53 protein-coding genes and 1 other RNA gene (2 of these 54 cut by a window edge) are annotated in these 55435 nt (G+C 66.3%); 27 read left to right on the forward strand and 27 right to left on the reverse strand.

The annotated features are described in order from the left end of the window. The 3 genes from ACAM54_RS08395 to ACAM54_RS08405 all read left to right on the forward strand — a co-directional run. Positions 1-541: the 3' portion of a phosphate ABC transporter ATP-binding protein gene (locus ACAM54_RS08395; protein ID WP_145741758.1), read on the forward strand. Its footprint begins 179 nt before the window's first position; only the last 541 of its 720 coding nucleotides appear in the window; its start codon lies off the left edge, out of view; the stop codon is at positions 539-541. Continuing rightward, positions 538-1398 (forward strand): substrate-binding domain-containing protein, encoded by an 861-nt coding sequence (locus ACAM54_RS08400; protein ID WP_369650425.1) that lies wholly within the window; start codon positions 538-540, stop codon positions 1396-1398. The genes ACAM54_RS08395 and ACAM54_RS08400 overlap by 4 nt, the downstream gene beginning before the upstream one ends. 100 nt (positions 1399-1498) lie before the next feature. After that, positions 1499-1876, forward strand: coding sequence for a nuclear transport factor 2 family protein (locus ACAM54_RS08405; protein ID WP_369650426.1), 378 nt, complete (start codon positions 1499-1501; stop codon positions 1874-1876). 7 nt (positions 1877-1883) lie between these two features. On the opposite strand, the gene ACAM54_RS08410 is transcribed toward ACAM54_RS08405, so the two are convergent. Beyond that, positions 1884-3020: a helix-turn-helix domain-containing protein gene (locus ACAM54_RS08410; RefSeq protein WP_369650427.1), complete on the reverse strand. Its 1137-nt coding sequence runs from the start codon at positions 3018-3020 to the stop codon at positions 1884-1886. A 180-nt stretch (positions 3021-3200) separates the two neighbouring features. Here ACAM54_RS08410 and ACAM54_RS08415 point away from each other — a divergent pair, with 180 nt between their 5' ends. The 7 genes from ACAM54_RS08415 (at position 3201) to ACAM54_RS08445 (ending at position 10886) form a co-directional block, all read left to right on the forward strand. Beyond that, positions 3201-3698, forward strand: coding sequence for a (2Fe-2S)-binding protein (locus ACAM54_RS08415; RefSeq protein ID WP_124956916.1), 498 nt, complete (start codon positions 3201-3203; stop codon positions 3696-3698). A 13-nt stretch (positions 3699-3711) separates the two neighbouring features. After that, positions 3712-6096 carry a xanthine dehydrogenase family protein molybdopterin-binding subunit gene (locus ACAM54_RS08420; RefSeq protein ID WP_369650428.1) on the forward strand — a complete coding sequence of 795 codons (2385 nt, stop codon included), beginning with the start codon at positions 3712-3714 and terminating at the stop codon, positions 6094-6096. A 21-nt stretch (positions 6097-6117) separates the two neighbouring features. After that, complete coding sequence (locus ACAM54_RS08425; RefSeq protein ID WP_209499682.1) at positions 6118-6909, forward strand: xanthine dehydrogenase family protein subunit M; 792 nt, start codon at positions 6118-6120, stop codon at positions 6907-6909. Between the two features lie 156 nt (positions 6910-7065). Further along, a complete protein-coding gene (locus ACAM54_RS08430; protein ID WP_369650429.1) occupies positions 7066-7968 on the forward strand; it encodes an AAA family ATPase in 903 nt (300 codons plus the stop codon). Positions 7969-7994: 26 nt separating this feature from the next. Then, entirely contained in the window at positions 7995-9209 is a 1215-nt protein-coding gene (locus tag ACAM54_RS08435) for a VWA domain-containing protein (protein ID WP_369650430.1), read from the forward strand. A 31-nt stretch (positions 9210-9240) separates the two neighbouring features. Then, positions 9241-9849: a CoxG family protein gene (locus ACAM54_RS08440; RefSeq protein WP_307697242.1), complete on the forward strand. Its 609-nt coding sequence runs from the start codon at positions 9241-9243 to the stop codon at positions 9847-9849. 14 nt (positions 9850-9863) lie between these two features. Then, positions 9864-10886 carry an XdhC family protein gene (locus ACAM54_RS08445; RefSeq protein WP_369650431.1) on the forward strand — a complete coding sequence of 341 codons (1023 nt, stop codon included), beginning with the start codon at positions 9864-9866 and terminating at the stop codon, positions 10884-10886. A 13-nt stretch (positions 10887-10899) separates the two neighbouring features. On the opposite strand, the gene mnhG is transcribed toward ACAM54_RS08445, so the two are convergent. The 21 genes from mnhG to gyrA form a co-directional block, all read right to left on the reverse strand. Continuing rightward, positions 10900-11256 (reverse strand): monovalent cation/H(+) antiporter subunit G, encoded by a 357-nt coding sequence (gene mnhG, locus ACAM54_RS08450; protein WP_145741775.1) that lies wholly within the window; start codon positions 11254-11256, stop codon positions 10900-10902. Continuing rightward, positions 11253-11531, reverse strand: a complete 279-nt coding sequence (locus tag ACAM54_RS08455) for a K+/H+ antiporter subunit F (protein WP_021006334.1) — start codon at positions 11529-11531, stop codon at positions 11253-11255. Before ACAM54_RS08455 ends, mnhG begins: the two co-directional genes overlap by 4 nt. Next, complete coding sequence (locus ACAM54_RS08460; protein ID WP_145741777.1) at positions 11528-12019, reverse strand: Na+/H+ antiporter subunit E; 492 nt, start codon at positions 12017-12019, stop codon at positions 11528-11530. Before ACAM54_RS08460 ends, ACAM54_RS08455 begins: the two co-directional genes overlap by 4 nt. Next, positions 12016-13674: a monovalent cation/H+ antiporter subunit D gene (locus ACAM54_RS08465; protein ID WP_369650957.1), complete on the reverse strand. Its 1659-nt coding sequence runs from the start codon at positions 13672-13674 to the stop codon at positions 12016-12018. The genes ACAM54_RS08460 and ACAM54_RS08465 overlap by 4 nt, the downstream gene beginning before the upstream one ends. 44 nt (positions 13675-13718) lie before the next feature. After that, positions 13719-14072 (reverse strand): Na+/H+ antiporter subunit C, encoded by a 354-nt coding sequence (locus ACAM54_RS08470; protein ID WP_369650432.1) that lies wholly within the window; start codon positions 14070-14072, stop codon positions 13719-13721. Next, positions 14072-17026, reverse strand: a complete 2955-nt coding sequence (locus ACAM54_RS08475; RefSeq protein WP_369650433.1) for a monovalent cation/H+ antiporter subunit A — start codon at positions 17024-17026, stop codon at positions 14072-14074. Before ACAM54_RS08475 ends, ACAM54_RS08470 begins: the two co-directional genes overlap by 1 nt. An 87-nt stretch (positions 17027-17113) precedes the next feature. Then, entirely contained in the window at positions 17114-17491 is a 378-nt protein-coding gene (gene crcB / locus ACAM54_RS08480) for a fluoride efflux transporter CrcB (protein WP_369650434.1), read from the reverse strand. A 31-nt stretch (positions 17492-17522) separates the two neighbouring features. Further along, entirely contained in the window at positions 17523-18824 is a 1302-nt protein-coding gene (locus ACAM54_RS08485) for a TRAP transporter large permease (RefSeq protein WP_369650435.1), read from the reverse strand. Further along, the gene (locus tag ACAM54_RS08490) at positions 18817-19326 is read right to left on the reverse strand and encodes a TRAP transporter small permease (RefSeq protein ID WP_369650436.1); all 510 of its coding nucleotides are present in this window, start codon (positions 19324-19326) and stop codon (positions 18817-18819) included. Before ACAM54_RS08490 ends, ACAM54_RS08485 begins: the two co-directional genes overlap by 8 nt. Positions 19327-19347: 21 nt before the next feature. Continuing rightward, positions 19348-20316, reverse strand: coding sequence for a TRAP transporter substrate-binding protein (locus ACAM54_RS08495; RefSeq protein WP_369650437.1), 969 nt, complete (start codon positions 20314-20316; stop codon positions 19348-19350). Between the two features lie 211 nt (positions 20317-20527). Next, the gene (locus ACAM54_RS08500) at positions 20528-20992 is read right to left on the reverse strand and encodes a ComEA family DNA-binding protein (RefSeq protein WP_369650438.1); all 465 of its coding nucleotides are present in this window, start codon (positions 20990-20992) and stop codon (positions 20528-20530) included. Between the two features lie 27 nt (positions 20993-21019). Beyond that, on the reverse strand, positions 21020-22198 hold the full coding sequence (lapB, locus tag ACAM54_RS08505) for a lipopolysaccharide assembly protein LapB (RefSeq protein ID WP_145741791.1): 1179 nt from the start codon (positions 22196-22198) through the stop codon (positions 21020-21022). Next, complete coding sequence (locus ACAM54_RS08510; RefSeq protein ID WP_145741793.1) at positions 22188-22526, reverse strand: lipopolysaccharide assembly LapA domain-containing protein; 339 nt, start codon at positions 22524-22526, stop codon at positions 22188-22190. The genes lapB and ACAM54_RS08510 overlap by 11 nt, the downstream gene beginning before the upstream one ends. Positions 22527-22571: 45 nt before the next feature. Then, entirely contained in the window at positions 22572-22886 is a 315-nt protein-coding gene (locus tag ACAM54_RS08515) for an integration host factor subunit beta (RefSeq protein WP_012746756.1), read from the reverse strand. 71 nt (positions 22887-22957) lie between these two features. Continuing rightward, entirely contained in the window at positions 22958-24646 is a 1689-nt protein-coding gene (rpsA, locus tag ACAM54_RS08520) for a 30S ribosomal protein S1 (RefSeq protein ID WP_007829366.1), read from the reverse strand. 230 nt (positions 24647-24876) lie between these two features. Further along, positions 24877-26889 carry a bifunctional 3-phosphoshikimate 1-carboxyvinyltransferase/cytidylate kinase gene (locus ACAM54_RS08525; RefSeq protein WP_369650439.1) on the reverse strand — a complete coding sequence of 671 codons (2013 nt, stop codon included), beginning with the start codon at positions 26887-26889 and terminating at the stop codon, positions 24877-24879. Position 26890: 1 nt separating this feature from the next. Continuing rightward, positions 26891-27772: a prephenate dehydrogenase gene (locus ACAM54_RS08530; RefSeq protein ID WP_369650440.1), complete on the reverse strand. Its 882-nt coding sequence runs from the start codon at positions 27770-27772 to the stop codon at positions 26891-26893. A gap of 14 nt (positions 27773-27786) precedes the next feature. Continuing rightward, positions 27787-28908: a prephenate dehydratase gene (gene pheA, locus ACAM54_RS08535; protein ID WP_145741799.1), complete on the reverse strand. Its 1122-nt coding sequence runs from the start codon at positions 28906-28908 to the stop codon at positions 27787-27789. 24 nt (positions 28909-28932) lie between these two features. Then, complete coding sequence (gene serC / locus ACAM54_RS08540) at positions 28933-30000, reverse strand: 3-phosphoserine/phosphohydroxythreonine transaminase (protein ID WP_369650958.1); 1068 nt, start codon at positions 29998-30000, stop codon at positions 28933-28935. A 67-nt stretch (positions 30001-30067) separates the two neighbouring features. Further along, complete coding sequence (locus ACAM54_RS08545; protein ID WP_124956859.1) at positions 30068-30655, reverse strand: DUF2059 domain-containing protein; 588 nt, start codon at positions 30653-30655, stop codon at positions 30068-30070. Next, on the reverse strand, positions 30652-33297 hold the full coding sequence (gene gyrA, locus ACAM54_RS08550) for a DNA gyrase subunit A (RefSeq protein ID WP_145741802.1): 2646 nt from the start codon (positions 33295-33297) through the stop codon (positions 30652-30654). Before gyrA ends, ACAM54_RS08545 begins: the two co-directional genes overlap by 4 nt. Positions 33298-33522: 225 nt before the next feature. Between gyrA and ompA the strand changes: the two genes are divergently transcribed. The 16 genes from ompA to ntrC all read left to right on the forward strand — a co-directional run bounded on the left by ompA (position 33523) and on the right by ntrC (position 49926). Next, the gene (ompA, locus tag ACAM54_RS08555) at positions 33523-34176 is read left to right on the forward strand and encodes an outer membrane protein OmpA (protein ID WP_192325081.1); all 654 of its coding nucleotides are present in this window, start codon (positions 33523-33525) and stop codon (positions 34174-34176) included. A gap of 126 nt (positions 34177-34302) precedes the next feature. Next, on the forward strand, positions 34303-35031 hold the full coding sequence (gene ubiG, locus ACAM54_RS08560) for a bifunctional 2-polyprenyl-6-hydroxyphenol methylase/3-demethylubiquinol 3-O-methyltransferase UbiG (RefSeq protein WP_145741805.1): 729 nt from the start codon (positions 34303-34305) through the stop codon (positions 35029-35031). Continuing rightward, positions 35028-35696 (forward strand): HAD-IA family hydrolase, encoded by a 669-nt coding sequence (locus ACAM54_RS08565; RefSeq protein ID WP_145741807.1) that lies wholly within the window; start codon positions 35028-35030, stop codon positions 35694-35696. The genes ubiG and ACAM54_RS08565 overlap by 4 nt, the downstream gene beginning before the upstream one ends. Before the next feature lie 12 nt (positions 35697-35708). Continuing rightward, positions 35709-36093, forward strand: a transfer-messenger RNA (tmRNA) gene (ssrA, locus tag ACAM54_RS08570). Between the two features lie 81 nt (positions 36094-36174). Next, complete coding sequence (locus ACAM54_RS08575; protein ID WP_369651893.1) at positions 36175-37830, forward strand: methyltransferase regulatory domain-containing protein; 1656 nt, start codon at positions 36175-36177, stop codon at positions 37828-37830. A gap of 41 nt (positions 37831-37871) precedes the next feature. Then, entirely contained in the window at positions 37872-39608 is a 1737-nt protein-coding gene (gene ggt / locus ACAM54_RS08580; RefSeq protein WP_369650441.1) for a gamma-glutamyltransferase, read from the forward strand. Between the two features lie 58 nt (positions 39609-39666). After that, on the forward strand, positions 39667-40416 hold the full coding sequence (locus ACAM54_RS08585; protein WP_369650442.1) for a pseudouridine synthase: 750 nt from the start codon (positions 39667-39669) through the stop codon (positions 40414-40416). Between the two features lie 81 nt (positions 40417-40497). Then, on the forward strand, positions 40498-41505 hold the full coding sequence (locus ACAM54_RS08590) for a YncE family protein (RefSeq protein ID WP_192325087.1): 1008 nt from the start codon (positions 40498-40500) through the stop codon (positions 41503-41505). After that, positions 41489-42304: a polysaccharide deacetylase family protein gene (locus ACAM54_RS08595; protein WP_369650443.1), complete on the forward strand. Its 816-nt coding sequence runs from the start codon at positions 41489-41491 to the stop codon at positions 42302-42304. The genes ACAM54_RS08590 and ACAM54_RS08595 overlap by 17 nt, the downstream gene beginning before the upstream one ends. Before the next feature lie 10 nt (positions 42305-42314). Continuing rightward, entirely contained in the window at positions 42315-43289 is a 975-nt protein-coding gene (locus ACAM54_RS08600) for a sterol desaturase family protein (protein WP_145741815.1), read from the forward strand. Positions 43290-43327: 38 nt separating this feature from the next. Beyond that, positions 43328-44212, forward strand: coding sequence for an EI24 domain-containing protein (locus ACAM54_RS08605; protein ID WP_369650444.1), 885 nt, complete (start codon positions 43328-43330; stop codon positions 44210-44212). Then, positions 44209-45009: a molybdopterin-binding protein gene (locus ACAM54_RS08610; protein ID WP_192325091.1), complete on the forward strand. Its 801-nt coding sequence runs from the start codon at positions 44209-44211 to the stop codon at positions 45007-45009. The genes ACAM54_RS08605 and ACAM54_RS08610 overlap by 4 nt, the downstream gene beginning before the upstream one ends. Positions 45010-45155: 146 nt before the next feature. Further along, positions 45156-46571: a type I glutamate--ammonia ligase gene (gene glnA / locus ACAM54_RS08615; protein ID WP_012746775.1), complete on the forward strand. Its 1416-nt coding sequence runs from the start codon at positions 45156-45158 to the stop codon at positions 46569-46571. Between the two features lie 211 nt (positions 46572-46782). Next, the gene (locus ACAM54_RS08620; RefSeq protein WP_145741820.1) at positions 46783-47289 is read left to right on the forward strand and encodes a hypothetical protein; all 507 of its coding nucleotides are present in this window, start codon (positions 46783-46785) and stop codon (positions 47287-47289) included. A 4-nt stretch (positions 47290-47293) separates the two neighbouring features. Continuing rightward, a complete protein-coding gene (gene glnL, locus ACAM54_RS08625) occupies positions 47294-48373 on the forward strand; it encodes a nitrogen regulation protein NR(II) (RefSeq protein ID WP_145741822.1) in 1080 nt (359 codons plus the stop codon). A gap of 23 nt (positions 48374-48396) precedes the next feature. Then, entirely contained in the window at positions 48397-49926 is a 1530-nt protein-coding gene (gene ntrC, locus ACAM54_RS08630) for a nitrogen regulation protein NR(I) (RefSeq protein WP_369650445.1), read from the forward strand. Positions 49927-50062: 136 nt separating this feature from the next. Here ntrC and ACAM54_RS08635 read toward each other — a convergent pair whose 3' ends face one another. The 5 genes from ACAM54_RS08635 to ACAM54_RS08655 all read right to left on the reverse strand — a co-directional run bounded on the left by ACAM54_RS08635 (position 50063) and on the right by ACAM54_RS08655 (position 54826). Next, positions 50063-50575: a hypothetical protein gene (locus ACAM54_RS08635; protein WP_145741826.1), complete on the reverse strand. Its 513-nt coding sequence runs from the start codon at positions 50573-50575 to the stop codon at positions 50063-50065. Then, positions 50575-51360, reverse strand: a complete 786-nt coding sequence (gene xth, locus ACAM54_RS08640) for an exodeoxyribonuclease III (RefSeq protein WP_369650446.1) — start codon at positions 51358-51360, stop codon at positions 50575-50577. The genes ACAM54_RS08635 and xth overlap by 1 nt, the downstream gene beginning before the upstream one ends. Positions 51361-52031: 671 nt before the next feature. After that, a complete protein-coding gene (locus ACAM54_RS08645) occupies positions 52032-52853 on the reverse strand; it encodes an ABC transporter permease (RefSeq protein WP_369650447.1) in 822 nt (273 codons plus the stop codon). 1 nt (position 52854) lies between these two features. Beyond that, positions 52855-53703 carry an ABC transporter permease gene (locus tag ACAM54_RS08650; RefSeq protein ID WP_369650448.1) on the reverse strand — a complete coding sequence of 283 codons (849 nt, stop codon included), beginning with the start codon at positions 53701-53703 and terminating at the stop codon, positions 52855-52857. A 94-nt stretch (positions 53704-53797) separates the two neighbouring features. Then, positions 53798-54826: an ABC transporter substrate-binding protein gene (locus ACAM54_RS08655; protein ID WP_369650449.1), complete on the reverse strand. Its 1029-nt coding sequence runs from the start codon at positions 54824-54826 to the stop codon at positions 53798-53800. A gap of 296 nt (positions 54827-55122) precedes the next feature. Between ACAM54_RS08655 and ACAM54_RS08660 the strand changes: the two genes are divergently transcribed. Beyond that, positions 55123-55435: the 5' portion of a RidA family protein gene (locus ACAM54_RS08660; RefSeq protein WP_369650450.1), read on the forward strand. It continues 101 nt past the right edge of the window; the window shows 313 of its 414 coding nt (coding positions 1-313); it begins with the start codon at positions 55123-55125; its stop codon lies beyond the right edge, outside the window.

Genomic DNA, 55435 nt, shown 5'->3' on the forward strand with positions numbered 1-55435 from the left:
GCACGGCCTGGTGCCGCATGCGGCAGGGAGCTTCACCAGCGCCGCGCCGCGCCGGCAGCAGGCCATGCTGTTCCAGCGCCCGCACATGCTGCGCGCCTCGGTGACGGTCAATGTGGCCCTGGCGCTGTGGCTGCGCGGCATGCGTTGGCGCGATGCCCGCCGCGCCGCCATTCCGGCGCTGGCGCGCGTTGGCCTGGAAGACCTGGCCGAGCGCAACGCCCGTGCCCTCTCGGGCGGCCAGCAGCAGCGCGTGGCGCTGGCGCGCGCCTGGGCGCTGCATCCGGCGGTGCTGCTGCTCGACGAGCCCACGGCCAGCCTCGATCCCACCGCCAAGCGCGAGGTCGAGGCGTTGATCGCCGAAGCCGCCGCCGGCCGCACGCTGGTGTTTGCGAGCCACAACCTCGGGCAGGTCAAGCGGCTCGCGAGCCGCGTGGTCTATCTCGAGCACGGCCGCGTGCTGGCCGACCTGCCCGTCCACGATTTCTTCCATGGGCCCCTGCCGGAGGAGGCCCGCCTGTTCGTCAAAGGAGAGTTGGCATGAACCTGTTTCTCAAGCAGCACCGCGCAAGCACGGGCATTCGCGCCTCGCTGGCCGTGGCCGTTTTCTTCCTGGCCGCGGGTGCCGCGCGCGCCGAGACCATCACCATGGCCTCGACCACGTCCACCGAGCAATCGGGCCTGTTCTCGCACCTGCTGCCGGAATTCAAGAAAGCGAGCGACATCGACGTCAAGGTGGTGGCGGTGGGCACCGGCCAGGCCATCGACATGGCCAAGCGCGGCGATGCCGACGTGCTGTTCGTGCACGACACCGCGGCCGAGGAGAAGTTCGTGGCCGAGGGCTTCAGCGCCAAACGCTACCCCGTGATGTACAACGACTTCGTGCTGGTGGGCCCGCAGGCCGACCCGGTGGGCGCGAAGGGCGGCGACATCGTCGCCGCGCTGAAGAAGATCGCGGCCGCCAACGCGCCTTTCGTGTCGCGCGGCGACAAGAGCGGCACCGACGCGGCCGAGCGCCGCCTCTGGACGCAGACCGGCGTGGCCGAGGCGGGGCAGCCGGTGCCCAACGAGCGCAAGGGCACGGGCTACAAGGAATGCGGCTGCGGCATGGGGCCGGCGCTGAACATCGCGGCCTCGTCGGGCGCCTACGTGCTGGCCGACCGCGGCACCTGGCTCAGCTTCAAGAACCGCGCTGGCCTGGCAGTGCTGGTCGAGGGCGACAAGCGGTTGTTCAACCAATATGGCGTGATGGTCGTGAGCCCGGCGAAATTTCCCTCGCTCAACAGCAAGGGTGCGCAGAAGTTCGTCGACTGGGTGATCTCGCCGGCCGGGCAGCAGACCATCGCGGCCTACAAGATCGGCGGCGAGCAGCTGTTCTTTCCCAACGCATCGGCGAACTGAGGCCATGACCTGCGAGGTCATCGACGCCGCGCGCGCCCGGCGCGACCATTCCTTCACCCCGCGATGTTGCGGGTCGAATCCTCGAAAGGAAATGGTCATCATGAACACCGCCGCACACGACGCCGCCGCCATTGCCCAACGCTACATCGCGGCCTGGAACGAAACCGATGCCGCGCGCCGCGCCCAGCTGATCGAAGCCGCCTGGACGGCCGATGCGCACTACGCCGACCCGCTGGCGCAGGCCAGCGGCCGCGACCAGATCGGCGCGCTGATCGGGGCCGTGCAGCAGCGCTATCCGGGTTTCCGCTTCAACCTGTTCGGTACGCCCGAGGCGCACGGCGACAACCTGCGCTTCTCGTGGACCCTGGGCCCGAGCGGCGCCGAAGACCTGATCCAGGGCACCGACTTCGCCCGGCTCGATGCCGGCAGGCTGCAGTCGGTGACTGGCTTCCTCGACAAGGTGCCGGTCGGGGCCTGAACGGGCTTCAGTCCGCGGAGCCGGAAGCACGGCCGCGCCACAGCTTGCGGTAGACCGTGGCGCGGCTGATGCCCAGCGTACGCGCGGCCTCGGCCACGTTGCCGCGGGCGTCGGCCACGGCCTTGCGGATCAGGGCAGCCTCGACGTCGCGCAGCCGCGGCCGGGCTTCGGCCACCGCGACGGCCGGACTCTTGCCGCCGCGCTGGGGCCGGACCTGCACGCGCAGGCCGGACCACAGCGGCACCTCGAGCACGGCGTCGCCGCGGCGGGCCGCATCGAACAGCATGTCCAGCGGCGTTGCGAACAGGTCGTTGCAGTGCAGCGCGTGCTGGGCGCGCGCCAGCGGCTGGTGCAGCATCTGGCGCGCCGCGGCATTGGCGCCCGCAACGGTGCCGTCGGCGTCGATGCACAGCAGCCCGTCGGTGGCTTCGCCGCGCGGGCAGCCCGGCCACGAGAGATGCAGCCGCAGCTCGCAGGGCTGGTTCAGCACCAGCATGTTCTCGATGCTGCGTGCAGACAGCGTGGCCAGGTGCCGCAGCTCCGGCCGCTCCACCGCCTGCACGCCGGTCAGGTCGAGCATGCCGATGCAGTTGCCCCGCGGGCCGAACAGCGGCGCCCCGGCGCAGCTGTAGATGCTGGTGTCCTCGAAGAAGTGCTCGCCGCGGTGCAGCCACACCGATTCCTGCTCGGCCAGCGCGGTGCTGATCGCGCTGGTGCCGACCGCGCGCTCCGACAGGTCGACGCCCACGCGCGCGATGTTTCGGGCGTAGCGGCTGTCGGTGTCGGTGCCGTCGGGCAGCGGGCCCACGTCGACCACGATGCCGTCGGCATCGGTCAGGACGGCGAAGTAGCGCGTGTCGGCAATGGCGCGCGACAGCCGCTCGATCACCGGCCGGGCCGCCAGGACCAGCGCGCGGTTGCGCTCGGACGCCTCGCGCTCGGCCGACCTGGCCACCGGTTCGAAGCTGATCCGCTGCTGCGGCTGCCGCCCCGCCTGCAGGCAGCGCTCCCAGGAACGCAGGATCCATGGCTCGATGCGCGCCGCGCCCCGCGAGCGGGGGGCTTCGCCGTGGATCAGCTCCCGTCGGGCCTGCGCAATGGCGGCGGAACGTTCGGGCAGGGGCGCAACGATGGAGGCGGACATCGGGTCGGTTCGCTCGGGTGGGGCGGTTTTTTCAGACTTGCCGGGGCCGCAAGTTGTTTCATTTTGAGAATTTCGTACGCGCTGCGCAAGCGTCGAGGGTTTTGCCTAGGATAGTGCACGGGGCCGGCATCCAAGATGCCTTTCGCTGAACCAGCCATCACCTTCAACGGAGACAGCCAAATGCAGGTAGCTTTCACGGTCAACGGCCGACCGGCCACGGTCGACGCACCCCCCAATACCTTCCTGGTGCACGCCATCCGCGAGCATCTCCACCTGACCGGCACCCATGTCGGCTGCGACACCGCCCAGTGCGGCGCATGCACCGTCCACATGAACGGGCGCGCGGTGAAGTCGTGCAACATCCTGGTCGGGCAGGCCGCCGGCGCGCAGATCACCACCATCGAGGGCATCGCCCAGCCCGACGGCACCATGCACCCCATGCAGGCGGCTTTCAAGGAATGCCATGGCCTGCAGTGCGGTTTCTGCACCCCGGGCATGGTCATGAGCGCCATCGACCTGTGCACCCACCATCCCAAGTCGAGCGAATCGGAGATCCGCGAACTGCTCGACGGCAACCTGTGCCGCTGCACGGGCTACCAGAACATCGTGAAGGCCGTGCAGATGGGCGGCGAGGCCATGGCCTCGGGCACGCCGGTCAAGACCACCGCCACGGCGTGAAGGGAGCAACATCATGGGTGCCTCCGACTTCTCGAACCTGCCCCACATCGGCGAAGCGCTGCGGCGCAAGGAAGACTATCGCTTCCTGACCGGCGCGGGCAACTACACCGACGACATCACGCTGGCCAACCAGAGCCATGCGGTCTTCGTGCGCTCGCCGCACGCCCACGCCGTCATCAAGTCGGTCGACACTGCCGAGGCGCTCAAGATGCCCGGCGTGGTCGGCATCTTCAGCGGCAAGGACATCGAGGGGAAGATGGGGGGCCTGCCCTGCGGCTGGCTCATCAACAACCCCGACGGCACGCCCATGAAGGAGCCGATGCACCCGATCCTCGCGATCCACAAGGTGCGCTACGTGGGCGACCATGTGGCCATGGTGGTGGCCGAGACCGTCGAGCAGGCCAAGAATGCGGCCGAGGCCGTGGTGGTCGACTACGACGTGCTGCCCGCGCTCGTGAGCGTGGGCGACGCGGCGAAGAAGGCAAGCGGCGTCACGCTGCACGACGAGGCCCCCGACAACCAGTGCTACAAGTGGGCGCTGGGCGACAAGGCCGCCGTCGATGCGGTGTTTGCCAATGCCGCGCACGTGACCAGGCTCGACCTCGTCAACAACCGGCTGGTGCCCAACCCGATCGAGCCGCGCGTGGCCATCGGCAGCTACGCCCGCGGCACCGACGACTACACGCTGTATGTGTCCAACCAGAACCCGCACGTCGAGCGCCTCTTGATGACGGCCTTCGTGCTGGGGCTGCCCGAACACAAGGTGCGCGTGATCGCGCCCGACGTGGGCGGCGGCTTCGGCTCCAAGATCTTCCTGTACGCCGAAGACGTGTGCCTGACCTGGGCCGCCAAGCAGCTCAACCGCAACATCAAGTGGACGGCCGAGCGCTCGGAGTGCTTCCTGTCCGACGCGCATGGCCGCGACCATGTGAGCCATGCCGAAATGGCGATGGACAAGGACGGCAAGTTCCTCGCGATGCGGGTGCACACCGACGCCAATCTCGGCGCCTACCTGTCGACCTTCTCGACCGCAGTGCCGACCATCCTCTACGCCACGCTGCTCGCGGGCCAGTACACCACGCCGCAGATCTACGTCGAGGTCGATGCCTGGTTCACCAACACCGCGCCGGTCGATGCCTACCGCGGAGCGGGCCGGCCCGAGGCCACCTACCTGCTCGAGCGGCTGGTGTCGCGCTGCGCCTGGGAAATGAACCTGGGCCAGGACGAGATCCGCAAGCGCAACTTCATCACCACCTTTCCCTACCAGACCCCGGTGGCGCTGCAGTACGACACGGGCGACTTCCACGCCTGCATGGACAAGGCCCGCGTGCTGGCCGATGTGCAAGGCTATGCGCAGCGCAAGTCGGCCAGCGAGGCCGCGGGCAAGCTGCGCGGCATCGGCTACTCGAGCTACATCGAGGCCTGCGGCATCGCGCCGTCGAACATCGCCGGGGCGCTGGGCGCGCGGGCCGGCCTGTTCGAATGCGGCGAGATCCGCGTCCATCCGACTGGCAGCGTGACGGTCTTCACCGGCTCGCACAGCCACGGGCAGGGACATGAAACCACCTTTGCGCAGGTTGTGGCGGCACGCCTGGGCATTCCGGTGGACAACGTCGACGTGGTGCATGGCGACACCGGCCGCGTACCCTTCGGCATGGGCACCTACGGCTCGCGCTCCATCTCGGTAGGCGGCGCGGCCATCATGAAGGCGCTCGACAAGATCGAGACCAAGGCCAAGAAGATTGCCGCGCACCTGATGGAGGCAAGCGATGCCGACATCGAGTTTGCGAACGGCGAGTTCACGGTCAAGGGCACCGACAAGAAGATCCCGTTCGGCCAGGTGGCGCTCACGGCCTACGTGCCGCACAACTACCCGCTCGACAAGCTCGAGCCCGGCCTGAACGAGACCGCCTTCTACGACCCCACCAACTTCACCTTCCCGGGCGGCACCTACATCTGCGAGGTCGAGGTCGACAAGCAGACCGGCGAGGTGCGCGTGGACCGCTTCACCGCGGTGGACGACTTCGGCACCATCATCAATCCGATGATCGTCGAGGGCCAGGTGCACGGCGGGCTGGTGCAGGGCATCGGCCAGGCGCTGCTCGAGAACTGCGTGTACGACAACGAGACCGGCCAGCTGCTCACCGGCAGCTTCATGGACTACGCCATGCCCAGGGCCGGCGACTTTCCGCAGTTCAAGCTCGACACCGTGTGCACGCCGTGCACGCACAACCCGCTGGGCACCAAGGGCTGCGGCGAGGCGGGAGCCATCGGCTCGCCGCCGGCCGTGATCAACGCCGTGCTCGACGCGCTGGCGCCGCTCGGCGTCAAGGACTTCGACATGCCCGCATCGGCCAGCCGCGTCTGGGAAGCGATGCAGGCGGCCGCCTCCCACTAGAACAACGAAGGAACCCACACCATGTACGCCTTCACACTCGAACGGCCGGCCACCGTGGCCGACGCGGCCAAGCTCGTTGCCGCGGGCGCCAAGCCGCTGGCCGGCGGCCAGACCTTGCTCGCCTCCATGAAGCTCAGGCTGTCGGCGCCCGAGCAGCTCGTGGACCTCGGCGGTATCAAGGAGCTCACCGGCATCAGGAAGGACGCCGGCACGATCACCATCGGCGCGATGTCGCGCCATCTCGACGTGGCCAACAACGCCGACGTGAAAGCCGCCTTCCCTGCGCTGGCGGACCTGGCCGGGCGCATCGGCGACCGGCAGGTGCGCGCGATGGGCACCATCGGCGGTTCGGTGGCCAACAACGATCCGGCCGCCTGCTACCCCAGCGCGGTGCTCGGCTCCGGTGCAACGGTCATCACCTCGAAGCGCGAGATCGCCGCGGACGATTTCTTCCTGGGCCTCTTCACCACGGCACTCGAGGAAGACGAGCTGATCACCGCGATCCGCTTTCCGATTCCGAAGCGCGCCGTGTACGAGAAGCTGCGCCAGAAGGCATCGAATTTTCCGCTCGTCGGCGTGTTCCTTGCGCAGTTCGACAGCGGCGTGCGCGTGGCCATCACCGGCGCGGGCAACGGCGTGTTCCGCCACGCGGGGCTCGAAGATGCGCTCAACAAGAGCTTCACGGCGGCAGCCGCCGCGGCCGTGAAGATCGACGCGAGCGAGCTCAACAGCGACCTGCACGCCTCGGCGGCCTACCGTGCCAACCTGATCAGCGTGCTCACGCAGCGCGCCGTCACCAAGGCGCTGGGCTAGAAATGGGCTAACCCCCAGGCTTCGCGCACTTCGTGTCGCTTCGCCCACCCCCTTGCAGGGGGCAACACCAGCGGCCCGGCAAAGCCGGTTCCGCGGTGTTCGCGAAAAGGCAGCGCTGCGCATGCCGGCTTGTTTCAGCATCCGCTACGCTTCGCCATGACCTTCCCGACCATCGATTCCCTCTCCGAAGGCTTGATGCAGGCCGGCTACTTTGCCGACCGCCGCCTGGCCACGGCCGTGTTCCTCGCGCTCAGGCTGCAGCGCCCGCTGCTGCTCGAGGGCGAGCCCGGTGTCGGCAAGACCGAGCTGGCCAAGGCACTGTCGACCGCGCTCAACCGCGAGTTGCTGCGCCTGCAGTGCTACGACGGGCTGGAGCAGCGCGAGGCGCTCTACGAATGGAACTACGCCGCGCAGCTCCTGCACATGCGCGCGGCCGAAGCCGCAGGTGCTGTACGAGACATTGAGGCCGAGGTCTACCAGCCGCACTACCTGATCCGCCGCCCGCTGCTGCAGGCCCTGCAGACGCCCGCGCCCGGCGCCGTGCTGCTGATCGACGAAGTGGACCGCGCCGACGAGCCCTTCGAAGCCTTCCTGCTCGAATATTTGGGCGAGTACCAGGTCAGCATTCCCGAGCTCGGTACCGTGCGCGCCGTGGTGCCGCCGGTCACCATCCTCACGAGCAACCGCACGCGCGAGCTCAACGACGCGGTGAAGCGGCGCTGCCTTTACCACTGGCTCGACTACCCGGAGCGCGAACGCGAACTGGCCATCGTGCGGGCCCAGGTGCCGGAGGCCGGCGAGAAGCTCTCGGCCCAGGTGGCCGCGTTCGTGGCGCGGCTGCGCGACGCGCCCTTCGTCAACGCCTTCCAGCGTGCGCCCGGCATTGCCGAAAGCGTCGAGTGGGCGAGGGCGCTGATCGCGCTCGACACCGTCGAGCTCGATCCCGAAGTGGTGGTCGACACCGCCGGCATCCTGTTCAAGCAGCGCGACGACGTGGCAGCGCTCACGCACGAGCTCGCATCCGATCTGCTGAAACCCGAGGAGCCGGTCGCGCCCTGAGCGCGGCCGACGGTCGAGGCGCCCGCATGGCCGGCATCCAGCAACTCGGCGACGTACGCAGCGGCAAGCTGGCCGGCAACATCACGGCCTTCGGCCGCGCGCTGCGCCGCGCCGGCGTTCGCACCGATGCCATGCGCATCGCGCTGGCCGCCGAAGCGGCCACGCTGGTGGGCGTGGAAAGCAGGCTCGACCTGAGCGCCGCGATGGAAGCCGTCATGATCAGCCGCGAGCAGGACCGCATGGTGTTCCGCGAGCTCTTCGACGCCTGGTTCCGCGACCCCGAACTCGCCAACAAGCTGCTCGCGCAGATGCTCCCGAGCGCCGAGGGCAAGGCCGAGCCCTCGAAGCGGCGCCCGCGCGTGCGCGAGGCCCTCACGGCGCCGCGCGATCCCGCCCGCCCGGCCGCGGTTGCCAAGCCCGACAAGGAGGTCGAGTTCGATGCCGCCATGACATCGAGCGATCGGCAGCGCCTGCAGCATGCCGACTTCAATGCGCTGGGCGCGTCCGAGTACCGGCTGGTGGAACGCCTTGCGCGCGATGTCACCTTGCCCATTCCTTCGCTGCCGTCGCGCCGGTTGCGCGCGGCCAATGATGCAGGTTCGCAGCATGCGCGCATGCACTGGCCTGGCGTGCTGCACGAAGCGGCGCGCACGGGTGGCGAAATACTTCGCCTGCCGAAGCTGAGCCGCCGCGAGCAGCCCTTGCCGCTGCTGGTGCTGGTCGACGTGTCGGGCTCGATGGAACGCTATGCGCGGCTGCTGCTGGCCTTTCTGCATGCGTCGACGCGGCGGGCCGGGCGGCGCGACGTGTTCGCCTTCGGCACCCGCCTGACCGATCTCACACCGGCCTTCCGGCTGGCCGACACCGATGCGATGCTGGCGGCCGCAGGTCTGGCCATCGACGATTTCGCAGGCGGCACGCGGCTCGGCAGTTCGCTGGCCGAGCTTCGCCATGCGAACGCGCGCCGCCTGACTGGCCGCCGCACGCTGGTGCTGGTGATCAGCGACGGACTCGACACCGGCGAGCCGGCGCTGCTCGAAAACGAGCTGCTCTGGCTCAAGCGCCACTCGCGCCGCCTGCTGTGGCTCAACCCGCTGCTGCGCTTCGAGGGCTACGCCCCTTTGGCGCGTGGGGCCAGTGTGCTGCACCGGCATGCGGATGCGATGCTGGCGGTCCACAATCTCAGTGCCCTCGAACAGCTCGCAAGCAGCCTCGCCGCCCTCATGCGGTCCGGGCGCTAGGGACTTCACAGAAGCAAAAAGGAAAACCACCATGGAAATGCTCGGCAATCGCCGCCTCGGCGTCACCCAACAACAGGCCTGGGAGGCGCTCAACGACCCCGAGACGCTCAAGAAGTGCATTCCCGGCTGCGACAAGTTCGAGCTCACGGGCGACAACCAGTACAGCGTGGCGCTGGCGGTCAAGATCGGCCCGGTGTCGGCCAAGTTCAGCGGCAAGGTCGCGCTGTCGGACATCGTGGCGCCCGATGGCTACAAGCTCAGCTTCGAGGGGCAGGGCGGCGTGGCGGGCTTTGCCAAGGGTTCGTCCAGCGTGACGCTGCGGCCGCTGGACGGCACCGCCGAGGCCGCGCCGGCACCGGCCGGCTGCGAGCTCGACTACACCGTGCAGGCGCAGGTCGGCGGCAAGATCGCGCAACTGGGCCAGCGCCTGATCGATGGCGCCGCCAAGTCGACCGCCGACGATTTCTTCAAGCGCTTCGAGGCCGAGATGCAGAGCCGCTACGGTCCGCCGCCGGCCGCCGCTGAAGCGGCCGAGGCGCCCACGGAAAAGGCCGGCATGATGTCCGGCCTCATGAAGAAGATGGGGCTCGGCAAGAAGGACGACAAGGATGCGTCCGCCGCACCGGGCGACGCCGGCTAGGAACGGATCAGGCAATGGAAAATCTCGACGTCATGGTGCTGCGCACGCTGCGCGACTGGCGGCGTGCCGGCAAGCGCGCGCTGCTCACGACCGTGGTGCGCACCTGGGGCTCCTCGCCGCGGCCGGTCGGCTCGATCATGGCGCTGGCCGACGACGGCGCCGTGGTGGGCTCGGTCTCCGGCGGCTGCATCGAGGACGACCTGATCGCGCGCTACAGCCATGCGCACGGCAACGGCGAACAGGTACCCCTGGGCGCGCCGCCCGTGCTCGTGAAGTACGGCATCACGGCCGACGAGGCGCACCGCTTCGGGCTGCCCTGCGGCGGCACGCTGGAGCTGCTGCTCGAATACGACCCCGACGCGGCCGCGCTCGATACGCTGGTGGCCCAGCTCGAGCAGGGCCGGCTCATGCAGCGCACCGTCACGCTTTCGACCGGCGCCGTGCGCCTGGCCGAAGCCACCGCGCCCGACGAACTCAAGGTGAACGACACCGAGCTCACCAACACCTTCGGCCCCGAATACCGCATGCTGCTGATCGGCGCCGGCCAGCTCGCCGAATACCTTGCGACCATGGCCAGGTTCAGCGGCTTTGCCGTGACGCTGTGCGACCCGCGCGCCGAATACCGCACCGCATGGACGCTGTCCGGCGTGGAGATCACGACCGAGATGCCCGACGATGCGGTGCTGGCCTTCAAGCCCGATCGCCGCAGCTGCGTGGTGGCGCTCACGCACGATCCCAAGCTCGACGACCTCGCACTGCTCGAGGCACTGCAGAGCGAAGCCTTCTACGTGGGCGCGATCGGCTCGCGCCGCAATGCCGATGCGCGGCGCGCCCGCATGATCGAGCACTTCGGCCAGACAGAGGAATCGCTCGCGCGGCTGCGCGGCCCCATCGGCATCTACATCGGCAGCAAGACGCCGCCCGAGATCGCCGTGAGCGTGATGGCCGAGATCCTGGCCGTGAAGAACGCGGTGACGCTGCCGCGCGAAATGGAAGTGGCGCGCGCCAAGGGCCTGCAGCAGCTCGCGATGAGCTGACGAGGCGCCGGTTTCAGCCCGACTTGGCCGCCGGCGGCACGTCGCCGCCCTTTTGCCGCTCACGGAAGAGCGCGGCGCGCATCAGGAAGATGGTGGTGATGGGCGCCGTGAGCGCAATGAACAGGACGATCAGCACCGCGTGCAGGAAGAGGCTGAAGCCCTGCACCGAGAAATAGACGATGGTGGCGATCGTCATGCACCACACGCCCACCGTGGCGCCGAGCGTCGGCGCATGGATGCGGCGGAAGAATGTGGGCAGCCGCACGAGGCCGAAGGAGCCGATGGCGGCAAAGGCTGCGCCCAGCACCGCGAACACGGCGGTGACGATTTCCGCCCACAGCGGCAGCGGCCCCACGATGAAGTCGCTCATTCGATCACCTCCCCGCGCAACAGGAACTTGGCCATGGCGGTCGACCCGACGAAGCCGAACAGCGCCGTCAGCATCGCGGCCTCGAAGTACACGTTGCTCGCATAGACGATGCCCAGCACCAGCATCATCAGCATGCCGTTGATGTAGAGGCAGTCCAGCGCCATCACGCGGTCTTGCGCGCTCGGGCCCACCAGCAGCCGCGCCAGCGCGCAGAGCATGGCCACGGCCAGCAGCAGGAGCGCGAGTTTCAAGGCCCAGAAAAGTACAGGCGTCATGATTCGAAGATCTCCATCAAGGGGTGCTCGTAGCGCTGCTTGATCATGGCGATGAAAGCGGCATCGTCGTCGACGTCGAACACATGGATCAGCAGCGTGCTGCTGTCGAACGCGATCTCGCCCCATGCGGTGCCGGGCGTGAGGCACATGATCATGGCCAGCACCGCGAGCCCGTTCGGATCGCGAAGATCCAGCGGCACGTGGATGAAGCGCGAGGCGATGCGCGAGGTGCGGCGCGTCAGCAGCCGCCGCGCCACGAAGAGCGCCGATTCCAGCATGTCGGCCAAGGCCCGGCCCGCGAGCCGCAGCGCCACCCAGGGCTTGCGCATGCGCACCGTGGCTGGCCGCAATCCCTTGGTGAGCAGCGGAACCGCAATGGCCAGCACCGCGGCCGCCAGCAGCGTGGCCGGGTCGAGCGACTGGTTGAGCAGCAGCCACACCGCAAACAGCGCCAGCGAGAGCGGCGGCGAAGGCATCCAGCGCTTCATGGTGCCGGGCCTTTCGCGGGCGCCGCCGGATTGGGCACCTGCCGCGCGCCCATCACGGCATTGCGGTAGGCGGTGGGCGTGCGCAACCCTTCGGCGGTGGTGATGGCGTGGCGCATGACGGGGCCGGCCCAGACCGTGAGCGCCACGCTGGCCGCGAGCAGTCCGGCCACCGGCAGCACCTCGAGCGCGGGCAGCGCCGGCATGGTGGGATGCGGCTGGGTCCAGAAGTGGCGCATGCCGGTGCGGCTCAGCGCAATCAGCGCGAGCAGTCCCGAGACCATCAGCAGCGCCAGGAAGATCCACGCGGGCAGCGAGGTACCGCCGGTGGAGAAGGCGCCCGACAGCATCGCGAACTTGCCCACGAAGCCCGACAGCGGCGGCAGGCCCGCGAGCAGCAGCGTGCAGCCGATGAAGCTCAGTCCCAGGAAGGCCACGCCGGCGGGAATGGCGCGGCCGTAGAGTGCCTGCGCCTCGTCATCGAGGTTCACGTCGTCGAGCACCCGCAGGTCTTCCGCCAGGAACGGCGCATTGCCCGCCTTTTCATGCGGTGCCACGCTCATGCCGGCGTTGCGCCAGCGCTCGATCATGTCGGTCAGCAGGAAGAAGGCGCTCACGGCCAGCGTCGAGCTCAGCAGGTAGTAGAGCGCGCCGGCCCACACGGCCGGCTCCCCGAGCCCGATGGCCGCGAGCAGCGTGCCCGCCGACACCAGCACGCTGAAGCCCGCGAGATTGGAGAGCCGCTGCGTGCCCACGATGCCGAGGGCGCCCGCGAACAGCGTCGCCAGCCCGATCGCGATGAGCGCCGATTGCCCGAACGCGGCCGAGCTGCCGGCGTCCGGTGCGAAGAGCAGCGTCCACAGCCGCAGCAGCGTGTAGATGCCGAGCTTGGTCAACAGCGCGAACACGGCGCCGACGGGCGACACCGCCGCGCTGTAGGCCGGCACCAGCCAGAAGTTGAGCGGCCAGGCGCCGGCCTTGGCGAAGAACGCGGTCGCGAGGATGGCGGCCGCCGCATGCACCAGGCCGCGGTCGGCCGGCGCGAGCTGCGCGATGCGCATGCCGAGGTCGGCCATGTTGAGCGTGCCGGTCGCGCCGTAGAGCAGGGCCGCGCCAATCAGGAAGAGCGACGAGGCGGCCAGGTTGATGGCGATGTAGTGGAGCCCGGCCTGCACCCGCAGCCGGCCCGAGCCATGCAGCAGCAGGCCGTAGGAGGCCGCGAGCATCACCTCGAAGAAGACGAACAGGTTGAACAGGTCGCCCGTGAGGAAGGCGCCGTTCAGGCCCATGAGCTGCAGCTGCAGCAGCGGATGGAAATGCACGCCCGCGCGGTCCCAGCGCGAGGTTGAATAGATCGAGGCCGCAAAGGCAACCACGCCCGTGAGCGCCACCATCATGGTCGACAGCCGGTCCGCCACCAGCACGATGCCGAAGGGCGCCTGCCAGTTGCCCGGCAGGTAGACGCCGACCGAGCCGGGGCCGTCGCCGGTCTCGGGCGCATTCACCCAGCGCAGCAGCGCCAGCGCCGCCAGCAGTCCCACCAGTCCCGAGACCACGCTCAGCGCCGACTTGGTGCGGCGCCGGCTTTCGCCCAGCAGCAGCATCAGTGCGGCCGTGAGCAGCGGCACGAGGATCGGCACCGCGACGAGGTGCGGCATGCCGAACTCGAGCAGCCGGTCGAGCAGCTGGACCAGTTGCCCCGTCACTCCGCCGCCTCCTGCCGCTCTTCGCCGTCCACGTGGTCGGTGCCGGTGAGGCCGCGCGAGGCCAGCAGCACCACGAGGAACAGCGCCGTCATTGCAAAGCCGATCACGATCGCCGTCAGCACCAGGGCCTGCGGCATCGGGTCGGCGGTGTTGGCCAGCGTGGCGGCGATGCCATGGACCAGCACCGGTTCGCTGTCGAGCTTGAGCCGCCCCATGCTGAAGATGAACAGGTTGACCGCGTACGAGATGAGCGTGAGGCCCATGATCACCTGGAAGGTGCGCGGCCGCAGCAGCAGGTACACGCCCGAGCCGGTGAGCACGCCGATGGCCAGTGCGAGCACGGCCTCCATCAGCGCGCTCCTTCCGGTGTTGCGCCGGCGGCCGCGGCAGCTGCCTCGGCTTCCTTCTCGCGCTGCTCGTCGGCCCAGCGGTGGCTGCGTACCGACTGGTGGGCCAGCGCGGTGAGGATCAGCATGGTCGCGCCCAGCACCAGTGCGAACACGCCGATGTCGAAGAACAGGGCGCTCGGCACGTGCAGCTCGCCCAGGACGGGAAGGTGCAGGTGCGCGGTGTGGGTGGTCAGGAACGGATAGCCGAACAGCACCGCGCCGCTGCCCGTGGCCAGCGCGAGCAGCAGGCCGGCGGCGATCCAGCGGCGCGGATAGATGCGCAGGTGCTCTTCCACCCACTCGGTGCCCGAGACGATGAACTGCAGCACCAGCGCCACCGACATCACCAGCCCCGCGACGAAGCCGCCGCCGGGCGCGTTGTGCCCGCGCATGAAGAAATAGACCGACACCAGCACCGCAAGCGGCAGCAGCAGGCGCACCAGCACGGCCGGCACCATCAGGTAGCCCACCGCCGTGTCCTTGGCCAGGCGCGGGTTCAGCAGGTCGCTGCTTCCGTCGTCGGCCTGCGCGCGCTGCTGCACCGGCAGGGCCATCGATTCGCGCGCCGGCCGGAAGCGGCGCAGCAGTGCATAGACCGTGAGCGCGACCACGCCGAGCACGGTGATCTCGCCGAAGGTGTCGAAGCCGCGGAAGTCGACCAGCATCACGTTGACTACGTTGGTGCCGCCGCCCTCGGCCAGCGCATGCTCGAGAAAGAAGGGTGAGATGCTTTGCGGAAACGGCCGCGTCATCATGAGCCACGCCAGCGCCGCCATGCCGCCGCCGACGCCGGCCGCCACCAGCAGGTCGCGTCCGCGCCGGCCCCAGGGGCGCAGCCTGGCGCGCGCTGGCTGGACCGCATCCTTGCTGCGCATCGGCAGCCAGCGCAGGCCCAGCAGGATCAGCACCGTGGTCACGGCCTCCACCACCAGCTGCGTCAATGCCAGGTCGGGTGCCGAGAACCAGATGTAGGTCACGCAGCACACCAGCCCGGCGCCCGAGGCCAGCATCAGCGCGGCCAGGCGATGGAACTTGGCCTGCCATGCCGCCGCCAGCGCGCAGGTGCCGCCGATCAGCCAGGTCATGGCGAACATCGGCGAGAAGGGCAGCAGTTCGCGCTCGCCGCGGGCGACCGGTGCCGTCCAGAGCGACACCGCGGCGCCCGCCGCCGCCGCCGCGATCAGCAGCAGCAACTGCGACTGCATGCGCCGCGTGCCCAGCAGGCGGCGGCTGCGCCGGCCGGCCTCGCTGAGCTGCGCGAGCAGGTGTTCGAAGATGGCCTGGCCGTCGAAGCGGTGCAGGAGCGGCGTGTGTTCGAGCTTGCCCTCTGCGCGGCGGCGGCGCTGCGACAGGTAGAGCGCCATGCCGCCGGCCAGCGCCACGAAGCTCATCGCCAGCGGCAGGTTGAAGCCGTGCCACACGGCGAGGCTGTATTCGGGCAGCACGCCGCCGACCACCGGCGTGGCGGCCGCCGCCAGCAGCGCGCCGATCGACCAGGCCGGCGCCACGCCCACCACCAGGCAGACCAGCACCAGCAGTTCGACCGGCACGCGCATCCAGTGCGGCGGCTCATGCGGCTGCCTCGGTACCTCGGGTCCGCAGGGCGGGCCGAAGAAAACGTCGAACACGAAGCGCGCCGAATAGGCCACGCTGAAGACGCCCGCGATGGTGGCAATGACCGGAAGGCTCAGGTTGATCCACGGCGTCGCCTGGATGAACACCGTCTCGGCGAAGAACATTTCCTTCGAGAGAAAGCCGTTGAGCAGCGGCACGCCGGCCATCGACGCGCTTGCGATGATCGCCAGCGTGCCGGTGATCGGCATCAGCCGCAGCAGGCCGCTGAGCTTGCGGATGTCGCGCGTGCCGCTCTCGTGGTCGATGATGCCGGCCGCCATGAAGAGCGATGCCTTGAAGGTCGCGTGGTTGATGATGTGGAACACGGCTGCCACTGCCGCGAGCGGGCTGTTCAGGCCGAGCAGCAGCGTGATGAGCCCGAGGTGCGAGATGGTCGAGTACGCGAGCAGCGCCTTCAGGTCGCGCTGGAACATCGCCACGAAGCCGCCGAGCAGCAGCGTGATCGCGCCCGCGCCGCCCACCAGCCAGAACCACTGTTCGGTGCCCGACAGCACCGGCCACAGCCGCGCCATCAGGAACACGCCGAGCTTCACCATGGTCGCCGAATGCAGGTACGCCGAGACCGGCGTGGGCGCCGCCATGGCGCGCGGCAGCCAGAAGTGGAACGGGAACTGCGCGCTCTTGGTGAAGGCGCCGAGCAGTATCAGCACCAGGGCCGCGGGATAGAGGGAATGCGCGCGGATCTCGTTGCCCGATGCGAGCACCACGTCGAGCTCGTAGCTGCCCGCGATGCGGCCCAGCACCACCACGCCCGCCAGCAGGCAGAGCCCGCCGGCACCGGTGACGGTGAGCGCCATGCGCGCGCCGCGCCGGGCGTCGCGCCTGTGATGCCAATAGCCGATCAGCAGGAAGGAGAACAGGCTGGTGAGCTCCCAGAACAGCACCAGCTGGATCAGGTTGCCCGAGAGCACCACGCCCGTCATCGCGCCCATGAACGCGAGAAAGAACGAGAAGAAGCGCGGCACCGGATCGGACGCCGACATGTAGTAGCGCGCATAGAGCACCACCAGCGCGCCGATGCCGAGCACCAGCATGCAGAACAGCCAGGCGAAGCCGTCCATGCGGAACACCAGGTTGAGCCCGAACTCGGGCAGCCATGCGATCTCCTGACGCAGCACGTTGCCGCGCGCGATCTGGGGAAAGAACCATGCGGTCTGCAGCGCGCAGCCCAGCGCGACGAGCCCCGCCAGCGTCGACTCCCGGTTGCGCGCGTTCGACGGCATCAACGCGGCCAGCACGCTGGCAACAAAGGGGAGTGCGACGAGAAAGACCAGGGGCATTGCGGCCGATTCTATCGACCGGCCCCCTGGAAAATTCTCCTGAAAACCCGCGAAGATCGACGGCCTTGCCGCCTGGCTATGGATCGATCAGGCGGCCAGGGCCTGCACGCTGCGTATGCCCAGCCAGGTCAGGAACAGCGATCCGCCGAGGTGGGCTGCTGCCGTGAGCAGTGCCACGCCCGGCCGGCCTTCGAGAAGCATGGTCACGACCTCGGCCGAGAAGCTCGAGAAGGTCGTCAGGCCGCCGAGAAAGCCCGTGACCAGCGCGAGCCGCCAGGCCGGATCGAGGTCGGGCAGCAGATGGAACGAGGCGATGGCCACGCCGATGAGGTAGCCGCCGATCAGGTTGGCGGCCAGCGTGCCCCAGGGCATGAACCCGCCTGCGCCGAACCACAGCGCCAGGCCCCAGCGCGCCACCGCGCCCACGGAGGCACCCATGCAGATGGCAAGAATCGGAAGCAGCATGGGCCTATTGTCGGGGCACGGCTGGCGCTGTTCAGGGCGCCATCTGTTGCGGCAGCCAGGTGACCAGTTGCGGCACGAAGTAGATGATGAGCACGGCCGCCACCATCAGGAAGAACATCGGCAGCGTGACGCGGGCGATGTAGAGCAGGTCCTTCCCGGTCATGCCCTGCAGCACGAACAGGTTGAAGCCCACGGGCGGCGTGATCTGCGCCATCTCGACCACCAGCACGATGAAGATGCCGAACCAGATCGGGTCGATGCCGGCAGCGGTGACCGTCGGCATGATGACACCCATGGTGAGAACGACCATCGAGATGCCATCCAGGAAGCAGCCCAACACGATGTAGAAGGCTGCGAGCATCGCGATCAGTTGGAACTTCGAGAGGCCGAGCGAGCCGATCCATTCGGCCAGGTGGCGCGGCAGGCCGATGTAGCCCATGGCCAGCGTGAGGAAGGCTGCGCCCGCGAGGATCAGCGCCATCATGCAGTAGAGCCGCGTGGCGCCCAGCAGCGCTTCCTTGAAGCTGTGCCAGTTCAGCGAGCCCTGCGCGCCCGAGATGATCATGGCACCGACTACGCCCACGGCGGCCGCTTCGGTGGCGGTGGCAATGCCCGCGTAGATGGATCCGAGCACCGACAGGATCAGCAGCGCGACCGGGATCAGTGACATCGAGGCCTTCAGCTTCTCGATGAAGGGCAGCTTCGCATCGGCCGGCGGAATGCGGTCCGGGTGGCGCAGCGACCAGAACACGATGTAGCCCGAGAACAGCAGCGCAAGCAGGATGCCCGGGATCACACCTGCAATGAACAGCCGGGCGATCGACACGTCCGCACTCACGCCGTAGACGATCATGATGATCGAAGGCGGGATCAGGAGGCCCAGCGTGCCGGCCCCGGCCAGCGTACCGATGACCATGTCGTCCGGGTAGCCGCGCCGCTTCAGTTCGGGCAGGCTCATCTTGCCGATGGTGGCGCAGGTGGCCGCGCTCGAGCCCGACACCGCCGCGAACACGGCACAGCCCACCACGTTGGTGTGCAGCAGCCGGCCCGGCAGGCTTTGCATCCAGGGCGCGAGACCCTTGAACATGTCCTGCGAGAGCCGCGTGCGGAACAGGATCTCGCCCATCCAGATGAACAGCGGCAGCGCGGTGAGCGTCCAGCTCGAGGCCGAGCCCCAGATGGTCACGGCCATGGCATCGCCCGCGGGGCGCGACGAGAAAATCTGCATGGCGATCCACGCCACGCCGGAGAGCGTGAGGCCGATCCACACGCCGCTGCCCAGGATCAGGAAGAGCGCGGCGATCAGCAGGCCCGCAACGGCGATGTCACTCATGGCGCAAGGCCTCCGTCTCGACCGGCTTGGCTGGTCTTCCCCGCCACTCGATCACGAACTCGTCGAAGGCTGCGATGGCGAACACCAGCGCACCCACGGCCATCGAGAGCTGCGGCAGCCACAGGGGGGTGGCGTCGTTGCCGGTGGAGATGTCGTGGAAGTCGTGCGACTGGAACACCAGCCGCGCGCTGTACCAGGCGAACAGCACCGCGAGCAGGGCTCCCGCGCCCATGGCCCAGCGTTCGAGCCAGCGCTGCGCCGCGGGCGGCAGGTTCTGCAGCACCAGGGTCACGCGAATGTGCTCGCCGCGCTTGAGCGTGTGAGCGAGCGCGAGGAAGCCGGCACCGGCCATCAGGTAGCCGGCATAGGCATCGATGCCCGGAACATTGAAATGGAGCTGCCGCCCGGCGATGGAGAGCAGCACCATCACGAGCAGGCCGAACATGAAAAGCGCCGCCAGGGCGGCGGCGCTGTTGTAGAGAAAATCAAGCGTCTTTCGCATCGGTGGCTGTTCGGTGTTGCGTCACATCTTCTTGTATGCGTCGACCACCGCCTGGCCCTCGGGGCCGGCCTTTTCGAGCCATTCCTTGAGCATGGTGTCGCCGACCTTCTTCATGTCGGTCTTGAGTGCCGCGGAAGGCACATGCACGGTCATGCCATTCTTCTTGAGCAGGTCCAGGTACTCGAGGTTCTTCTTCTTCGAGAGCTCCCAGCCGCGCTTCTCGGCATCGGCGGCGGCCTTCAGCACGGCGTCCTGCGTCGACTTGTCGAGCGCGTCGAAGGCCTTCTTGTTCATGAGCACCGCGTTCTTGGGCAGCCAGGCCTGCGTGTCGTAGAAGTTCTTGATGTATTCGTAGGTCTTGGTGTCGTAGCCAGTGGAGCCGGAGGACATGTACGACTCGATCACGCCCGTGGCCATGGCCTGCGACAGCTCGGCCTGCTGCACCGTCACCGGCTGCGCACCGACCAGTTCGCCGATGCGCGCGGTGGCGGGACTGTAGGCGCGCCACTTCACGCCCTTGAGGTCGGCGGCCGAAGCGATTTCCTTCTTCACGAAGATGCCCTGCGGCGGCCAGGCCACCGTGTAGAGCAGCACGATGCCCTGCTCGGCCAGCTTCTTTTCGAGCACGGGCTTCTGCGCCTGATAGAGCTTCCAGGCCGCGTCATAGCTGTCGGCGAGGAAGGGAATGCCATCGGCGCCGAACATCTGCCATTCGTTCTGGTAGTTGACCAGCAGGATCTCGCCGAGCTGCGCCTGTCCGCCTTGCACCGCGCGCTTGATCTCGGGCGCCTTGAACAGCGACGCATTGGCGTGCACGGTGATCTTGAGCTTGCCGCCACTGCCCTTTTCGACATCGCTCGCGAACTGGGTGATGTTCTCGGTGTGGAAGTTGGTCGCCGGGTAGGCGGTGGGCAGGTCCCACTTGGTCTGCGCGAAGGCTGCGGCGCCAAGGGTGAGGCCCGCCAGGGCAATGCCGAACTTGTGATTCATGAGCGCTCCGGAACGTATGAAAGTGAAAACGAACGCGAGCATACGTGCAAATTCCGGGCCACTCCTGAGGCATTTCCCTGCCACGCGGCGCTGCGCAGCAGCCTGTCTTGCTGCTGCGGCGCATGCAAAAAAGCCGCCCTGCGGCGGCTTTCAGTGTGTTGCGGGGCATGCCGCGCGCGCGGCATCGGCCCGCTGGCCCAGGGCGTTTCGATCAGGGCTTGGCCGGCTTGGCAGCGGCTGCCTTGGCGGGCTTTTCCGCCTTGGCGGCAACTGCTTCGCCTGCGGTGCCGCCGAAGGTTTTGCCGTTCACCGTGAGTCCTTCGGCCGACAGCTTCCCGGCCTTCTTTTCCTTCACGCCTTTCACGCGTTGCATGAAGTCGGGCCAATCCTTGAACTCACCTTCCTTGCGTGCGTCGAGGATGCGCTTGGACATTGCAGGACCGACGCCCTTGATGCCATCGAGATCGGCCGCCGTGCCCTTGTTGACATCGACCGCGGCGAACGAGGCAGCCGCCAACAGCATGGCCATCACGGCCAGGATTTTCTTCAGCATGATTTTCAAACTCCCTGATTTGTTGAGATCACAGTTCGCCGGCAGAAGGCGCCGGCTCGCGTTCAACGGTTCAGGAAAAGGCGCGTTGACGGCCTCGCGCCCTGCGGGAGGCGCGTTCACCATTGTTCCGAAAGGTGTTCGGAATGTGGCTCAGAGCTCTTCGACGCGCCGCGGCGGATAGCTGTCCCAGGCCTGGCATCCGGGGCAATGCCAGAAATGCTGGTGCGCCTCGAAGCCGCATGCGGCGCAGCGGTAGCGCATCAGCGGCCGGGTGGCCTGGTCGAGGGCGCGCTGCACCTGCGGGTGGAACTGCTCGTGCTCGAAACGCTCGCCGGCAAGCCAGCGCGAGGCGGCAACCAGCGAGGGCTGCTGGGCGAGGTGTGCGATGTAGCCGTCGCGCGGAGCGAGCGGCTGGCCGTTGGCGGCCGGAATCGCGCTGGTCGGCGAGCCGCCGAGCGCGATCAGCGCTTCGAGCACGTCGATCGAGGGCGAATCGTCATAGTGCCTTTGCAGCAGCGCGAGTGCCTCGCCCTCGCGATGGGCGGCGACCGCGGCCTGCTGCAGCGCAGCGGCATACAGCGGCAAGGCGAGCGGGGCGGTGTCGCTCAGGGCGACAAGGGTGTCGAAGGCCTTGGCACCGTCGCCATTGCGCAGTTGCAGCGTGGCGGAGTCGATGGCGGGGCGGGGCGCCTGCGGGGCCAGCGCGACCGCCTCGGCAAGCAGCCGGCCGGCCGCGGCCAGGTCGCCGGCCGCCACCTGCTCGGAGGCTTGCTCGCAGAGGTGATGGGCTCGGCGCGTGCTGTAGCTGGCCTGGTCGGATTCGTCGAGCTTCTGCGCCACGGCGGCGGCCTGGGCCCATTCGCGCGAACGCTCGTAGATGGCCAGAAGCGAAAGCCGCGCCTCGTTCTCGTAGCGCGTGCCCTCGAGTTTTTGCAGCGCGGCCTCGGCACGATCGAGCAGCCCGGCGCGCAGGAAATCCTGCGCCAGCGCGTGCTGGGCGCGTTCGCGATCGCTGCGGCTCAGGTCGCCGCGCCCCAGCAGATGTTCGTGCACGCGCACCGCGCGCTGGTATTCGCCGCGCCGGCGAAACAGGTTGCCCAGCGCGAAGTGCAGTTCCTGCGTGTCGGGATCGTTCTGCACGGCCTCGATGAAGGCATCGATGGCCTGGTCCTGCTGTTCGTTGAGAAGAAAGTTGAGGCCGCGGAAATACGCCTTGGGGGCTTGCCGGTTCTCGAGCTTGAGCTGCCGGATGTCGAAGCGCGAGGCGAGCCAGCCCAGCACGAAGGCGACGGGCAGGCTGATCAGCAGCCAGCTGGGATCAAAGTCCATGTTGGCGTACGGTGGGTAGGTCGGTGGCGGAAATGGACGGCGGCGGCGCTGCCGGGGCAGGCGTGGATGACGCAGGCGCCGCGGCTTCGTCGCCGCGCGCAGCCGGAACCTGCGCCGCCGCCGCACGGTGCTTCCACCATCCGGGCAGCATGCCGAGCGCGCCCACCACGAGGCCGCCGGCGAAAGCTGCGAGCACGACGAGCACCAGGGGCGCGCGCCAATGCGTGCCGAAGAAGAAATAGACGGTCGCGTCGTGCTGGTTGTTCAGCGCGAAAGCAAAAAGCGTAAAAAAAATGGCTGCCTTGAGCAGCCACAGGAGGTATTTCATAGCCGTTCCCGTTGCCGGGAGCATTCTACGTTTGCATCCATGCGATCAGGCCTTGCGGCCCTTGGCGTCGAGCTCGGCGGTCTTGGCGTCGACGGCCTCGCGCAATGCCTTGCCTGGCTTGAAGTGGGGCACCCGCTTTTCGGGGATCTGAACGCTCTCGCCCGAACGCGGGTTGCGGCCGATGCGCGGCGGACGCCGGGTGACCGAGAAGCTGCCGAAGCCACGGATCTCGATGCGGTGCCCGCGTACCAGCGCGTCGCTCATCGCGTCCAGGATGGTCTTGACGGCGTATTCGGCATCGCGGTGCGTCAGCTGCGCGAAGCGCGCTGCGAGTTCTTCGACGAGGTCAGAGCGGGTCATAGGCCAAACAAAAACGTGGACGAAAAAAAAGACAGAGCGGCCCCAGGGCCTGCTCTGTCTTCGGGGGCAGCTTACTTGCTGTCGTTGTTGTCGAGCTTGGCGCGCAGCAGGGCGCCCAGGCTCGTCGTGCCGGCGTTTTCGCGTGCCGACTGCTGGCTCAGGCTGGCCATGGCGCCTTGCTCGTCGACCATGTCCTTCTGCTTGATCGACAGCTGGATGTTGCGGGTCTTGCGATCCACGTTCACGACGATGGCGGTGACTTCGTCGCCTTCCTTGAGCACGTTGCGGGCATCTTCGACGCGGTCGCGCGAGATTTCCGAAGCACGCAGGTAGCCGATGATGTCTTCGCCGAGGTCGATTTCAGCGCCGCGGGCGTCCACGGTCTTGACCTTGCCGGTCACGATCTGGCCCTTGTCGTTCACCGTGGTGAAGGTGGTGAACGGGTCGCTGTCGAGCTGCTTGATGCCCAGCGAGATGCGCTCGCGGTCGACGTCGACGGCCAGCACGATCGCTTCGACTTCCTGGCCCTTCTTGTAGTTGCGAACGGCGGTTTCGCCGGCTTCGTTCCACGAGAGGTCCGAGAGGTGCACCAGGCCGTCGATGCCGGCAGCCAGACCCACGAACACGCCGAAGTCGGTGATCGACTTGATCGGGCCCTTGACGCGGTCGCCACGCTTGGTGTTCTGCGCGAACTCTTGCCACGGGTTGGCCTTGCACTGCTTCATGCCCAGGCTGATGCGGCGCTTGTCTTCGTCGATCTCGAGGACCATGACTTCGACTTCGTCGCCCAGCGAGACGATCTTGTTCGGAGCGATGTTCTTGTTGGTCCAGTCCATTTCGGAGACGTGCACCAGGCCTTCGATGCCGGGTTCGAGTTCGACGAACGCGCCGTAGTCGGCAATGTTCGTGACCTTGCCGAACAGGCGGGTCGATTGCGGGTAGCGGCGCGAAACGCCCATCCACGGGTCGTCGCCCATTTGCTTGAGACCCAGCGAGACACGGTTCTTCTCGGTGTCGAACTTGAGGATCTTGGCGGTGATTTCCTGGCCGGCCTGAACGACTTCGCTCGGGTGGCGGACACGGCGCCATGCCATGTCGGTGATGTGCAGCAGGCCGTCGATGCCGCCGAGGTCCACGAACGCACCGTATTCGGTGATGTTCTTGACCACGCCGCGCACGACTGCGCCTTCCTTCAGGGTTTCCATCAGCTTGGCGCGCTCTTCGCCCATGCTGGCTTCGACCACGGCACGGCGCGACAGCACGACGTTGTTGCGCTTGCGGTCGAGCTTGATGACCTTGAATTCGAGGGTCTTGTTCTCGTACGGGGTCAGGTCCTTGATCGGACGCGTGTCGATCAGCGAGCCCGGCAGGAAGGCGCGGATGCCGTTGACGAGCACCGTGAGGCCGCCCTTGACCTTGCCGCTGGTGGTGCCGGTGACGAAGTCGCCCGATTCCAGGGCCTTCTCCAGGGCGAGCCACGAAGCGAGGCGCTTGGCGGTGTCGCGCGAGAGGATGGTGTCGCCGTAGCCGTTTTCAACGCTGCCGATGGCAACGGAAACGAAATCGCCGGCCTGGACTTCGAGTTCGCCCTTGTCGTTCTTGAACTCCTCGATCGGCACATACGCTTCGGACTTGAGGCCGGCGTTGACCACCACGTGGTTGTGTTCGACGCGCACGACTTCGGCCGTGATGACCTCGCCGGTGCGCATTTCGGAACGCTTCAGGGACTCTTCGAATAGGTCGGCAAAAGATTCAGACATTGATGGTTCCTTCCGTCAGGCAGGGTTGGCAGTCGCTATTGCGAAATTGCGTGCGGCTGCTGTAGGTCTGGAGACGGCGGTTTTGTGGGCGTGAGCCCGGGTTGGTTGAACAACCAGCAGGCCGGTGCGCTGTCGCGCGAGAAGAGCCTGCTGGAGCGGTATGCGCTGCCCCGGAATCCGGTTGGCGCGAGCCCTTCAGGCGGGCCTGAAAGGCTGTGGCTTCCAACCGCTCAAGCGGGCTTGAACGGCTGCTTTTCCTGCCACCAGTTCAACACCTGGTCGATCGATTGCTCGATGGACAGCTGGGAGTTGTCGAGGTGGCGGGCATCCTGCGCCGGCTTGAGGGGAGCGACGCTGCGGGACGAATCCCTGGCGTCGCGTGCTTCCAAGTCGGAGCGAAGACTGTCAAGTGTAGTTGAAATACCCTTTGAAATCAACTGCTTATGCCGGCGTTCGGCCCTCTGGGCGGCGCTGGCCGTGAGAAAGACCTTGAGCGCCGCGTCGGGGAAGATCACGGTGCCCATGTCGCGGCCGTCGGCCACCAGGCCCGGGAGCTGCCGAAAGCGCTGCTGCAGCGCCAGAAGCGCCTCGCGCACCGCGGGAAGCGTGGAGACGCGGGAGGCGTCCATGCCGGCGGCTTCGGTGCGGATCTCGTCGCTCACGTCCTCGCCGGCCAGCAGCACCTTGCCCTCGGTGAAATGCAGGGGCAGGGCGGCCGCCAGGGCGGCGATCTGCGTCTCGTGCTGCGGCTCGGCGCCGAGCCCGGCGCGCCGCATGGCCAGGCCGGTCACGCGGTAGAGCGAGCCCGAATCCAGGTAGTGGTAGCCCAGCAGGCGCGCCACCTCGGCTGCGAGCGTGCCCTTGCCCGAGGCGGTGGGGCCGTCGATGCAGATCACCGGCACCTCGGGCGCCTCGGCCACCGAGAACAGCGTTTCGAAATAGTCCGGGAAGGTTTTGGCAACGCAGTGCGGCTCCAGGATGCGCACCGGCAAGCCCGCCGGGTTGAACGCCGCGAGCGAGAAGCACATGGCCACGCGATGGTCGTCGTAGGTGCGGATGCTTGCCGCCTGCCAGCCCGAGCGCTCCAGCGGATGCACCCGGATGAAATCGGGGCCGGATTCGACCGTGGCGCCGAGCTTCCTGAGCTCGTTGGCCATGGCGTCGATGCGGTCGGTTTCCTTGACGCGCCAGCTGGCGATGTTGCGCAGGGTGCTCGGGCCGTCGGCATAGAGCGCCATCACGGCCAGCGTCATCGCGGCATCGGGGATGTGGTTGGCGTCCAGGTCGATGGCCTTGAGTGGCCAGGCGCCGCGGCGCACGTCGAGCCAGTTCGGCCCGCTGTCGACCTGCGCGCCCATTTGCCGCGCCGCCTCGATGAAGCGGATGTCGCCCTGGATCGAATCGGCGCCCACGCCTTCGATCCGGATGCTGGCCTGGCCGGAAGCGCCTGTGGCAATGGCGCCGAGCGCTATGAAATAGCTGGCAGACGAGGCGTCGGCCTCGACGTGGATGTCGCCCGGCGAGCTGTAGCGGCTGCCCGCGGGGATGGTGAAGCGCTCCCAGCCCTCGCGACGCACCGCAATGCCGAAGCGCGCCAGCAGGTTGAGCGTGATCTCGATGTAGGGCTTGGAGATCAGCTCGCCGACCACTTCGATCACGATGTCCTTCCGGGCTGCGAGGGGCAGTGCCAGCAGCAGCGCGGTCAGGAACTGGCTTGAGACGTCGCCGCGCACCCGGATCGGGGCGTCCAGCACCAGCGCGCCGTGATCGACCGGCCGGATGCGCAGCGGCGGGTAGCCAGGGTTGCCCAGGTAGTCGATGCGGCAGCCGAGCTGGGTCAGCGCATCGACCAGGTCGCCGATCGGCCGCTCGTGCATGCGCGGCACGCCGCTGAGCTCGAAATCGCCGCCGAGCAGCGACAGCGCGGCGGTCAGCGGACGCATCGCAGTGCCGGCGTTGCCGAGAAAAAGCGGCAGCAACGGGCCACCGGACTTCAGCTGGCCGCCGATGCCGGTGATGCGCAGCGTGCTGCCGGCCGCATCGATGCCGCAGCCAAGCGCGCGCAGCGCATCGAGCATCACGCGGGTGTCGTCGGAATCGAGCAGGTCGTGGACGGTGGTGGTTCCGCTGGCCAGCGCGGCCAGCAGCAGCACGCGGTTCGAAATGCTCTTGGAGCCCGGCAGCCGCACGGTGCCCGAAGCCCCGGCCAGCGCAGGAATATCGAGGAATGCCGTCGAGAACATGTCAGGAGTCCTGGGAGGCGTCGGTGTTGGGCTGCCAGGCGGCGCGGACCTTGCTGCCGGCGGCGATCGAATGCTCCAGCGCCTGGGCGTCGCCGGCTGTGACCAGCGCCTCGAGCTCGAGCAGCGCCTTGCGGAATGCCTGCGATTGCAGCAGCACCTGCTCGCGGTTGGCGAGCAGCACGTCGCGCCACATGACCGGATCGCTCGCCGCAATGCGCGAAAAATCGCGAAACCCCGGCCCTGCAAGGCGCAGGAAATCGTCGCCCTGCGGTTGCGCGATCAGGGCGTTGAGGTAGGCAAAGGCCAGCAGGTGCGGCAGGTGGCTCACGGCCGCGAAGGCGCTGTCGTGCTCCTCGTGCGTCATGGTGACGACATTGGCGCCGATGCCGCTCCAGATCTGCGAGGCGCGCTGCACGTTCGAGCGCAGCGTGGCCTTGACCGGTGTCAGCACGACCTTGCGGCCGACGTAGAGCGAAGCTTCGGCGTGCTCGATGCCGGACACTTCCTTGCCGGCGATCGGATGGGCCGGGACGAAGTGGGCGAACTGGTCCTGCAGGCCGTTGCGAGCGGCTTCGATCACGTCGCCCTTGGTCGAGCCCACGTCCATCACGAGCGTATCGTTCGAAATGCCGTGGCGGATGGCCTTGAAGGTGGCTTCCGAGGCCGCCACCGGAACCGCCAGCAGCACGAGGTCGGAACCCGAGACCGCCAGCAGCGCGGAAGGCGCCGCCACGTCGATCACGCCGAGCTGGCGCGCCCGCTCGGTGGTGGAGGGCGACTTGCTGTAGCCGACCACGCGTTTCACGAGCTTCGCACGCTTGAGCGCAAGCGCAAAGGAGCCGCCCATGAGGCCGCAGCCGATCAATCCCAATTGCTCGAACATGGTGCTTGTCCGGCTCAGGCTTTGACAGGGTAGGCGCCCAGCACCTTGTAGAACGCGCAGAGACCGCGCAGCTCGGCCAGCGCCGCAGCCACGTTGGGCTGCGAGGGATGGCCGTCCAGGTCGATGTAGAAGTAGTACTCCCACTGGCCGGTGCGCGCCGGGCGCGACTCGAACCGGGTCATGGACACGTTGTTGACCTTCAGCGGCACCAGCAGGTCGTGCACGGCGCCGGGACGGTTCGGCACCGAGACGATCAGGCTCGTGCAGTCGCGCCCCGAGGCCGGCGGCATGGCCAGCGTCTGCGGCAGGCAGATCACGGAGAAGCGGGTGCGGTTGTACGAATCGTCCTGGATCGCATGCGCCACGATGTGCAGGCCGAATCGCGTGGCGGCGCGTTCGCCGGCCAGTGCGGCCCAGGCCGGGTTGGTGGCCGCGAGCCGCGCGCCTTCGGCGTTGCTCGAAACGGCGCGCCGCTCGGCATTGGGCAGGTGCTTCGACAGCCAGGTCTGGCACTGCGCCAGCGCCTGCGGGTGGGCCAGCACGGCCTCGATGCCCTCGAGCGTATTGCTGCTGCGCAGCAGATGGTGGCGCACCAGCAGGCTGACTTCGCCGACCACATGGGTGGGGGAATGCAGGAACAGGTCGAGCGAGCGCGTGACTACGCCCTCGGTCGAGTTTTCGACGCCCACCACGCCGTACTGGGCGCTGCCGGCCGCCGTGGCGTGGAACACCTCGTCGAAGCTGGCGCAGTAGATCAGGTCGGCGGCGCCGCCGAAGTATTCGATGGCGGCCTGTTCGCAGAAGGTGCCCTCGGGGCCGAGCACGGCGACCCGCTGCGGCGATTCGAGCGCCAGGCAGGCCGACATGATTTCGCGCCAGATGGCGGCCACATGCAGGTCCTTGAGCGGGCCCGCATTGCTCTTTTGCATCTTCTCGATGACCTGGGCCACGCGGTCGGGGCGGAAATACGGGGTGCCTTCGCGCTTCTTGACCTCGCCCACCAGCTCTGCCACATGGGCCCGCTCATTGAGCAGGCTGAGCAGTTGCTGGTCGAGCGAATCGATCTGCACGCGCAGACCGGCAAGGCTTTCGGAGTTGTCGGGAGAGGAGGGCGGTGTTGGAGCGGAGGCGGTCATCGGTGCGAGCAGCTGGGCATGCGCCTAGGCATGCGATCGCTCGAATTCTCGCATGTAGCTCACAAGTGCTCGTACACCTTCCAGCGGCATGGCGTTGTAGATGCTCGCGCGCATGCCGCCGACCGACTTGTGGCCCTTGAGCTGCAGCAGGCCGGCCTCGCGCGCGCCGGCCAGGAAGGCGTCGTTGCGGCTTTCGTCGCGCAGGAAGAACGGCACGTTCATGCGCGAACGGCAGTCCGGGTCGATCTTGTTGAGGTAGAACGAAGAGGCGTCGATGAAGTCGTACAGCAGCTTCGCCTTGGCAATGTTGCGCTGTTCCATGGCGGCCACGCCGGTCAGCGCGCCTTCGGTCTGCTGCAGCAGCCACTGGAACGTCAGCCCCGCCATGTAGATGCCCCAGGTCGGCGGGGTGTTGTACATGGACTTGTTGTCGGCCACGATCTTGTAGTTGAACGCGCTGGGGCAGATCTCGAGCGCGTGCCCGAGCAGGTCGTCGCGCACGATCACCAGTGTGAGCCCGGCCGGCCCGAGGTTCTTCTGCGCACCGCCGAAGGCCAGGCCGACACGGCGCCAGTCGACGCTGCGCGAGGCCACGTGTGACGAAAAATCGATGACCAGCGGCGCATTGCTGCCAAGGGCCGCGAGGTCGGGCAACTGCTGGAACTCGATGCCGTTGATGGTCTCGTTGGTGCACAGGTGCACGTACGAGGCCTCCTTGCTGAGCTGCCAGGTCGAGGGATCGGGCAGCCGCGTGTGGTGGTCGCCGGCGTTGCTGGCGGCGATGTTCGCCGTGCAGTAGCGCTGCGCTTCCTTCTGCGACTTGATGCTCCAGCTGCCGGTGATGACGAAGTCGGCGGCAGTGCCGCGCGACAGGTTCATCGGCACGATGGCGTTCTCGCCAAGGCCGCCGCCCTGCATGAAGAGGATGTGGAAGTGCTCCGGCACGGCCAGCAGCGTGCGGATGTCGGCTTCGGCCTGGGTGCAGATCGCGCCGAATTCCTTGCCGCGATGGCTCATTTCCATCACGCTCATCCCGCTGTCCTGCCAGTCGAGCATCTCGGCGGCGGCGCGTTGCAGCACCGCCTCCGGCATGGCGGCCGGACCGGCGGAAAAGTTGTACGGGCGCGTGCCGGCCGGCTGGTGCTGCTGTGGAGTCACGTCACTTCTTGGCGGGAGCCTTGGCCGGTGCCTTGGCGGGAGCGGCGCCTTGCGAGCCGCCGGTGGGTGCACCCAGGGCCTTGGCCACGTTTTCGTCGAGCGCGCGCATCTTCGGCTCGATGGTGGCGCGCGTGTCGCTCACGAGCTTCTCGGTCAGCGCGGTCTGCATCTTGGGGTTGAGGTCCTGGTACTTCTTGCTGAGCGGCGAGTTGATCCAGGCCAGCAGTTGCTTGAGCTCGTCTTCGCTGAAGTTCTGCTCGAGCAGCGGCGTCAGGGCTCCGGGTGCCAGTTGCACGGCCTTGTCGCGCACGATCGGATACGCCTCGTCGAAGTACTTCTTGAGTTCGGCGTCGGCAGCCTTGGCGGCCGATTCGCGCTTGGCTTCGGGCACTTGCGTCTGCAGGTACTGCGAGCCGGCTTGCGCGATCGGGGCGCTCGATTGCTCGACCAGGCCGCGGGCCAGCGATTCGATGCCGGGGCGCTGCACGTCGATGAACTGCTTGATGAGCGCAGCCTTGTCCTGGGCCATGGCGGCCATGGAGCTGCCGGCCAAGGCGACGGTCAGAAGTGCGAGCTTGAATTTTTTCACTGAGGATTCTCCGTTGAAGATGAGGAAGTATCGTCTGCGCCAGGCTCACTCTCGCCGTTGGCGTCGTTTTCGACGATACGTTGTAGCCCGCTGAGTTTGGCGCCTTCGTCGAGCCCGATCAGCGTAACGCCCTGCGTTGCGCGACCCAGCTCGCGAATCTCGGCTACCCGGGTGCGCACGAGCACGCCCTTGTCGGTGATGAGCATGATCTCATCGTCCGCATGCACGAGGGTGGCGGCAACGACCTTGCCGTTGCGCTCACTCTGTTGAATCGCAATCATGCCTTTGGTTCCGCGGCCGTGACGCGTGTACTCGGTAATGCTTGTGCGCTTTCCGTAACCATTTTCCGTGGCGGTGAGCACGCTTTGCTGCTCGTCCTCGGCCACCAGCATCGCGATCACGCCTTGCCCCGGATCGAGCGACATGCCGCGCACGCCGCGCGCGTTGCGGCCCAGCGGGCGCACGTCTTCCTCGTCGAAGCGCACGGCTTTGCCGCCGTCGCTGAACAGCATCACGTCGTGCTTGCCGTCGGTGAGTGCGGCGCCGATGAGGTAGTCGCCCTCGTCGAGGTTCACGGCAATGATGCCGCCCTTGCGCGGGTTGTTGAATTCGTCGAGCGTGGTCTTCTTGACCGTGCCCATGGAGGTGGCCATGAACACGTACTGGTCGGCCGGGAAGTTGCGCTTCTCGCCGGTCAGGGCGAGCGCCACGTTGATCTTCTCGCCTTCCTGCAGCGGGAACATGTTGACGATGGGGCGCCCGCGCGAGCCGCGCGAACCCGCCGGCACTTCCCACACCTTGAGCCAGTACAGCCGGCCGCGGTTGGAGAAGCACAGGATGTAGTCGTGCGTGTTGGCGATGAAGAGCTGGTCGATCCAGTCGTCTTCCTTGGTGACGGTGGCCTGCTTGCCGCGTCCGCCCCGTTTTTGCGCGCGGTACTCGTTCAGCGGCTGGCTCTTGATGTAGCCGCTGTGCGAAAGCGTGACCACCATGTCGGTGGGCGTGATCAGGTCTTCGGTCGAGAGGTCGTAGGCGCTGTGCTCCACCAGGCTGCGGCGCGCGCCGAGCTTGGACTGGCCGAACTCCTGCTTGATGGTGCCGAGTTCTTCGCCGATGATGACCGAGACCCGCTCGGGCTTGGCCAGGATGTCGAGCAGGTCGTCGATCTCGGCCATGACCTCCTTGTACTCGGCAACGATCTTGTCCTGCTCGAGGCCGGTCAGGCGCTGCAGGCGCATCTGCAGGATTTCCTGGGCCTGCGTTTCCGACAGGCGGTAGAGGCCATCCGAGCCCATGCCGAATTCGCGTTCCAGGCCCTCGGGGCGGTAGTCGTCGGCATTGACCACGCCGCCGTCCGCGCGCGAGCGCGTGAGCATCTCGCGCACCAGTTTGCTGTCCCAGCTGCGGGTCATCAGTTCGGCCTTGGCGACCGGCGGAGTGGGCGACTCGCGGATGATGCGGATGAACTCGTCGATGTTGGCCAGCGCCACCGCCAGGCCTTCGAGCACGTGGCCGCGTTCGCGCGCCTTGCGCAGCGTGAAGACGGTGCGGCGCGTGACCACTTCGCGGCGGTGCTGCAGGAAGACCTCGATCAGGTCCTTCAGGTTGCACAGCTTGGGCTGGCCGTCGACCAGCGCCACCATGTTGATGCCGAAGGTGTCCTGCAGCTGGGTCTGCTTGTACAGGTTGTTGAGCACCACCTCGGGCACCTCGCCGCGCTTGAGCTCGATGACCAGGCGCATGCCCGACTTGTCGGACTCGTCCTGGATGTGGCTGATGCCCTCGATCTTCTTTTCGTGCACCAGCTCGGCCATGCGCTCCTGCAGTGTCTTCTTGTTGACCTGGTAGGGGAGCTCGTCGACGATGATCGCCTGGCGCTGGCCGCGGTCGATGTCCTCGAAGTGGCACTTGGCGCGCATCACGACCTTGCCGCGGCCGGTGCGGTAGCCATCCCGCACGCCATTGATGCCGTAGATGATGCCGGCGGTCGGGAAGTCGGGCGCCGGCACGATTTCCATCAGCTCGTCGATGGTGGCCTGCGGATTGCGCAGCAAGTGCAGGCAGGCGTCCACCACCTCATTGAGATTGTGCGGCGGAATATTGGTGGCCATGCCCACCGCAATACCGCCGGAGCCATTCACCAGCAAATTCGGCAGTTTGCTCGGAAGGACCTTTGGTTCTTTTTCGGAGCCGTCGTAATTGTCTTGGAAATCGACAGTTTCCTTGTCGATATCGGCCAGCATTTCGTGTGCAATTTTGGCCAGCCGGATTTCCGTATACCGCATTGCGGCCGCATTGTCTCCGTCGACCGACCCGAAGTTGCCCTGGCCGTCGACCAGCATATGGCGCATGGAAAAGTCCTGCGCCAGCCGCACGATGGTGTCGTAGACCGATTGGTCGCCATGCGGGTGGTACTTGCCGATCACGTCGCCCACGATGCGGGCGGACTTCTTGTAGGCCCGGTTCCAGTCGTTGTTGAGCTCGTGCATGGCATACAGCACGCGCCGGTGCACAGGCTTGAGGCCGTCGCGCGCATCGGGAAGCGCCCGGCCCACGATCACGCTCATGGCGTAATCGAGATAGCTGCTGCGCATTTCCTCTTCGAGACTGATGGGCAGGGTTTCTTTGGCGAAGGAGGTCATTGAGCAAGAGGCTGGCGGCAGGAAGGCGAAATTTTACGCTCTGAGGGGTGTCGCACCGCCGCAACACAAGGCCGCTATTCCGCCTCCGTCCTACGCTTCCGGGGTGTCCAGCGGCCTGTTTGCCAAAGACCCTATGGCACAATCGCCTCAACGTTTTGGGTGGTGGTCACTTAAAGCGTCCTTGATTCGCAGCGCGGCTGCGGCTTTTTCCCCAAGAGGAGAACCATGAAGAAACTGAATAAAGTGGCGATGATGTTTGCAGTCGCTGCGCTCGCCACTGCCGCCGGCGCGCAGACCCGTGTCACCGCTGCGAACGGCGGTCCTACGATCGACAACTGGCAAAACGGCACCGGCGAACTGGTTTGGAAGAACGGCACGAACGAACTGTGCTGGCGTGATGCCAACTGGACGCCGGCTACGGCCGCCGCCGGTTGCGACGGTGCTCTGGTTCCGGCTCCCGCCGTTACGCCTCCTGCCGCTGTGACGCCGCCTGCTGCTGTGACGCCGCCGGCCGTGGCTGCTTCGAAGGTCACCTTCGCTGCCGATGCATTCTTCGACTTCGACAAGTCGGTTCTCAAGCCCGAAGGTCGCGCCAAGCTGACCGACCTGGTCTCGAAGATCCGCGACGTCAACCTCGAAGTGATCATCGCCGTGGGCCACACCGACTCGATCGGTTCGGACGCCTACAACCAGCGTCTGTCGGTGCGCCGCGCCGAAGCCGTCAAGGCCTTCCTGGTCTCGAAGGGCATCGAACGCAACCGCGTCTACACCGAAGGCAAGGGCGAGAAGCAGCCTGTTGCGGACAACCGCACCAAGGAAGGCCGCGCCAAGAACCGCCGCGTGGAAATCGAAGTGGTTGGCACCCGCGCCAACAAGTGATTCGATTGAATCGCTAAAAGAAAACCCCGCCTCGGCGGGGTTTTTTTATGCCCACTGAATTTCTTCGGGCGCGGATGCGGTACCCGTGGATGCTCGCCGGCGCATTCTCCGTTTCATAATCACGGCATGACAGATCATGTGAATGCCGACCCGGCGGAACTCGCCAAGTTTTCGGAGCTTGCCCACCGCTGGTGGGATTTGGACAGCGAATTCCGCCCGCTCCATGAAATCAATCCATTGCGACTGGAATGGATTGACGGTATTGCGCCGATTTCGCAGCGCCGGGTGCTCGATATCGGCTGCGGCGGCGGCATTCTGGCCGATTCGATGGCCCGAAAGGGCGCGGACGTGCTTGGCATCGATCTGGCGAGCAAGGCGCTCAAGGTTGCGCGCCTGCATGCCCTCGAAGCCGGAACCCAGGGCGTCAAGTACCGGGAAGTCAGCGCCGAGGCGCTGGCTGCGGAGCAGCCCGGCAGCTTCGACGTCGTCACCTGCATGGAAATGCTGGAGCACGTGCCCGAGCCCGCGTCGATCGTCCAGGCCTGTGCCACGCTCGTCAAGCCGGGCGGCTGGGTGTTCTTTTCCACGATCAACCGCAACCTGAAGTCGTTCATGCTTGCGATCGTCGGTGCCGAATATGTTCTGGGCATGCTGCCGCGCGGCACGCACGAGTACGCGAAGCTGCTGCGTCCCAGCGAACTGGCGGCCCACTGCCGCGCCGCCGGCCTGGACCTGCGGCACACGCGCGGCATGGAACACAACCCGCTGACGCGGCGGTATTGGCTCAGCGCCGACACCAGCGTCAACTACATGTTCGCCACGCAGAAGCCGGCGCTGTCGGGTTCGCAGACGTGACGGCCGCAGCCATCCAGGCCGTGCTGTTCGATCTGGACGGCACGCTGATCGACAGCGCACCCGATCTCGGCGCCGCGGCCGACAAGATGCGCACGGATCGCGGGCTCGAGTCGTACCCCCTGGAGCGCTATCGGTTCATGGCGGGAGCCGGTGCCCGGGGCATGCTCGGTGTGGCTTTCGGCATCACGCCCGAAGCGCCGGAATTTCCTGCGTTGAGGGAAGAGTTCTTCGTCGCCTACGAAAACCGCATGCTGCTCAACACGCAGGTGTTCGACGGGGTGCCATCGCTCATCGATGCCATCCGGGCGCGCGGCCTGGCCTGGGGGGTGGTCACCAACAAGTCGGCACGCTTCACCGATCCGCTGACGCGCGCGATTCCGCTTTTCGACAGTGCCGGCGCGATCGTGAGCGGCGACACCACGCCGTACGCCAAGCCGCACCCCGAGCCCCTGCATGAAGCGGCACGCCGGCTTGGAATTCCATCCAGCGCCTGCATCTACGTGGGGGACGACGAACGCGACATCATCGCAGGCCGGGCCGCGGGCATGCGGACCATCGCGGCTACCTATGGTTACATGGGGCCGCAGGCGGACGCCACCCTCTGGGAGGCCGATGCCGCAATTACTTCGCCCCTGGAGCTCTTGCAATTCCTCAACCCGGCCTAAAATGGTGGGCTTGGGGCTGCACTGGTTTCGACGTGGGTTCGGAGTCGCAGCGGGGCATGTCGAGCTGAATGCGCTCGTAAAACAGATTCAAACAAACTAACTGCAAACGACGAACGTTTCGCACTCGCTGCTTAATTGCCAGTGAGCCTTGCAACAGTTGGCCGATGGGCTGGGCAAGGGGGTCTGGAGCAATCCTGACCTCCCGGCTGCAAGGATAATTACATGGGCTGGCTCCGATCCGGGTACCTTGGGTCGGGGCGAGAAAATAGGGTGCTGGCGTCCGGTTTAGCGTGTGACTGCGCGACTCCGGAAGCGAGACTCAAATCAGATCACTAAACATGTAGAACTGCGCGATGAAGGCTTGCGGACGGGGGTTCAAATCCCCCCAGCTCCACCATCCACCGCAAAAAGCCAACCTTCGACGGGTTGGCTTTTTTTTGCCCCACGCGAGGCTATAGTCAGCGGGAGCTGACACACCATGGCCGCTGTTTCTCCTTGGCAAAGGGTGCTGCGGCCGGCCTCGATTCCAAAGGACGCCGTGCCCGATTCACTGACCTCCACGCTCACGAGCTACTACGACGCGGTGCCCTACGAGTCGCACCCTTTCCCGCAAACCGCCGTAGAGCACCTGGAAGCCATTGCCTTTCTGTTCGGCCTCGAAGCACCGGCCCCATCCACCGCGCGCGTGCTGGAACTCGGCTGCGCGGCTGGCGGCAACCTGATTCCGTTTGCGGCGCGCCACCCCGAAGCCAGCGCCCTGGGCCTCGATCTGTCGACGGTGCAGGTCGCGCAGGGCCGCGAGGCCATCGCGCGTGCCGGGCTGTCGAATGTGGAGCTGCGGGCATTCAATCTGGCCGAGATCGATGCATCGTTCGGCCAGTTCGACTACATCATCTGCCACGGCGTCTACAGCTGGGTGCCGGGGCCGGTGCAGGACGCGATCCTGCGCGTGTGCTCGGAGAATCTGGCACCCGATGGCGTTGCCTATGTCAGCTACAACGTCTACCCCGGCTGGAAGGCGAGGGAGATCGTGCGCGACGCGATGATCCTGCGCGGCGGCCCGCGTGACACGCCGGAGGAAAAGCTGTCCTATGCGCGCGGCATGCTCGAATTTCTCGAGCAGTCGGCGCGACCCGGCAGCGTGCTCGGCAAAACGCTCGAGGAAACGATGCCGATCGTGCGCGGGGCCAACGGCTCCTACCTGCTGCACGAGTTTCTCGAGCCCTGCAACGCACCTTGCTATTTCAAGGAGTTCGTGGCGCGCGCCGAGGCGAATGGCCTCGGCTACCTGGCAGAGGCAGAGCCGTCGACGATGTTCGTCCAGAACTACGGCGAGAAGGTTCGCGAGCCGCTGCTGCGCGAGTGCGGCGGCAGCCAGGTCCTGATGGAGCAGTATCTCGACTTCCTCGTGAATCGCACGTTCCGCCAGACGCTGCTGGTGAAGCAGGGCCGCGCCGGAGACATCCGCTACCGGTTGGACCCAGCCCGCATCAGCGGCTTCGAGTTTGCCGGCGTGTTCTCCGCTGCGGACGGCAGCGCGCTGACGCTCGATGCGCGCGAGCAGCCATGCAATGCGCTGCGCAACCTGACGGTGACGCTGCGGCTGCCGGTGCACAAGGCCCTGGCGCAGGTGCTCGAAGCGCACTACCCGGCCAGCGTGTCATTCGAGCGGCTGGTTGCCGCGGTACTCGCGCTGCTGGGCGAGCCGCGTTCGTCGGTCGAGCCGGCAGTGCTGTCGATGCTCGAGGAACTGGTGATCCTCGGCGCCGTGCGCGTCCGGCGCGCGCCGGTACACGCCGCCGCGGAGGTCTCTGCCTTGCCGCGGGCGCTGCCGTCGGTGCGCAGTGCGCCCGGCCTGGCGTTGTCGGCCGGAAGCGCGGCGAACGTCTGCAACCAGTGGCACGAACTCGTGGGGCTTTCAGCGCTCGAGCGCTGCCTGTTGCCGCTGCTCGATGGCGCGCATTCGCACGCCATGCTGGCCGACCACCTGGCCAACGAAGTGGATGCCGGCCGCCTGCGCTTCATCCAGAATGACAAGCCGCTGACCGATCCATCCGTCCTGCAGGAATTCGCACGGCAGCAGGTGGTGCTTGGCCTGGCGGCCCTGCGGCGCAAGGCGCTGCTCGTCGCATGACCGTTACCGTTCCCATCGAACTCAAAAGAGGAAATTCACCCATGCAGACCCTCCACTGGACTCCGAACTTGCGCACCGCCGTGGCGGCGGCGCTCCTGCTCGCGGGCGCAAGCGCCTCGAACGCCGCGTCGCAGGCGCCTGTAGCGGCCGAGCACGGCATGGTCGTGAGCGCGCAGCACCTGGCCACCAAGGTCGGCGTCGATGTGCTCAAGCGCGGCGGCAACGCCGTCGATGCGGCGGTGGCCGTGGGCTACGCGCTGGCGGTGGTCTATCCGGCGGCAGGCAACCTGGGCGGCGGCGGCTTCATGACCGTGCAGCTGGCCGATGGCCGCAAGACTTTCCTCGACTTCCGCGAGAAGGCCCCGCTGGCCGCCACGGCCAACATGTACCTCGACAAGGACGGCAACGTCATCAAGGGTTTGAGCACGAACGGGCATCTTGCGGTCGGCGTGCCGGGCACGGTCTCGGGCATGGAATACGCGCGCGAGAAGTACGGCACCATGAAGCGCGACCAGCTGATCGCTCCCTCGATCCAGCTGGCCGAAAAAGGCTTTGCGCTGGAGCAGGGCGACGTCGACATGCTGCGCACCTCCACCAACGACTTCAAGAAAGATGCCGTTTCCGGCGCCATCTTCCTGAACAAGGGCGAGCCCTTCGCGGTCGGCCAGAAGCTGGTGCAGAAAGACCTCGCCAAGACGCTGCGCGCCGTCAGCGCCAAGGGTGTCGACGGGTTCTACAAGGGCTGGGTCGGGCAGGCGATCGTGGCATCGAGCCAGGCCGGCAAGGGCATCATCACGCAGGCCGACCTCGACCAGTACAAAACCCGCGAGCTCGCGCCGGTGGAGTGCGACTACCGCGGCTACCGCGTGGTTTCAGCGCCGCCGCCGAGTTCGGGCGGTGTGATCATCTGCGAGATGCTCAACATCCTCGAGGGCTATCCGCTCAAGGACCTGGGCTTTCGTTCGGCCGAGGCCGTGCACTACCAGATCGAGGCCATGCGGCACGCCTACGTGGACCGCAACAGCTACCTGGGCGACCCCGGCTTCGTGAAGAACCCGCTCGAGCGCCTGCTCGACAAGGGCTACGCCGAGAAGATCCGCGCCGCCATCGACCCGAAGAAGGCCGGCGTCTCCAAGGACATCAAGCCCGGCGTCGCGCCGCACGAAGGCAGCAATACCACCCACTACTCGATCACCGACCAGTGGGGCAATGCGGTCTCGGTGACCTACACGCTGAACGACTGGTTCGGCGCCAAGGTCACGGCCGACAAGACCGGCGTGCTGCTGAACAACGAGATGGACGACTTCACCTCGAAGGTCGGCGTGCCCAATCTCTACGGCCTGGTGCAGGGCGAAGCGAACAAGATCGAGCCGGGCAAGCGCCCGCTGAGCTCGATGAGCCCGACCATCGTCTCGAAGGACGGCAAGCCGGTGTTCGTGGTCGGCACGCCCGGCGGCAGCCGCATCATCACGGCGGTGCTGCACACCATCCTGAACGTGGTCGACTACGGCATGAACGTGCAGGAGGCCGTCGACGCGCCGCGCTTCCACCAGCAATGGCTGCCGGATGTCACCAACGTCGAAACCTTTGCGCTGAGCCCCGACACCCGCAAGATCCTGACCGACATGGGCCACAACCTGGGCGTGCCCCAACCGGCCAACCACCTGGCGGCGATCATCGTCGGTGCGCCGTCGCTGGGCGGCAAGCCGGTGGGCGCCAACCGCTTCTACGGCGCGAACGATCCGCGCCGCAACACCGGCCTCGCCGCCGGGTACTGATCCTGCAAACTCAGGGGGCGGTCGTGCCACGCCGGCGCGGCCGCCTTTTTCATTTCCCATGCATCTGCAAGACATTCTCTACACCCAGGGCTTCGGCACACGTCGCGTGTGCGCGGGGCTGGTTCAACAAGGCCACGTGACCATCGCGGGCGAGGCGGTGGACGATCCTTTCGCCGACCTCGATCCCGAAGGCCTGCTTTTCACGGTGCAGGGCACCGAGTGGGCGTACCACGAGAAGGCCTACCTGATGCTGCACAAGCCCGCCGGCACCGAGTGCTCGCAGAAGCCCTCGACCTACCCGAGCATCTACACGCTGCTGCCGTCGCCGCTGCGGCTTCGGCCCAACAAGGGCGCGGTGCAGGGCGTGCAGGCCATCGGCCGGCTCGACCAGGACACGACAGGGCTGCTGCTGCTGACGGACGACGGCCAGTTCATCCACAAGATGGGTTCCCCCAAGCACCATGTGCCCAAGGTCTACGAAGTCACGGCCAAGCACCCGGTGGACGCTGTCCAGATCGAAAAGCTGCTGGCCGGCGTGGTGCTCGACGACGATCCGAAGCCGGTGCGCGCGGCGGCCTGCGAGTCCGACAGCCCGCTGCACCTGCGGCTGACGCTGACCGAGGGCAAGTACCACCAGGTCAAGCGCATGCTGGCGGCGGTCGGCAACCGGGTCGAGGGGCTGCACCGTTCCCGCATCGGCGACCTGGCGCTGCCGGGCGACCTGGCGGCCGGCCAGTGGCGCTGGCTCACGGCCGAGCAGGTCGCGGCGCTGCGGGCGCCCGCCAAGCCCCCGAAAGCGCCGAAATAAGGCAAGAAAGCGCGTGGTCCCGGTCAGCCAGTCTTAAGGCGCGGCCGTTAAGATTCCCAGCTCTCTCTCGGAACCTTTCCCTTGCGATTTCCTGCTCGACCGAATGGCCGCTTTCCGGCCTTCCTGTTTTCATGCCTCGCGGTCTGGCTGGCGCAAGCCGCCGCCGCCGCACCGCCTGAAGCCCCGCCGATCTTCGTGCTCAATTCGCTGGACGCGAGCGTCAGCGTGATCAGTCCGACCGACTGGACCGAAAAGCAGCGCATCGCCACCGGCAAGGAGCCGCACCACCTCTACATGACGCCCGACGAAAAGTCGGTCATCGTGGCCAATTCGGCGGGCGATTCGCTCACTTTCCTGAACCCCAGGACGGCCGAGGTGCAGCGCGTGGTCTACGGCATCATCGATCCGTACCAGCTGCAGTTCTCGCGCGACATGAAGTGGTTCGTCACCGCGGGCAACCGCCTGAACCACGTCGACATCTACCGCTGGGATGGCAAGGACCTGAAGCTGGCCAAGCGCATCGCATCGGGCAAGACCCCGAGCCACATCTGGATCGACAACACCAGCACCATCGCCTACGTGACGATGCAGGACAGCGACGAGCTGATCGCCGTCGACCTGCCCACCCAGACCGTCCGCTGGCGCGTGGCCACCGGCGCCATGCCGGCCGACATCTTCGGCATCCATAACGACAAGACCCTGCTCGTGGGCCTGACCGGCAGCGATGGCGTGCAGGTGTTCGACGTGGCCGGCGCCGAGCCGAAGCTGGTCGGCAAGATCCCGACCGGCAAGGGCGCCCATGCCTTCCGCTCGGCCGGCGACGGCAAGAGCGTGTTCGTGAGCAACCGGGTGGCCAACACCATCAGCCGGATCGACCTGGCGACGCTGAAGGTCGGCGCGGTCTACCCGGTGCCGGGCGGGCCCGACTGCATGGACGTGTCGGCCGACGGCAAGACGCTGTATGTCACCTCGCGCTGGGCCAAGAAGCTCAGCGTGGTGGACCTGGTGAACAACAAGCTCGTGCGCCAGGTCAATGTCGGCCGCTCGCCGCACGGCGTCTGGACGCTGGACCATGGCAAGCGCACCTAGCCGCAGCGGCCGGGCCGCAGCCCTGCTGGCGATCGCCCTGGCGGCGGTGCCGGCTGCCTGGGCGCAGCAGCAGGGCGCTTCCTGCGACAAGCCGGTTTACCTGACCTTCGACACCGGCCACATGGGCGTGGCACCGCTGGTGGCCGACGTGCTCAAGCGCCAGAACGTCCGCGTCACTTTCTTTGCCGCCGCCGAGCGCACCCAGACCGACGGCGACAGCCTCGACAGCCACTGGGCGCCGTGGTGGAAGGCGAGGGCGGCCGAAGGCAACGAATTCGCCTCCCACACCTACGACCACGCATACTGGCGCGGCGACCTCAAGGGCGTGGCGCCGAGCTTCCGCATCAAGCCCACGGCAGGGGCGCTGGCGGGGCGCGAATTCACCTGGAGCGCGGCCGAATACTGCGCCAATATCGGCAAGGCCTCCGATCGGCTGGCTGCCATCACCGGCAAGAAACCGCTGCCGCTGTTCCGTGCACCGGGCGGCAAGACCTCGCCCCGGCTGCTGGCGGCGGCCAAGGCCTGCGGCTTCGAGCATGTGGGATGGTCGCCGGCCGGCTTCCTGGGGGACGAACTGCCGAGCGAGAAGTTCAGCAATGAAAGGCTTCTTTCGCAGGCGCTGGAGAGCATCCGCCCGGGCGACATCCTGCTCGCGCACCTGGGCATCTGGTCGCGCAAGGATCCGTGGGCGCCGGCCAATCTCGAACCGCTGATCGTCGGCATCAAGGCCAGGGGCTTCTGCTTCGAGACGCTGCGCCAGCATCCGCAGTACCGCGCCTGGATCGCATCCCACCCCTGAGGCTGCCGCCATGACGGATTGGTTGACGGACGCTTTTTCCGCGCTGCAGGGCTGGTTCTTCGAGGCGCTGGTCCAGCCGCTGGTGTTTGCGGTGGGCCTGGGCGGCTGGACCGAGGATGCCTTCGACGCCACCGGCTGGCTGCTGGTCGGGTTGATCCAGGTCGTGGTGCTGCTCGCGGTCATCGGGCCGCTGCAGCGCTGGCGCGCCGTCGAGCCGGTCACCGACCGCCGCGCGATCCGCATCGATGTGCTTTACACGCTGATCCATCGGTTGGGCCTGTTCCGGCTCGCGATGTTCTTCACGCTCGAGCCGCTCTTCGACGAGGCCATCGGCTTCGTGCGTACCGCGGGCTGGGGCACCTTCCACCTCGACGAGGCCTGGCCTGGCGTGACCGACGTGCCGTGGGTGGCCTTTGCGATCTATCTCGTGGTGCTCGACTTCGTGGGCTACTGGATCCACCGCGGCCAGCACCAGTTCAGGTGGTGGTGGGGCCTGCATTCGCTGCACCATTCGCAGCGCCAGATGACGATGTGGAGCGATGACCGCAACCACCTGCTCGACGACATCGTCCACGACACGCTCATCGTCATCGTCGCGCAGTTGATCGGCGTGGCGCCGGGGCAGTTCATTGCGTTCGTGGCGTTCACGCAGCTCAGCGAAAGCCTGCAGCACGCCAACCTCAGGCTCGGTTTCGGCGCCATCGGCGAGCGGCTGTGGATCAGCCCGCGCTTCCACCGGCTGCACCACAGCATCGGGCTGGGCCACGAATCGCGGGGTGCGCATACGCTGGGCGGGTGCAATTTCGGCGTCTTGCTGCCGTGGTGGGACATGCTTTTTCGCACCGCGAACTTCGAGGAGCGCTACGACCCCACCGGCATTCGCGACCAGGTCGAGCCCGGCGCGGACGGCCGCGTGCGCGACTACGGGCGCGGCTTCTGGGCCCAGCAGTGGCTCGGGCTCAAGCGGATGGCCGGCCGCGGCTGAGCGCCGGTCCCGAACCGGCCCGGTTATCCTCGCACCCAATGCGCCTGCTCCTCGATTCCTTCTGGCGCGCGGTCGCCTATTGCATGCTGCCGCGCGTGATCGTGCTGTCGCTGCTGCCGCTGGGCCTGATGGTGCTGCTGGCCGCAGGCTTCGGCTATTTCTACTGGGACGCGACCGTCGCCTGGACCCGCGACGCGCTCGACGCCTGGCCGCTGCTGTCGAGCTTCTGGAGCTGGATCGGGCGGCTCTTCTCGGGCGACGTCACGGCCGTGCTGGCGCCGCTGGTGGTGGTGTTTGCCGCCACGCCGGTGATCGTGGTGGTTTCGCTGCTGATCGTGGCCGGGCTCATGGCGGGCCCGCTTACCACGTTGGTGGCGCACCGCCGCTTTCCTGCGCTCGAACGCAAGAAAGGCGCGTCCTTCTTCGGCAGCGTTGCGCGCTCGCTCGGCCTGACGCTGCTGGCGTTGCTCGCGCTCGTGGTCTCGATGCCGCTCTGGCTCATTCCGCCGCTCGTGCTGATCCTGCCGCCGCTGATCTGGGGCTGGCTCACCTACCGCGTGATGAGCTTCGACGCGCTGGCCGAGCACGCAAGCTCTGAAGAGCGTGCCGCGCTGCTGCGCGCGCACCGGCTGCCGCTGCTGTGCATCGGGGTGCTGTGCGGCTACCTGGGCGCGGCGCCCAGCATCGTCTGGGCCTCCGGCCTGCTGTTTGCCGCCGCCTTCTTCGTGCTGGTGCCGCTCGCGATCTGGATCTACACGCTGGTGTTTGCGTTCTCGGCGCTCTGGTTCGGCCATTACTGCCTCGATGCCCTGGCGCAATTGCGCGCGCAGCGCGGCGCCTCCGACGCTCCATCCGGCCCAACCGACGGCCTACTCGCGGCCGAGGCCGATCAGGCCCTTCTCTCCCATTGGAAATCCCCATGACCCGCGCATTCGGTCTGATCGTCGTCGGCGACGAAATCCTTTCCGGCAAGCGTGCCGACAAGCACATGCCCAAGGTCATCGAGTTGCTCGCCGCGCGCGGCCTGCAGCTCGGCTGGGCCGAATACGTGGGCGACGTGCCCGCGCGCATCACCGCCGCGCTCGGCCGGGCCTTCGGCTCGGGCGACATCGTCTTCTCGACCGGCGGCATCGGCGCCACGCCGGACGACCACACGCGGCAATGCGCCGCGCAGGCCCTGGGGGTGCCGCTGGAGCTGCATCCCGAGGCGGAACTGCTGATCCGCGAGCGCATGCAGGACACCGCGCGCGAGCAGGGCATTGCCTACGAGCCCGACCGGCCCGACAACATTCACCGCCTCAACATGGGTGTGTTCCCGAAGGGCGCCACGATCATCCGCAACCCGTACAACAAGATTCCGGGTTTCAGCGTCGAGCACGTCCATTTCGTGCCGGGCTTCCCGGTGATGGCCTGGCCCATGATCGAGTCGGTGCTCGACAGCCGCTATGCGCACATGTTTTCCAGCGGCAAGTCGGCCGAGAAGTCGGTCATCGTCTTTGGCGCCATGGAAGCAACGCTCACCCCGCTGATGCAGGCGATCGAAGCGGCGCATGCCGGCATCAAGGTGTTCAGCCTGCCGAGCGTCGACCATCCGCAGTACGGCCGTCACATCGAACTCGGCGTGAAGGGCGATCCAGTTCACCTGGATGCCGCCTACGCGCAACTGATCGAGGGCCTGCACGCCTATGATGCGAGGCTTGGCCCGGAATTGGTGCGGTAGTTTTTATCGCACCAATTTGGTGATTTTTCGCCTTTTTTTGGGGTTTGCGGCCGCTGTCGAAGGCTCTCGACGAGCGGCGACAATGGCATAGAAACTGCATCCTCCGTCCCTGTATTCCTAACCACCATCCAACTCAGGAGAAACTGATGGCAAAGACCGTCGCCGATGTACTCAAGCTCGTCAAGGAAAACGAGGTCAAGTTCATCGACTTCCGCTTCACCGACACCCGCGGCAAAGAGCAGCACGTGACCGTGCCCGTCTCGGCTTTCGATGAAGACAAATTCACTTCGGGCCATGCTTTCGACGGCTCGTCCATCGCTGGCTGGAAGGGAATCGAGGCTTCGGACATGCAGCTCATGCCCGACCCGAACACCGCCAACATCGATCCCTTCTTCGAAGAAACGACGCTGATCCTGACCTGCGACGTGATCGACCCCGCCGACGGCAAGGCCTACGAGCGCGATCCGCGTTCGCTCGCCAAGCGTGCTGAGGCCTACATGAAGGCCTCGGGCCTGGGCGACACCGCCTACTTCGGTCCGGAACCCGAATTCTTCGTGTTCGACGGCGTGCGCTGGAAGAACGACATGTCGGGCTGCTTCGTGAAGATCGACTCCGAAGAAGCCTCGTGGAACACCGACAAGGAATACGAGCACGGCAACACCGGCCACCGTCCCGCGGTCAAGGGCGGCTACTTCCCGGTTCCCCCGGTCGACAGCTTCCAGGACATGCGCTCGGAAATGTGCCTGGTGCTCGAATCGCTCGGCATCCCGGTCGAAGTGCATCACCATGAAGTGGCCAATGCCGGCCAGATGGAACTGGGCACCAAGTTCAGCACGCTGGTGCAGCGCGCCGACTGGGTCCAGCTGCAGAAGTACGTGATCCACAACGTGGCCCACGCCTACGGCAAGACCGCCACCTTCATGCCCAAGCCCATCGTCGGCGACAACGGCTCGGGCATGCACGTGCATCAGTCGGTCTGGAAGGACGGCAAGAACCTGTTCGCAGGCGACGGCTATGCAGGCCTGTCGGACTTCGCGCTGCACTACATCGGCGGCATCATCAAGCACGCCCGGGCCCTGAACGCCATCACGAACCCCGGCACCAACAGCTACAAGCGCCTGGTGCCCGGCTTCGAAGCCCCGGTGAAGCTGGCCTATTCGGCCAAGAACCGCTCGGCCTCGATCCGCATCCCGTTCGTGGCCAACCCGAAGGGCCGCCGCGTCGAAGCACGCTTCCCCGATCCGCTGATGAACCCGTACCTCGGTTTCGCAGCGCTCCTGATGGCCGGCCTCGACGGCGTGGAAAACAAGATCCACCCGGGCGAAGCCGCCAGCAAGGACCTCTACCACCTGCCGCCGGAAGAAGACGCGCTGATCCCGACCGTGTGCCACAGCCTCGACCAGGCCCTGGAATACCTCGACAAGGACCGTGCATTCCTGACCAAGGGCGGCGTGTTCACCGATGCCTACATCGATGCCTACATCGAACTGAAGATGCAGGAAGTCACGCGCTTCCGCATGGCGACCCATCCGGTCGAGTTCGACATGTACTACTCGTTGTAATTGGCCCACCCCCGAAGCGGCTCACTTCGTGTCGCCGCCTCCCCCTCGAGGGGGCAACACCGGCGGCCCGGCAGAGCCGGTTCCGCGGTGTTGCTGGAATGAACTCGAAAAGGACGGCTTGGCCGTCCTTTTTCCTTGGCGCGGAACATCTTGTCACCAGTGGCGTCGAATTGCAGGAAAATGCACCTTTGTCGCGCCAAGATCGATTCTCATGAAGACTGCTTCTCTCATTTTCCTGGCCGGTTCATTGCTGGCCGCCTTGCCCGTGCTCGCCCAGGAGCGCGTGTGGCGCTGCGGCAATGAATACACCAACAACTCGACCATCGCCCAGCAAAAGGGCTGCAAGGTCATGGAAGGCGGCAACGTCACGGTGGTGCAGGGCACCAAGCCATCGGGCGGTGGTTCGGCCGGCGGCAACTCGGCGCCGGCAGCTTCCCGTGCGCCCGCGGGCAGTCCGCGCGTCGAGGGCGTCGACCAGCGCGCACGCGACGGTGAAGCCCGCTCGGTGCTCGAAGCCGAACTCAAGAAGGCCGAGGCCCGCCAGGCGGAGCTCAAGAAGGAATACAACAACGGCGAGCCCGAGAAGCAGGGCAGCGAAGGCCGCAACTACCAGAAGTACCTCGACCGCGTGGCTGAAATGAAAGCCGAACTGGCGCGCAACGAGAGCGATATCGCGGGCATCCGCCGCGAACTCGGCCGCCTGCCGGCCAAGCAGTAGGGCCATGGCGTTCGGGAAGAAGGCGTCCGGCGCCACTCCGCGCTTTCAGTCCTTCGACCTGCTGTCCACGCTGATTGCGGTGGTCAGCACCAACGGTTCGGTGCTGTTCGCCAACGCCGCCCTCGAAGACGCGCTGGGCACGTCGCGCCGCACGCTCGAAGGCTCTCAGTTCGGTGCCTGCTTTCACGAGCCGCACGTGCTTCGCACCGCCATCGACGGGGCGCGCAGCAACGACTTCGCCACGCTGCGTTATGAAGCCTTCTTGCGCCGCGTCAACCACGAGCTGATGCCGGTGCAGGTCACGCTGGCGCAGGGTGACAAGCCGGGCGAGCTCATCATCGAGATGTCGCCGCTCGAGCAGCAGGTGCGCCAGGACCGCGAGGAACGCCTGCTCGACCAGGCGCAGGCCAACAAGGAACTCATCCGCAATCTCGCGCACGAGATCAAGAACCCGCTCGGCGGCATTCGCGGCGCGGCGCAGTTGCTGCAGATGGAGGTCGAGTCGCGCGACCTCATCGAATACACGCAGGTCATCATCCACGAGGCCGACCGGCTGCAGACGCTGGTCGACCGGCTGCTGGCACCGCATCGGCGCCCGCACGTGGTGGGCGACGTGAACATCCACGAAGTCTGCGAGCGCGTGCGCTCGGTCATTCTTGCGGAGTTCCCGCGCGACCTGCACATCGAGCGCGACTTCGACGTGTCGATCCCCGAATTCCGCGGCGACCGCGAGCAGCTCATCCAGGCCACGCTCAACATCGTGCACAACGCTGCGCAGGCGCTGGCCGAGCGCCGCGCCGCGGGCGATGCGCAGATCACTTTCAAGACCCGCATCGCCAGGCAGGTGATATTCAACAAGCAGTGGTATCGATTGGCACTGGAATTGCATGTCATCGACAATGGACCGGGTGTGCCGGACACGATCAAGGACCGCATCTTCTATCCGCTCGTCTCGGGCAGGGAAGGCGGGACAGGGCTTGGATTGACGCTTGCACAAACTTTCGTGCAACAGCATCACGGCGTGATCGAGTGCGACAGCGTCCCGGGCCGAACCGATTTCAAGATATTGATTCCGCTGCCCTAGCAGCCACGGCAACAAGGAGATGCATGAAGCCGATCTGGATAGTTGATGACGACCAATCGATCCGCTTCGTGCTGGAGAAGGCCCTTTTGCGCGAAGACCTGCCCACGCGCAGCTTCACCAACGCGCGCGAGGTGCTGGCCGCCCTCGAACTCGCCGACGACGACGAACAGCAGGGCCCCCAGGTCCTGGTGAGCGACATCCGCATGCCTGGCGGTTCCGGGCTCGATCTGCTCGACAAGATCAAGGCCAAGCACCCCGGCCTGCCCGTCATCATCATGACGGCGTTTTCCGACCTCGACAGCGCCGTTTCGGCGTTTCAGGGCGGTGCCTTCGAATACCTGCCCAAGCCCTTCGACCTGCCGCGCGCCGTCGAACTCATCCGCCGCGCCGTCGATGAAAGCCAGCGCGAGGAAGTGGCCGAGGAGCGCATGGTCGCCGCGCCCGAAATGCTGGGCCAGGCGCCCGCCATGCAGGACGTGTTCCGCGCCATCGGCCGGCTCTCGCAAAGCAACGTCACGGTGCTCATCACCGGCGAATCGGGCTCGGGCAAGGAACTGGTGGCGCGCGCGCTGCACAAGCACTCGCCGCGCGCGAACGGTCCCTTCGTGGCCATCAACACCGCGGCCATTCCCAAGGATCTGCTTGAGAGCGAACTCTTCGGCCACGAGCGCGGTGCCTTTACCGGCGCGCAGACCATGCGGCGTGGGCGCTTCGAACAGGCCGAGGGCGGCACGCTCTTCCTCGACGAGATCGGCGACATGCCCTTCGACCTGCAGACGCGCCTGCTGCGTGTGCTGAGCGACGGGCACTTCTACCGCGTGGGCGGCCACAACTCGGTCAAGGCCAACGTGCGCGTGATCGCGGCCACGCACCAGGACCTCGAGCAGCGCGTGAAGCTCGGCGGCTTTCGCGAAGACCTGTTCCACCGCCTCAATGTGATTCGCCTGCGGCTGCCGGCGCTGCGCGAGCGCGGCGAAGACGTGCCGGCGCTCACGCGCCACTTCCTGCAGGTGAGCGCGCGCCAGCTCGGCGTGGAGCCCAAGCGCATTTCCGATGCGGCGCTGGCCAAGCTGGCTTCGTTCAGCTTCCCGGGCAACGTGCGCCAGCTCGAGAACATCTGCCATTGGCTGACCGTGATGGCGCCGGCCCAGCTGATCGAGGCCAAGGACCTGCCGCCCGAGGTCATGGCCGCGGCCGCCGGCGCGCCGGCACAGGCCACAGAAACGAGCGCCGCGGCGGCACCCGTGCAAGCCGCGGTGCAGCCATCGCCCGGGCTCGAGCGCGAAGCGGCACCGGCGAGCGGCGCTGCACCCGAAGCCACTGAAGGCCTGGTGGGCGCAAGCAGCTGGGAGAGCGGCCTGGAGATCGAAGCCCAGGCGCTGCTCGCGGCCGGGCGCACCGACGTCTGGGATGTGCTGTCGCGCCGCTTCGAGTCGCGGCTGATCCTCACGGCGCTGGCCAACACCCGCGGCCGACGGATCGAAGCCGCTCAGAAGCTGGGCATCGGCCGCAACACCATCACCCGCAAGATCCAGGAACTCGGGATCGAGTAAGCCGCCTTGTAAAGAGAGCGCGGCTGTCTCCCTTCCAGAAACACCGCGGAACCGGCTTTGCCGGGCCGCTGGTGTTGCCCCCGGTAGGGGGGTGGCGTAGCGACACGAAGTGCGCGAAGACTGGGGGCGAGCTTATTCACCGGCTGCGCTGGCCCAGTGTCAGCGAGTCAAGCTGGAAGTTGCCGCTCTTGTCCCAGAGCCAGGTGTCCACATACGTGTGGCCGCCCAGGCGCCCCGGGCTCGGCAGCGGGGATGCTGCCTTGATGAGCTCCGCAATCTTGCCCGGCACCTCGGGCGCATGGCTCGGCACGCGACTGAACGTGACGTTCTTGACGTTGCCTTCGGCATCAAGGTCGGTCTCGACCACCACCACCGCATAGACCAGAGGGGGAATCTTTCCCTTGTAGATGCGCTGCGGATAGGCCTTGTAGATCTGGCGCGCGCCGGTCTTGCGGTAGGCCCGCACGGCAGGCGTCTGCGCGGTGATCAGCCGCACGGTGGGCACGTCGCCCCTTGTGCCGGGCGCCTCGTCGGTGGCGGAGGTGGGCGACTTGCCGTCGTCGGCCTTGTCCGCGGGCTTGAACGCGGAACAGGCAGCGAGCGCGAGCGCCGCTGCGATGATCGTGAGGGTGCGGATGGTCATGGTCATCAAATCCCCTGGTCGAGATCGAGCACCACCGGTGCGTGGTCGCTCGGCTTTTCCCACTTGCGCGGCACGCGGTCGATGATGCAGCCCTTGGCGCGCGGCACCAGCGGCTCGCTCACCAGGATGTGGTCGATGCGCAGGCCGCGGTTCTTCTGGTAGCCGAGCATGCGGTAGTCCCACCACGAAAAGCTCTTTTCGGGCTGCTCGAAGAGGCGGAAGCTGTCGACCAGGCCCAGCTGGAGCAGTGCCTTGAAGTGCTCGCGCTCCTCGGTCGTGTGATGGATGGTTTCGGCCAGGCCCACGGGGTCGAAGCTGTCGCGGTCTTCCGGCGCGATGTTGAAGTCGCCCAGAAGCACAAGGTTTGGATGGGCCGCCATTTCTGCACGCAGCCATTCGCGCAGCGCGCGCAGCCAGCCCATCTTGTATTCGAACTTGTCGGTGCTCGGCGCCTGGCCGTTGACGAAGTAGCCGTTCACGATGCGCAGCGGACCCGCGGGCGTCTCGACCGTGGCCGCGATCACACGCGACTGGTCGTCGGTGAAGCCGCCGATGTTCCGCGCCACGTCGCGCATCGGCGCGAGGCTCAGGATGGCGACGCCGTTGTAGGTTTTCTGCCCGAACACGGCGGCCTCGTAGCCGGCCGACTTGAGCACGTCGAGCGGGAACTTGTCGTCGCTCATCTTGAGCTCCTGCAGGCACAGCACGTCGACCGGGTTGGCGGTCAGCCAGTCGAGCACATGCTGCAGGCGGGCAGTGAGGGAATTGACATTCCAGGTGGCAATTTTCATGAATTAGGCTAAGGCGTTGATTTCAAAAGGATTTTTCGGTATTTCGGCGTTAACCTCGGTTGGTAGCCGGCAGCGTACCCGTTTTGTGCTTCGTTGCCTTGTGCCGCCGGGCCGGAGTCAACCAGCTTAGCAAAAGCCTCCGAATTTCCCCTTGTGTTGGATTCCACCGATCTTTGACCCGAGGGTCAATTTTCGTTGGCAATCAACAGCGACGGCGCCTCAGACTTTGTTGCCGACTTTGCGCCTGTGCCAAGCTGCCTCCCTCAGTTGTCCCGGACTTCAGGATTCTGGCGAGCAACCCTCTCGCCCGGCTTCTCATAGAGCGACCTTGTCTCCGACATTGATGGCAAAGAAAGATACGAGCGAGTTCTCGCGCCCGCCAGCCCTTTTGCCAGCGTGCGTGTCGGCCGGGTATTCGCTGAAACTGCACGCCGGGACGACTTTGCTGCCCGGGCAGGTCGTCGTGCACGCGCCGCTGGGCAAGAACGGGGCGCTGGACTTGCCGAAGGGGTTCTCGCTGATGGACTGCCAGGCGAGGGATTTTCCAGGGGCTGACCGGCGCGACGGCGTCGGCGATCTCCGTACGCCCGTGCGCCCGGGCGGCGACAGTGGAGGCGCCGGGTGCGGTATGTTGTCGAAGCGGACTGGGCGTTGAACCGGTTCGCGCTACGCTAGTGGTTGTCCTCGATGTTGAGGACTTTTCCCAAACCCAGAAAATAGTTGGCAAACGCAAGCAGCGCCGCGGTCACCGCAATGTAGACAGCGGAGAGCGCCGCCAGGGTCGGGTCGGCAAACTCCCGAACATAGTTGTACATGGCCACCGGCAACGTCTGCGTATCCTGTGTCGTCACGAAAAGCGATGCAGTGAATTCGCTGAATGACATGATGGCGGCGAACAGCCATCCGCCGAAGAGTCCCGGAGCCAAAAGAGGAACCGTGACGGTGAAAAGCGTCTTCACCGGCGACGCGCCCAGGCTGGCCGCCGCCTGCTCGAGCCGCTCGTCCAGGTTCTCCATGGAGACATAGACGCTCCTGAGAACAAAGGGCAGCACCAGCATGACGTGGCACAGGATGACGATGCCGTATCCACGTTGCACCGAGGTCTGCGACACCAGGATGAGCAGGCCCAGCCCCAACGTGAAATGCGGCACCACCAGCGGCGAATGCAGGATCGCGAGGAGGAGCTGCTTGTCGCGGAACTCCAGCCGCTTCACCGCGATGGACAGACACGTCCCGATCACCAAGGCCAGGAAGGAAGACCATCCGGTGACGACCATGCTCGAGCGAAATCCTTCCTGGAAATCCGGATAGCTGAACACCCGCGCAAACCACTTGAGCGAATACGATTCAGGCGGAAAGGCAAGGATCGCTTTTTCGTTGAATGCGGCGATCGTCACCACCACCACCGGCAACAATACGAATGCAAGCAGGATGGCGATCAGGAGCGGTCCGGCAACACGCAGCGGCAGAGGCAGGGAACTTCGGATTTTCATTTCAGTGTCCTCCAACGGTCTTCAGGCGCTTCGTCAAGAGTCCCAAGGCAAAGAGCGCCGCGGTCGTCATCAGCAGCCCCATCACGCTCAGGCTGGCTGCCAGTGGAAAATTCATCGAGGAAAAGCCGAGCTGGTAGACCAGGGTTGACACCGTGGGCACGCGGCCTCCGCCAATCATCTGAGGCGTCGCAAAGGCACTGAAAGTCCAGGCAAAGGCGGTCGTGATGCTGGCCAGAATTCCTGGCATCGAAAGAGGCAGCGTGACCGTGACGAAAGTCTTGACGGGGCCTGCACCAAGGCTCTGCGCGGCCTTTTCATAGTCGCGGTTGATGTGCGAGATCGCCGTGGCGAGCATCAGGACCACCACGGGAATTGTCACGTGCACCAGCGCGACGAGCACGCCCAGGTGGGTGAACATGAGTTCGAACGGCCATTCGATCAAGCCGAGCTTTCGCAAGGTGCCGTTGATGAAGCCGTTGCTGCCCAGGACGGCGATCCACGAGTAGGTCCGGACGATTTCACCCAGAAACAGCGGCGTGATCGAAACGATCAGGATGAAGGATTTGAGAGCCCGGTTCTTCACACGAACCAGGGCGTAGGCCAGGGGATAGGCGGCGACAAGCGAGAAAACCGTCGTCTCCACACTCAGCAGCAAGGTATTGGCAAACGCATCGAGATAGATCGACTTGCCCATGCCGGAGAAGTTGGCGAAGGTCAGCCCGCCGACATCCAGCGAGCCGGGGACAAACGCCCGAAAGCTGAACTGCAACACCGCGGCCAGGGACACGGTGATGCCCACCGCAACTATCACGGCTGGGGAGACCAGCCAGGCCCGTAGATCGGAGCGCATTCCTAAACCTTGTTCCAGAGACTTGATCGGCCAGGGAGGACTCCTGCGGCCCAACGGCGCAAGAATCCTCCCCCTTGATGAACCCCCGGCGGGGTCAGTTCATGATGTTTTCAGTGAACCACTTGCGCCACTCTGCAGTCTTCTCGGCGCGCAGCTTGTTGTCGATGACGATGGTCTGGGTGTCCCACTGTGCCTTGGTGGTGAACACGCCGGGCAGCTTGGCGTCTTCGGCCGAAACCGTCGCGTTGTCGACGACCGGGCTGGCCTTCTTCGAAGCCACGATCTTTGACTGCACTTCGGGCGACAGCGCAATGTTCAGGAACTTGTGGGCCAGGTCGGTCTTGGTACTTCCCTTCATGATGGCCATGGTGTCAACGCCGAGCACCGCACCTTCCTTGGGCATGACCACCTTGATCGGCACGCCCTGGCTGGCCATGTGGTACGCGTTCATCGAGAGAATGACTTCCACGGGCGTTTCCCCGGTGGCGATCAATTGCTGTGCATTGGCGTCGTTGGTATAGAAGGCCTTGAAGTTGGGCTTGAGCGCCTTGAGTTTGTCCTGGCCTTTTTCCCAGGACTTGGCATCTCCGCCCGACAGCATGGCGGAAACCGCAATCAAATGGCTGGGGTCGAAGTCAGGGGCGCTGATCTTGCCTTTCAGGGCCGGATTCCACAGGTCATTCCAGCTTTCGAATTTGACGCTGGGCGGCAGCAGGTCGGCGCGATAGCCGATGGAATACACATAGGCCCAGCTGCCGATGTGGTACGGGCTGATCTTGGCGCGGTCGACCAGGCGGCTGGCGTTCGGGATCTTGCTGTTGTCGAGCTGCTCGAACAGGTCGCTGTTGACGTAGAGCCATCCGACATGGGAGGTCGTGAACGTGATGTCGCTTTCGGGCTTGGAGGCGAGCTTGGCCTTGTTCAGGCGGTCGATGGTGCCGCCGGTCACGTACTTCACCGGCACGCCGGTCTGTTTCGTGAACTCCTTGCCGATGTTCTCGTCGATGAGGTCGCGGAAGCTGCCACCCCATGTGCTCACCACCAGGGCGTTGTCCTGCGAATAGGCCGATGTGGCGGCCAGCGTGGCGGAAAGCACGCACAGTGTCAAAAGCTTGCGAATCATTGAAAACCCTCAGATCGAAAAGTTGAACGTTGGTCGGAGCTGGCATCCGTCGGTGAGTTGCCTGAGGGTGCAAGCACTACGCCAGCACCATGTCCACTCACCTCAGCGACCGGATGATGTGGAACTCGAGACGTGCGGCCAAGTCGCCTTTTACTTAGAGGTGCCTCAATTTTCCCGATGGGCGCGGGCCGGCGGGCAAAGCTCGGAAATTCCTAAACGGTCGCCCGGAAAATACAAATGGCACCGATGTCCAGCGCCGATGACCATTGCCATTCCCGTCATCAGCTCCCAGCAACATGAAACACACCCGCATCCGGCCTTTCAATACCAAGGTCACGTACCCGGAACAGAAGCTCGACAACGACCTTTGCCAAGCCGTTGTCGCTCGAGGCCGCACCGTTTTCCTGCGAGGGCAGATCGGACAGAACCTTGAAACGTCCGAGAGCGTCTGCATCGGCGATGTCAGCGGTCAAGCGGAGCAGGCCATGGCGAACATAGCGATGCTGCTCAAGGAGGCCGGCGGCGAACTCCAGGACATCTGCAAGATCACGATCTACATCATCGATCCGCGTTACCGCGAGGCCGTGTATCTCGTCGTGGGTCGCTGGC

The organism is Variovorax sp. V93 (genome assembly GCF_041154485.1).
GTDB lineage: Bacteria > Pseudomonadota > Gammaproteobacteria > Burkholderiales > Burkholderiaceae_C > Variovorax > Variovorax beijingensis_A.

What these genes read in the sequence shown, in the direction of transcription:
- ACAM54_RS08400 (WP_369650425.1), top strand. Translation starts at nt 538, where the DNA reads ATGAACCTGTTTCTCAAGCAGCACCGCGCAAGCACGGGCATTCGCGCC.
- ACAM54_RS08405 (WP_369650426.1), top strand. Translation starts at nt 1,499, where the DNA reads ATGAACACCGCCGCACACGACGCCGCCGCCATTGCCCAACGCTACATC.
- ACAM54_RS08410 (WP_369650427.1), bottom strand. Translation starts at nt 3,020, where the DNA reads ATGTCCGCCTCCATCGTTGCGCCCCTGCCCGAACGTTCCGCCGCCATT.
- ACAM54_RS08415 (WP_124956916.1), top strand. Translation starts at nt 3,201, where the DNA reads ATGCAGGTAGCTTTCACGGTCAACGGCCGACCGGCCACGGTCGACGCA.
- ACAM54_RS08420 (WP_369650428.1), top strand. Translation starts at nt 3,712, where the DNA reads ATGGGTGCCTCCGACTTCTCGAACCTGCCCCACATCGGCGAAGCGCTG.
- ACAM54_RS08425 (WP_209499682.1), top strand. Translation starts at nt 6,118, where the DNA reads ATGTACGCCTTCACACTCGAACGGCCGGCCACCGTGGCCGACGCGGCC.
- ACAM54_RS08430 (WP_369650429.1), top strand. Translation starts at nt 7,066, where the DNA reads ATGACCTTCCCGACCATCGATTCCCTCTCCGAAGGCTTGATGCAGGCC.
- ACAM54_RS08435 (WP_369650430.1), top strand. Translation starts at nt 7,995, where the DNA reads ATGGCCGGCATCCAGCAACTCGGCGACGTACGCAGCGGCAAGCTGGCC.
- ACAM54_RS08440 (WP_307697242.1), top strand. Translation starts at nt 9,241, where the DNA reads ATGGAAATGCTCGGCAATCGCCGCCTCGGCGTCACCCAACAACAGGCC.
- ACAM54_RS08445 (WP_369650431.1), top strand. Translation starts at nt 9,864, where the DNA reads ATGGAAAATCTCGACGTCATGGTGCTGCGCACGCTGCGCGACTGGCGG.
- mnhG (WP_145741775.1), bottom strand. Translation starts at nt 11,256, where the DNA reads ATGAGCGACTTCATCGTGGGGCCGCTGCCGCTGTGGGCGGAAATCGTC.
- ACAM54_RS08455 (WP_021006334.1), bottom strand. Translation starts at nt 11,531, where the DNA reads ATGACGCCTGTACTTTTCTGGGCCTTGAAACTCGCGCTCCTGCTGCTG.
- ACAM54_RS08460 (WP_145741777.1), bottom strand. Translation starts at nt 12,019, where the DNA reads ATGAAGCGCTGGATGCCTTCGCCGCCGCTCTCGCTGGCGCTGTTTGCG.
- ACAM54_RS08465 (WP_369650957.1), bottom strand. Translation starts at nt 13,674, where the DNA reads ATGCCGCACCTCGTCGCGGTGCCGATCCTCGTGCCGCTGCTCACGGCC.
- ACAM54_RS08470 (WP_369650432.1), bottom strand. Translation starts at nt 14,072, where the DNA reads ATGGAGGCCGTGCTCGCACTGGCCATCGGCGTGCTCACCGGCTCGGGC.
- ACAM54_RS08475 (WP_369650433.1), bottom strand. Translation starts at nt 17,026, where the DNA reads ATGCCCCTGGTCTTTCTCGTCGCACTCCCCTTTGTTGCCAGCGTGCTG.
- crcB (WP_369650434.1), bottom strand. Translation starts at nt 17,491, where the DNA reads ATGCTGCTTCCGATTCTTGCCATCTGCATGGGTGCCTCCGTGGGCGCG.
- ACAM54_RS08485 (WP_369650435.1), bottom strand. Translation starts at nt 18,824, where the DNA reads ATGAGTGACATCGCCGTTGCGGGCCTGCTGATCGCCGCGCTCTTCCTG.
- ACAM54_RS08490 (WP_369650436.1), bottom strand. Translation starts at nt 19,326, where the DNA reads ATGCGAAAGACGCTTGATTTTCTCTACAACAGCGCCGCCGCCCTGGCG.
- ACAM54_RS08495 (WP_369650437.1), bottom strand. Translation starts at nt 20,316, where the DNA reads ATGAATCACAAGTTCGGCATTGCCCTGGCGGGCCTCACCCTTGGCGCC.
- ACAM54_RS08500 (WP_369650438.1), bottom strand. Translation starts at nt 20,992, where the DNA reads ATGGTGAACGCGCCTCCCGCAGGGCGCGAGGCCGTCAACGCGCCTTTT.
- lapB (WP_145741791.1), bottom strand. Translation starts at nt 22,198, where the DNA reads ATGGACTTTGATCCCAGCTGGCTGCTGATCAGCCTGCCCGTCGCCTTC.
- ACAM54_RS08510 (WP_145741793.1), bottom strand. Translation starts at nt 22,526, where the DNA reads ATGAAATACCTCCTGTGGCTGCTCAAGGCAGCCATTTTTTTTACGCTT.
- ACAM54_RS08515 (WP_012746756.1), bottom strand. Translation starts at nt 22,886, where the DNA reads ATGACCCGCTCTGACCTCGTCGAAGAACTCGCAGCGCGCTTCGCGCAG.
- rpsA (WP_007829366.1), bottom strand. Translation starts at nt 24,646, where the DNA reads ATGTCTGAATCTTTTGCCGACCTATTCGAAGAGTCCCTGAAGCGTTCC.
- ACAM54_RS08525 (WP_369650439.1), bottom strand. Translation starts at nt 26,889, where the DNA reads ATGTTCTCGACGGCATTCCTCGATATTCCTGCGCTGGCCGGGGCTTCG.
- ACAM54_RS08530 (WP_369650440.1), bottom strand. Translation starts at nt 27,772, where the DNA reads ATGTTCGAGCAATTGGGATTGATCGGCTGCGGCCTCATGGGCGGCTCC.
- pheA (WP_145741799.1), bottom strand. Translation starts at nt 28,908, where the DNA reads ATGACCGCCTCCGCTCCAACACCGCCCTCCTCTCCCGACAACTCCGAA.
- serC (WP_369650958.1), bottom strand. Translation starts at nt 30,000, where the DNA reads ATGCCGGAGGCGGTGCTGCAACGCGCCGCCGCCGAGATGCTCGACTGG.
- gyrA (WP_145741802.1), bottom strand. Translation starts at nt 33,297, where the DNA reads ATGACCTCCTTCGCCAAAGAAACCCTGCCCATCAGTCTCGAAGAGGAA.
- ompA (WP_192325081.1), top strand. Translation starts at nt 33,523, where the DNA reads ATGAAGAAACTGAATAAAGTGGCGATGATGTTTGCAGTCGCTGCGCTC.
- ubiG (WP_145741805.1), top strand. Translation starts at nt 34,303, where the DNA reads ATGACAGATCATGTGAATGCCGACCCGGCGGAACTCGCCAAGTTTTCG.
- ACAM54_RS08575 (WP_369651893.1), top strand. Translation starts at nt 36,175, where the DNA reads ATGGCCGCTGTTTCTCCTTGGCAAAGGGTGCTGCGGCCGGCCTCGATT.
- ggt (WP_369650441.1), top strand. Translation starts at nt 37,872, where the DNA reads ATGCAGACCCTCCACTGGACTCCGAACTTGCGCACCGCCGTGGCGGCG.
- ACAM54_RS08585 (WP_369650442.1), top strand. Translation starts at nt 39,667, where the DNA reads ATGCATCTGCAAGACATTCTCTACACCCAGGGCTTCGGCACACGTCGC.
- ACAM54_RS08595 (WP_369650443.1), top strand. Translation starts at nt 41,489, where the DNA reads ATGGCAAGCGCACCTAGCCGCAGCGGCCGGGCCGCAGCCCTGCTGGCG.
- ACAM54_RS08600 (WP_145741815.1), top strand. Translation starts at nt 42,315, where the DNA reads ATGACGGATTGGTTGACGGACGCTTTTTCCGCGCTGCAGGGCTGGTTC.
- ACAM54_RS08605 (WP_369650444.1), top strand. Translation starts at nt 43,328, where the DNA reads ATGCGCCTGCTCCTCGATTCCTTCTGGCGCGCGGTCGCCTATTGCATG.
- ACAM54_RS08610 (WP_192325091.1), top strand. Translation starts at nt 44,209, where the DNA reads ATGACCCGCGCATTCGGTCTGATCGTCGTCGGCGACGAAATCCTTTCC.
- glnA (WP_012746775.1), top strand. Translation starts at nt 45,156, where the DNA reads ATGGCAAAGACCGTCGCCGATGTACTCAAGCTCGTCAAGGAAAACGAG.
- ACAM54_RS08620 (WP_145741820.1), top strand. Translation starts at nt 46,783, where the DNA reads ATGAAGACTGCTTCTCTCATTTTCCTGGCCGGTTCATTGCTGGCCGCC.
- glnL (WP_145741822.1), top strand. Translation starts at nt 47,294, where the DNA reads ATGGCGTTCGGGAAGAAGGCGTCCGGCGCCACTCCGCGCTTTCAGTCC.
- ntrC (WP_369650445.1), top strand. Translation starts at nt 48,397, where the DNA reads ATGAAGCCGATCTGGATAGTTGATGACGACCAATCGATCCGCTTCGTG.
- ACAM54_RS08635 (WP_145741826.1), bottom strand. Translation starts at nt 50,575, where the DNA reads ATGACCATGACCATCCGCACCCTCACGATCATCGCAGCGGCGCTCGCG.
- xth (WP_369650446.1), bottom strand. Translation starts at nt 51,360, where the DNA reads ATGAAAATTGCCACCTGGAATGTCAATTCCCTCACTGCCCGCCTGCAG.
- ACAM54_RS08645 (WP_369650447.1), bottom strand. Translation starts at nt 52,853, where the DNA reads ATGAAAATCCGAAGTTCCCTGCCTCTGCCGCTGCGTGTTGCCGGACCG.
- ACAM54_RS08650 (WP_369650448.1), bottom strand. Translation starts at nt 53,703, where the DNA reads ATGCGCTCCGATCTACGGGCCTGGCTGGTCTCCCCAGCCGTGATAGTT.
- ACAM54_RS08655 (WP_369650449.1), bottom strand. Translation starts at nt 54,826, where the DNA reads ATGATTCGCAAGCTTTTGACACTGTGCGTGCTTTCCGCCACGCTGGCC.